This window comes from Nocardia sp. bgisy134 (assembly GCF_965341865.1).
In the GTDB taxonomy this organism is placed as follows: Bacteria; Actinomycetota; Actinomycetes; order Mycobacteriales; family Mycobacteriaceae; genus Nocardia.
The window spans coordinates 1-55882 of sequence record NZ_CBDQZP010000007.1 but is presented as its reverse complement, the minus strand read 5'-3'; the positions used below and the strand labels follow the sequence as shown (position 1 = coordinate 55882).

The window sequence follows — 55882 nt, the reverse complement described above, 5'->3', positions numbered from 1 at the left end:
GCCGTCCGTCGGGCATTTCCGGTTCGTTCGCCGACGACACCCCGCCGAGCACAGGCGCAGGCGCGCCCGTGCTCGGCCCTGAGCTGCACAACCGGCCGCCCGACGCGGTGCTCGCCGAAGCGTTCGGCAGGCCCGAAGGCTCCGACGAGCTGCTCCAGCGCGACCCCGACGCGGCCGAAGCCGCCCCCGTGGCCGCGGGTCCGGCGGACCCGTGGCGCGATCCGACCGCCGGCGCCCGCCTCGGCGCCCCCGCGGTGCCGACACCGCAGCCCGCGCCGCTGCCCCAGTCGCACAAGCTGAGCGTGCGCGAGGTGCTCTTCGGATCCAGGATCGCGCCCAAGGCGCTGGCCCTGCTCGCCGTGATCGCGCTCGGTATCGGCGTCCTCGGCGGCCTGATCGGCAGGCTCACCGCCGAGCAGACCACCAACCTCACCTCGCGCAAGGTGACCCTGGAGCAGACCGACAGCATCGAGCGTCCGCACGGTCTGATCGCCGAGGTCGCCAACGCGGTGCTGCCCTCGGTGGTCTCCATCCGGGTCACCGTGGGCGACAACGGCGCCACCGGCTCGGGCGTTGTCATCGACGGCGCGGGCTACGTGGTGACCAACAACCACGTCATCTCGATGGCCGCTCAGGACAAGAGCAACCGGGCCGCCATCCAGGTCACCTTCTCCGACGGCAGCCGGGTGCCCGCGAACATCGTCGGCCGCGATCCCAAGACCGACCTCGCGGTGCTCAAGGTCGACGTGAAGAATCTCACGGTGGCCAGGCTCGGCAAGTCCGGCGATGTGCAGGTGGGCGACGACGTGCTGGCCATCGGTTCGCCGCTCGGCCTGAGCAAGACCGTCACCTCCGGCATCGTCAGCGCGCTGCACCGCCCGGTGAAGCTCTCCGGCGAGGGCAGCGACACCAACGCGGTGATCGACGCCGTGCAGACCGATGCCTCGATCAACCCGGGTAACTCCGGTGGCGCGCTGGTCGACATGGACGGGCGGGTCATCGGCATCAACACCGCGATCCGCAGCGAGACGGGCGGCTCGGTCGGCCTCGGCTTCGCCATCCCGGTCGACACCGTGACCGAGGTCGCGCAGAGCCTGATCCACACCGGCAAGATGAACCACCCGATGATCGGCATCTCGGCCCGCACCAAGACCGTCGCCAACGAGGTGATGAGCGGCGCGGCGGTGGCCGACGTGGCGCCGAACGGTCCCGCGGCCAAGGCGGGGATCGTCGAGGGCGACGTGATCGTCCGGGTCGGCGATCGGGAGGTCACCGGGCCGGAGGAGCTGACCGTCGCGGTGCAGTCCCGCGCGATCGGCGAGACGGTGAACGTGCAGTTGATTCGGGACGGCAGGCAGGTGGACGTGCCTGTGACGTTGGAATCCGACTGACCCGCTGGTCGGAAGCACGGGTAGCCTGGATTCGTGTTCAGCAACATCGGCTGGAGCGAGATGATGATCCTGCTCGTCGCCGCCCTCGTCATCCTCGGTCCGGAGCGTCTGCCCGGCGCCGTGCGCTGGACCACGAACAGCCTGCGTCAGCTGCGCGACTACGCGAGCGGAGCCACCGCCCAGCTGAAGGAAGAGCTGGGTCCTGATTTCGAGGACATCCGCAAGCCCCTGGCCGAGCTGAACGAGCTGCGCGGAATGACGCCGCGCTCGATGGTCACCAAGCACCTTCTGAACGGCGACGATTCGATGCTGCGCAGCCTGGAGAAGGTCGTGCCCACCAAGGACGATCTGTACGGGACGAGCAGCGGCATGCCGGACTATCCGATGCCGAAGCTGGAAAAGCCGTTGGAGCGCAACGAACGTCCGCCGATCGATTTCGACGCCACCTGATCGGGCGGGGCGCCCGCGCCGGGGACGAAAACCATTGGCGGCACCCACCATCCACACCTAACTCGTCGCTCCGGCCATGGGTGATTCGAGGACGAACTTCGTTCGGCGGCGATCAGGCGAATCGTCGTCTTCCGCCCGGCGAGTCGGCGAGAAACGCCGTCGAGCCGAAACAGACTGGGCTGTCTGGAAGTCCACAATGTCAAGCAGACTAGACCCGTAAGGCTGTCGAGCTGTCTAAACTTCGCACATGTCGGCCGATGACGTGGCGCGAGTCTTCGCAATCGAGGACAAGGTCGAGAGACTCAAGGCGGCCACCGACGGGGTGGCGGCGGCGCAGCAGACGATCAACGAACTCACCAGGATCCGCAGGGCGGTCATCCGGGAACTTCATGCCGAGGGCTGGACCTTCGCCAGAATCGGTGCGGCGGCGGGTCTTTCCCGCGCCCGCATCCATCAGGTGAGCACCCAGGGCCCGGCGCCGGAGGGACTGTTCTTCGGCCACGGGACGCTCACGGTGCTCGTCCCCGAGGTGCGCGCCGGTCGCGTGCTCGGCGCGCCGGATCCCGGTGCCGCACACCGGCTCGTCGAGCTGCTGCGCGAACTCGGGTTCGCCGCGGGGATCGAAAGATTCCTGCCAGGAAGACCGGTGGACCTGAACCGGGACGGGCTGATCGTGGTCGGCGGTCCCGAATTGTCCCCCAGCGTGCGCCAGCTCATCGCCGCCGATCCCCGGCTGCGGCGCGCGGTGGCCAGAGCGGGCGACGCGCGCCGCGGCATCGAGGACAGGGCCGCGCGCCGCGTGTACCGGCCGGGCGGCCCGGAACCGCACGACATCGCCTACCTGGCCCGCCTCCCCCGCCCCGACGGCCGCGGCACCTGCCTGATCATCGACGGCCTGCACCCACCCGGGTCGCTCGGCGCGGTACGCCTGCTCGCCACCCGCTTGGCCACGCTGCACGAGCGGGCAGCCAACCACCTGTTCTCGGTACTCATCGCGGTCCGCTACGACCGCGCCAACGGCGAGCCGGTGGACGTCGATCTACTCACGCCCGTCTACCGGCACGACGCCGACCCACGTCCCATCGGCACTCGCCTGCGGCGCTGATGCGGATCGATAGCTGAGAGACACATCACTTCTCACCACTGCCGGGTTCGTACGAAATGCCCGGACTATTTCCGCAGTGTGTCACATGTCACGTGACCCTGCGGGTAACAGATACCCACTCGATGTTTAGATAGCTAGTAGATAACTATTTCTCGAGTAGGTGAGTTCTCCATGTCTTCCATGTCCGACAGCCGCGCATTCCGGCAGCTCGTGATGCGCGCGACGAATCACGGTGGGACGAGCACTCATTCGGGGAGGACGCGATGAACACCATCGTGGTCGTAGGCGGGATCGTCTTCGTCGCCATCACCGTCGGCGTTCTGGTCGGGGTGCTGCGCAAGCCGAATTCGTCGGGGCAGCTGACCGTCGCCGCGATCCAGGCACGGCTCGCCGATGAGGGAAGCGGGCAGCCCGGCGACGCGGATGCGGAGTCGCGCGAGGATGGAGAGTTGGCGAGCGCCGAAGTGGCAAGCGGTGAGCCGAAGGGGCGCGAGAAGTCCTAGCGGCGCGGGGCAACGAAGTAACCGCACGCCACACAGCGCTCACACCCCACACACAGGCACCGGCGCTGTGAAGCGTCCAAACCGTGTGTGGCACGACCGGATCCAAGCACCTCGCACAGGCAATGCACGCTTCGCAGTGGGTGTGGTCCCTGCGAAGCGTGTGGCAGGTCTGCGGAGTCAGGCCGCTGCCTGGGACGGGCGCAACGTGTTCATCGGCGGGCGGTCGGTGAGCGAGACTTCCGTGCTGTGTGCCGTGAAAGCGTCACCGATGAGGGGGAACTGGGTGAGGGCGGCGCCGGAGTCGGCGACTCCGCTGCGGCCGAGAACGGTACCGAGGATCTGGCGGCTCATCACGCCGAGGTCGCCGAGCGGGCGGTTGCGGTGGGTGCGCACGCCCAGATTGACCTGGCCGATGGCGGACAGGCCGACGCGGTCGTAGGTGTCGAGGAGCAGGCCGATCTCCACGCCGTAGCCGGGCGCGAAGGGCACCGAGGTGAGCAGTTCGCGGGTGCCGGCGTATTCGCCGCTGAGCGGTTGCAGCACCGCGCACAGTTCCGGGCGCAGCGCGGCGAGCAGCGGACGCGCGACCAGCTCCGTGACGCGCCCGCCGCCGTGCGCGTCCACGGTGCCGCCCTGCCGCAGCGGGCGGCGGTAGTAGGCCTTGACCAGGTGCATGTCGTCGTTCAGCAGCAGTGGGCCGAGCAGCTTCGGCACGAAGGCCGGGTCGGGGTCGATGAGATCGGAGTCGACGAACGCGATCAGGTCACCGCCGGTGACCGCGAGCGAGCGCCACAGCACCTCGCCCTTACCCGGTATCGGCTCCAGCTCAGGCACCGCCTGCTCGCGGGTGATGACCTCGGCGCCCGCCGCGCGGGCTCGTTCGGCGGTAGCGTCGGTGGATCCGGAATCGAGTACAACCAGTTCGTCGACGAGGGTTCCGAGCAGCGGCCGGATGCTGGCCACCACCTCGGCGACGGTGCGTTCCTCGTTCAGCGCGGGCAGCACCACCGACACGGTGCGCCCGTCCTTGGCGGCGACGAGATCGTCGACCGTCCATTCGGGGTTGTCCCAGGTATTCGTGCTTGCCCAGGCGGACTCGCGGTGTTGGATTTTCATACCAGACCTCGCAGGGTTCGTGCGGGGGGCCGGATGCCCTGGATCGCGGCGATCATGTCCACGACGCGCCGCGTTTCGGCGACCTCGTGGACGCGGAAGACTCGGGCGCCCGCGGCGGCGGACCACGCTGTTGCCGCCAACGTGCCCTCCAACCGTTCGGAGAGCCCGACACCAAGAGTCTCCCCGATGAAATCCTTGTTGCTCAGCGCCATCAAGACCGGCCATCCGGTATTTACAAGAACGTCGATTCCCCGCAACAGTTCGAGCCCGTGATAGGTGTTCTTGCCGAAATCGTGGGTGGGATCGATCAGGATCGAATCCTTGCGCACGCCCGCGGCGAGCGCGTCCTCGGCGGCCCTGACCACGGTGTCGGTGACCTCGCTCACCACGTCGGTGTACCTGACCCGATGCGGCCGGGTGCGCGGCACCGCGCCCCCGGTGTGGCTGCACACGATGCCGACGCCCAGTTCCGCGGCCACCGCGACCAGGTCCGGGTCCGCGCCCGCCCAGGTGTCGTTGATCAGGTCGGCGCCTTCGGCCACCGCGGCCCGCGCGACTTCCGATCGCCAGGTGTCGACGCTGATCAGCAGCTCGGGATACGCCGCGCGGATCGCCGCGACGAACGGCACCACTCGCTGCGTCTCCTCGGCGGCGTCGACCGTCGTGCCCGGCCCAGCCTTCACTCCCCCGATGTCGACGAGATCGGCGCCCTGATCGACCGCGCGCGACACCGCGTCCATGGCCGCGGCGTCGGTGAACGTCGCGCCCCGGTCGTAGAAGGAGTCGGGGGTGCGATTCACGATCGCCATCACGAGCGCCCGATCGGTCGCCACCGGCTTGCCGCACAGCGTGGGAGACGGCACGGTGATCGGGCTGAACATGCCCTCGACTGTAGCGGCTCAGCTCCTCGGCGCGCGGCCCGCCGCGACGTCGGCGGCATAGTCGTCGTACGCGGGGACGTACCCCTCGGTGCGGCCCGCGAGAACGTAGAGCGCGCTCCCGGCGTCCGGCGCGTATCCCTGCTTGCGCAGTTCGACCTTGCGGCTCTTGAACGTGGAGGTCTGCTCCAGCTCGGCGACCACCCGCACGAACAGCGGCACCGCGTATCCCGGCAACAGGCGGTAGGCCACTTCGGCCAGCTCGGCGCCGTCGAATTCCGCGCCCGGGTGCAGCGTGATCGCCGCCATGCCCGCCTTGCCGTCGGCGCCGGGGATGTCGACGCCGAACACCACCGCCTGCGCCACGGTCTCGTGCTCGCCGAGCGCGCCCTCGACCTCTGTGGTGGCCACGTTCTCGCCCTTCCAGCGGAAGGTGTCGCCGAGTCGGTCCACGAACGCGATGTGCCACCAACCCTGATCACGCACCAGATCACCGGTGTCGAACCACACGTCGCACGGTTTGAAAGCGTCGCGGATCAGCTTGGACTCCGAGGCGTCCCTGTCGGTGTAACCGTCGAACGGCTGTCGCTTGTCCACCTTGGCCAGCAGCAGACCGACCCCGCCGGAGCCGACCCGGCGCAGCCTGCCGTCGGGGCCGCGCTTCGCCTTGCCGGTGGCGTCGTCGAACTCGACGATCGCGTAGGGCAGCGGCCCGAACCCCGCGGTGCGGTCCACCCCGAACACGTTGACGAACGCGATCGGCGCCTCGCTCGCCCCGTAGAACTCCACCACCCGGCCGATCCCGAACCGCCGGGTGAACTCCTTCCACAGCTCGGGACGCAGCCCGTTGCCGACGACCAACCGCACCCGATGCTGCCGATCGGCCGGGCGCGCGGGCTGATTCAGCAGGTACCGGCACAGCTCGCCGATGTAGATGAACGCGGTGGCCTGTTCCCGGATGATCTCGTCCCAGAATCCCGAGGCGGAGAACTTGCGGCCGAGCGCGTAGGCGGACCCGCCCGCCAGCACCGACGACAGCGCGACGGTGAGCGCGTTGTTGTGATAGAGCGGCAGGCAGCAGTACAGGGTGTCGTTGCCGCGCAGGCGAATTCCGAGCCCGCCGAGCCCGGCCATGCTCTTGGTCCAGCGCAGGTGGGTCATCACGCTGGCCTTGGGCAGGCCGGTGGTGCCCGAGGTGAAGATCAGGAACGCGCGTTCGCGGGCGGTCACCTGCGCGCACACGGCGGGATCGGCGGCGTCGGCGGTGCGGGCGGCCCGCGCGAGATCGTTGCCGTACAACACGTTCGGCAACGGTTCGGCGAGCGAATCCAGCGCCTCCCGGCATTCCTCGCCGACCACGTTCAGCACGCTGCCGAGCAGCCCGAAGCTGTGCGCGAGCACTTGGTCGCGCTGGTTGTGGTTGAGCAGTCCGACGGTGGCGCCGAGCTTGACGGTGGCCAGCACCGTGAACAGCGTCTCGGGCCGGTTGGTCATCAGCACGCCGACCACGTCGCCGCGCCGCACCCCGCGCTCGGCGAGAACGTTCGCGTAGCGGTTCACCTCGGCGTTGGCCTCGCCGTAGCGGTAGGCCCTGCCCTCGAAACGCAGGAACACGCGGTCCGGATGACGGTGCGCGTTGCGCTGGAAGAACAGGCCGACCGACGCCTTGTCGCCGGGCCGCACCAGCAAGCCACGCGCGTTGCGCACTATGCCGGGCGCGTCGAGTGCCATTCCCGGCAGCGCTTTGGCCAGGTCGACGAGGCGCACCGTCGCGCGGGTGTCGGTACTCAACGCGGTTCTCCTAGCCTTGGGGCGCGCCGAGTGTCTGTTCGGGTTTCAGCGCGGCGAACGCGGCGTGCAGATCGTTGACCACGGTAATCCGCTCCATGGCGAATCGGGAGACGAACTTCCGCTCGTAGAGTTCGTCGACCCAACGGAACAGCCCGTCGTAGAAGCCGTTCGGGTCGAGCACGACCACCGGTTTGTCGTGCTGGCCGAGGTAGCCGCCGGTCCACGTCTCGAAGAACTCCTCGAGCGTGCCGATGCCGCCGGGCAGCGTGAGGAAGGCGTCGGCGCGATCCTCCATGACCTGTTTGCGCTGGCGCATGGTGTCGGTGACCACCAGCTCGTCGGCGTCGACGTCGGCGACTTCCTTGTGCACCAGGTGTTTCGGGATCACGCCGATGGTGTTGGCGCCACCGGCCCGAGCCGCCGTGGCCACCGCGCCCATCATCGAGACGTGGCCGCCGCCGGATACCAATTGCCAACCGCGCCGGGCGATCTCGGTGCCGACGCGGGCGGCCAGCCCCAGCGCGTCGGTGTCGGCGGTGCTCGCCGAGCAGTAGACGCAGACGGCGTACGGGGCGGTGACGTCGGCCGGATCCACCGTCACCACTGGTCCTCCGTGCCCAGGGTGTCGATGTCGGCGCGCTCGGCGGCCGCCCGCATGATGATCTCGACGACCTCCTCCACGTCGTCGGTGACGTGGATCAGGTCGAGGTCACCCGGCGAGATCTTGCCGAAGCCCTGCAACGAACCGCGCAGCCAATCCACCAGTCCCGCCCAGTATCTGGTGCCGAACAGGATGATCGGGAAACGGGTGATCTTGTGCGTCTGCACCAGGGTGAGCGCCTCGAACAGCTCGTCCAGGGTGCCGAAACCGCCAGGCAGGCAGAGGAATGCCTCGGAGTACTTCACGAACATCGTCTTGCGGACGAAGAAGTAGCGGAAGTTGATGCCGAGATCGACCCAATCGTTGAGGCTCTGCTCGAACGGCAGCTCGATGCCGAGGCCGATCGAGTAGCCGCCCGCCTCGCACGCGCCCCGGTTGGCGGCCTCCATCGCGCCGGGGCCGCCGCCGGTGATCACCGCGAATCCGGCCCTGGCCAGCGCGCCGCCGATGGCCAGGCCCGCCTGGTATTCGGGGTGGTCGACGGGCGTCCGCGCGGAACCGAAGACCGTGACCGCGCGCGGCACCTCGGCCAGCGCGCCGAAACCCTCGACGAACTCGGCCTGAATGCGCAGCACCCGCCACGGGTCGGTGTGCACCCAGTCGCTGTCCCCGCGGTGGTCCAAGAGGTTCCGGTCGGCGGTACCGGCGCCTGGTTTGCGATCGCGGCGGAACATTATCGGTCCGCGGAATTTGGCTGTCGACTTCGGCTTGCTTGCGATCTCGTGGTCGGCGGCGTCGGTGGACATGCGTTCCACGCTACCGGGCCGTAGGCGGCGCGGGCGGCGCAAGGCGGTGAACTCGCGGCACACTCGCGGTGTCGGGCCGGGATGTCACACTCCCGGCGCGGGCGTCGTCATCCGATCGAGACGCCGGGAACGACACCGGCGCAGCGATTCCGACGATCGGAGACCATCATGACCGTTCTCGTCACCGGCGGCACCGGCACCCTCGGCAACCACGTAGTCCCGCTGCTGCGGGCCGCGGGCCACGATCTACGGGTGCTCAGCCGCTCGCCCCGCCCGGCCGTCGACGGCATCGAATACGTCACCGGCGATCTGCTGCGCGGCGAGGGCATCGAAGCGGCCGTCGCGGGTGCGGACACCATCCTGCACCTGGCGGGCGGACCCAAGGGCGACGACGTAGCAACCCGCAATCTGGTCCGCGCGGCCGCGGAGGCGCGGCACATCGTCTACATCGGCGTCATCGCCGCGGAAGAGCTGCCGCTCGGCTACTTCCGCGCCAAGGCCGACTCGGAAAGGGCCATCATCGATTCGGGTCTGCCGCACACCATCCTGCGCGCGGCGCAGTTCCACGACCTGGCGCTGAAAACCGTGCGCGCCATGGGCAAGCTGCCCGTGGCCCCCGCGCCGGGCGGCCTGCGGTGGCAGCCGGTGGATTCGCGCGAGGTGGCCGCTCGGCTGGTCGACCTGACCACCGCGGCGCCCGCCGGACGCGTCCCCGACCTGGCCGGACCGGAGGTGCTCACGCTGGGCGACATGATCCGCCACTACCTGCGGGCCGCGGGCAAGCGCCGTCCGTTGCTGCCGGTCCGCGTCCCCGGCAAGGTCGGCCGCGCCTACCGCGCGGGGGCGAACTTGAACCTGGACACCGCGGAGCGCGGCAAGCGCACCTGGGCGGAGTTCCTCGATGAGCAGTTCGCCGGGTGAGGGTGGTCGATCGCCGGTGGTTCCGACGAGCCGGCTGCGCGGCCGGAGGTCAGGCTTTGCCGGTCAGATAGTCGCGCAGCATGGCGGCGACCGCGGTGATCTGGGCGGTCGGCACGTGCTCGTCGCGCTTGTGGGCGAGGTTGGGGTCGCCGGGGCCGAAGTTGACGGCGGGGATGCCGCGGGCGGCGAAGCGGGACACGTCGGTCCAGCCGTACTTGGCGCGCACCCCGCCCCCGCCGTGGCCGTTCACCGAGGCGATCAGGTCGGCGGCGGCAGGCGCGGTGAGACCGGGCAGGGCTCCCGGCGCCGAGTCGACCACGTCGATCGTGAGGTCGAGTCCGTCGAAGACCTCGCGCACGTGGGCGATGGCCTGGTCGATGGTGCGGTCGGGGGCGAAGCGGAAATTCACTTCCAGCTCCGCGGCGTCGGGGATGACATTGCCCGCCACCCCCGCGGAGAGGCGGGTCGCCGAGAGGCCCTCGCGGTAGACGCACCCATCGATGTCGACCTGCCGCGGCCGGTAGTCGGCCAACCGTTGCAGCACCGGGGCCAGCCGATGAATCGCGTTGTCGCCCATCCACGCTCGCGCCGAATGCGCGCGCACACCCTTGGTGGCGAGCCGGGCCCGCAGGGTGCCCTGGCAACCGGCCTCGATCCAGCCGCCCGAGGGTTCGCCGAGGATCGCCAGGTCGCCGTCGAGCCACTCGGGCAGGTCGCGCTCGATGTGACCGAGGCCGTTGTGCTCTTCGGCGATCTCCTCGCCGTCGTAGAAGATCAGCGTCAGGTCGTGGACCGGATCGGCGACCGTCGCGGCGAGATGCAGGAAGACCGCGTCACCCGACTTCATGTCGACGGTGCCGCACCCGTGGAGCACCTCCTGCCCGTCCTCGTCCTCGTCGAACCGGCTCGGCACGTTGTCCGCGATCGGCACCGTGTCCAGGTGTCCGGCCAGGACCACCCGCGTCGGCAGCCCCCGGTTCGTGCGGGCCAGCACCACATTCCCGCGCCGCACCACCTCGAAGCCGCTGGTCTGCTCCCGCAGCGCACGCTCGACGACGTCGGCGATCGCCTTCTCGTCGAGTGACACGCTCGGAATGTCGACGAGCGCGGCGGTGAGAGCGATGGGATCGGCAGACAGGTCGATGGTCACGCCCCTCAGCCTACGAGCGGGGCGCATCGACCGCGGACACCGCGCCGGTCCGTGGAGCGACAGCGTCGAGCCCGAGAGCTGGGCGCGGCAGCGTCGGGCCGAAAGCGGAGCACGACAGCCTCGCGCCCGACAGCAGAGCACGACAGCCTCGCGCCCTGCTTTCGGCGAACTACAGAAGCTCGGTGCGTGGTCTGTGGGACGAGCAGGCCGGAGGTGGCGCACCGCTGGCGGCGATCGGTCGGTAACCTCTAATGACGTGAGCATTCAGGGAGCAGCAGCAGTCGGTATCGCCAACGTGACCGCGGACGGAACCGTCCTGGACACCTGGTACCCGAACCCGGAGCTCGGCGAGTTCGGCGACACCGGCACCAAACGCCTGGACAAGGCGCCCGCCGAATACGCCGCGCTGCTCGGCTTCGACGAGGCGCGCGGTGTCGACGTGGTCGCGGTGCGCACCGTCATCGCCGACCTGTCCGCCGCCCCGGTCGACGCGCACGACGTCTACCTGCGCCTGCACCTGCTCTCGCACCGGCTGGTGAAGCCGCACGAGGTGAGCCTGGACGGCCAGTTCGGCCTGCTCAGCAATGTCGTGTGGACCAACCACGGCCCGGCCGCCGTCGAGGGCTTCGAGGCCACCCGCGCCAAGCTGCGCGCCCGCGGTCCGGTCACCGTGTACAGCATCGACAAGTTCCCGCGCATGGTCGACTACGTGGTGCCCTCCGGCGTGCGCATCGGCGACGCCGACCGGGTCCGCCTCGGCGCACACCTGGCCTCCGGCACCACCGTGATGCACGAGGGCTTCGTCAACTTCAACGCCGGCACCCTAGGCGCCTCCATGGTCGAGGGCCGGATCTCCGCCGGCGTCGTGGTCGGCGACGGTTCCGACATCGGCGGCGGCGCCTCCACCATGGGCACCCTCTCGGGCGGCGGCACCACCATCATCTCGATCGGCCAGCGCTCCCTGCTCGGCGCCAACGCGGGCCTCGGCATCCCGCTCGGCGACGACTGCGTGCTCGAGGCCGGTCTGTACCTCACCGCGGGCACCAAGGTCGCCACCCCGGACGGCACCGTCGTGAAGGCCGCCCAGCTGAGCGGTCAGAACAACCTGCTGTTCCGCCGCAATTCCCAGACCGGCGCCGTCGAGGTCGTCCCGCGCAAGGGCACCGGCATCGAACTCAACGCGGACCTGCACGCGAACGACTGAGGTAGCTAACGCTCAGGCGGTTGCCGCGGCCTCGGGCACGATGCCGAAGGCGATGATCCGTTCCGGGTGGATGCGGATCATCTCCCTCGAGACGCCCGCGATGTAGGGGTCGACATCCGTCAGCGCCTCGGCGGTGCCGCGGATTTCCAGGCAGCGCACCCGCCACGGCTGCACCGAGGCGATGTCGTCGACGACGAACGCCACGCGATCGTTCGTGGCCAGGTTGCGGAACTTGTGAGAGGCGCCCATGTTCCAGCCCGCGATGTCGATGGTGCCGAGTTCGGCGTTGTAGCGGAAGCCGACCGGATTGTTCTGCGGCGACCCGTCCTGGCGCACCGTGGCGAGGCGGCCGAGGCGCTGGGTGCGCAGGTAGTCGATCTGGTCCTTGGTCAACGTTGCGGTCATGCTGCGACGGTAGAACCTCGAGTCAGCTCGAGGTCAACCCCCGGCGGGCCCGAGGCGTCAGCCGAGCTGCTTCTTCTGCACCTTGCCCATCGCGTTGCGTGGCAGCGCCGCGACCACGCGGACCTCCCGCGGCCGCTTGTGCACCGAGAGCTGTTCGGCGACATGGTCGATCAGCTCCTTCTCGATCGCGACGCCCGCCTCGCCGCGCAGCACGACGAAGGCGACCACGCGCTGTCCGAGGTCGTCGTCGGGCAGGCCCACGACCGCCGCCTCGGCGACCTCGGGATGCCCGAGCAGCGCCGTTTCGATCTCCCCCGCACCGATCCGGTAGCCGCCGGACTTGATCAGGTCGACCGATTCCCGGCCGACGATGCGGTGGAAGCCCTCGGCGTCGATGGCCGCGACGTCACCCGTCTTGAACCACCCGTCCTCGGTCCAGCTCTGCGCGGTGGCGTCTGGCCGGTTCAGGTAGCCGTCGAACAGCATCGGCCCGCGCACCTGCAAGCCGCCGATGCTCTCACCGTCGTTCGGCACCGGCGCTCCGGTCTCGTCCCGCAGCCTGGTCTCCACGCCACGCACCGGCGTGCCGACCCAGCCGGGGCGCCGTTCGCCGTCCGCGCGCGTGGACAGCGTGATCATGGTTTCGCTCATGCCGTATCGCTCGATCGGGGCGTGGCCGGTGAGCTCGCGCAGCCGCTCGAACACCGGCACCGGCAGCGGCGCGCTCCCGGACACCAGCAGCCGCGCACCCGCCAGTCTCCGTGCCGCGTCGGGGTCGTCGACGACGCGCGACCAGACGGTCGGCACGCCGAAGTACAGCGTGCCGTTCGCCTCGGCGTACGCCTGCGGTGTCGGCTTCCCGGTGTGGATCAGCCTGCTGCCCACCCGCAGCGGGCCGAGCACGCCGAGGATCAGCCCGTGCACGTGGAACAGCGGAAGCCCGTGCACCAGAACGTCGTTCGCGGTCCAGTCCCACGCCTCGGCGGGCGCGTCCAGCCCGGCGGCGATCGCGCCGCGAGTGAGCACGACACCCTTCGGCGGACCCGTGGTTCCGGAGGTGTAGAGCACGAAAGCCGGTGTGGCCGAGTCGGGTTCGGGATAGCTGTGCCACGACCTGGCGTGCAGCCGGACCGGGACCACCGGCAGTTCGGTGCCCTCCGGCGCGTCACCGAGCCACGCCTGCGCACCGGAATCGGCCAGGATGTGCGCGAGTTCGGCGGCACCGGAATCCGGGGGCACCGGCACCACCGTGACGCCCGCGATGAGGCAGCCGACCACGGCGAGGACGGTTCGCGCCGTCGGCCTGGCCAGCACCGCCACCCGATCGGCGCGTGCGATGCGCTCGGCCACCGAGGTCGCCGCGCCGAGCAGGTCGCTGCGCGAGAGCGTCACGCCGTCGATGGTGACCGCGTCCGGAATGTCCGCGCCCGCAGCGACCGCGGCCGGATTCAGGGAACGAAGCAGCAGGTGTGGACCGAACGACATTCGCCCAACCTACTGCGTGCGCGACGGCCGCCGACAGCGCGTTCCCGCGCGTCACAGCTCGGCGACGACGCGGTGTGACCGTTGACACACCGACGACACAGTGAGAAGGTCGTACCGTATCTTTCTCATCGAGGAGAACCGGGGTCGACGATGACCAGTCCCCTTCGCGCATCCGCGCCCAAGGCATCCGACGACGCTTTCGACATCCGCGGCCACCTCGACGGATCCGCCGCCTTCTTCGGCGCCGCCGCGAACGTCATCATGCAGCTCAGCGCCCGCCCGGTCGGCTACGGCGTGCTGGAGAGCACGGTCGACAGCGGCAAGATCATGCTGCACCCGGTGAAGCGGACCCGCACCACGCTGACCTATCTGGCCGTGGCCCTGCTCGGCACCGACGACGAACGCGCGGCCTACCGCGCCGCGATCGATCGCTCGCACCGCGCCGTCCGATCCGGCCCGGCCAGCCCGGTGAAGTACAACGCCTTCGACCCGAAACTCCAACTGTGGGTGGCGGCCTGCCTGTACTGGGGCGGGCGCGATCTGCACGAGCGCATGCACGGCCCGATGGACGAGGCCACCGCGGACGCGTTCTACCGCAACGCCGAACGGCTCGGCACCACGCTGCAGATGCGGCCCGGCCAGTGGCCCGCCGACCGGGCCGCGTTCGACCGGTACTGGCGCGAGAACCTGGCGCTGACCGTCATCGATCCGCCGGTCCGCGACTATTTCTGGGACCTGGTGAACCTGCGCATGTTCCCGCGTCCCGTCCAGCTCGCCTTCAGCGGCTTCCACCGCTGGATGACCGCCGGACTGCTGCCCGAGCGACTGCGCGATCAGATGGGCATGACCTGGACCGAACGCGACGACCGCCGCCTGGCCGCGCTGCTCACCGCCGTCGGCGCGGTGGAGAACCGGATGCCCAAGGCCGTCAAGGCTTTCCCGGTGAACGCCTTCCTCTGGGATCTGCGCCTTCGCCGCAGCCTCGGACTCCCGCTCGCCTAGCTCGCCCTATATCAGTTAACTCACAGCATCCGCAATCCGCCACGCCGACACCTAGCGCCCGCGTACGCTTTTTCTTCTGGATGACAGCCAAAAATCGGAGGTAGAAACCCCGGGAGGCCATCGTGATCCGTCGAAAGATCGTCGCGTCGCTGACCGCAGGAGCGCTCTACGCCCTGGGATTCACCGCATTGTGCGCACCACCCGCAAACGCCGAGCCCAGCGCGGAGGAGACGCCGTCGCGCACCTCGATCGCCATGCGGTCGAGCGTCGGCGCATCGTGGGGAACCGCGAACCAGTACGAGTCGCGCGGCGCCCTCTCCCTGTCCAAGCTCTTCCTCGTCGATTACGCCCTGCGCCACGGCGACGGCTCGGCGACCGACCGGGAACTGGGCGAGCGCATGATCCGCTTCTCCGACGACGGCGCGGCCAGCGCCATGGAAGGCAAATACCCGCAGGCCATCGACGCCATCGCCACCGAGTACGGGCTCGCCGCCACTCGGTCCGGAACGGGCGACTGGAGCACCGCGATCACCAGCAGCGCCGACGTCGCCGACTTCCTGCACGCCAAGCAACTTCAGGATCCGAGTTCGCCGATCTTCCAATGGATGGCCGCGGCGAGTAACACGGCCGCCGACGGCACCGTGCAGGACTGGGGAACCGCCCGCCTGCCCGGGGTTCTCGGCACCAAATGGGGATGGTCGGATCTCGGTGCACCCGAGGTGGGCTCGGCCTCCTACGGAACCGGGTTCACCGTGGCGGCATTCACCTGGGGCACGGCCGACGACCAGACCGGCGACGTGCTCGGCGCGCTGCCCACTGTGGTGATCGACGTGCTCGGGGTGTCCGCCTGGTTGAACCCCCGCTGAGCGCCCGCCCGCCCGGGCGGCCGGCGGTCAGCGCACCCGGAACGAGACCACCACATGGTCGCGGGCGAACTCGCGCAGGGCGGCGTCGTCGCCGAACGGGATCACCGTCTGCGGGGTCAGCGCCAGCGACAGCGCGGTGCGCGCGATCATTTCGGCCAGCGGCGCCGGGTCGTACGCGGGCAGTTTGCCCTCGCCCTGAAGCCGGGTGATGAACTCGGCCACGTAATCGCGCCCGAGCTCGATGATCGGCGCGCCCTTCACCGTGAGGAACGGCAGCACCAATTCGGGTTCGGTGGCCAGCAACCGGTGCACCAGCTGGTTGCCGCGCAGGCCGTTCACGAACGCGACGAACAGCGCGACGATCTGCTCTTCGGCGCCCGCGTCCCGATCGACTTGGCGTTGCAGCACGCCGTCCACCTCATCGATGAAATCGCGCGTCTGGCGCAGCGCGACCGCCTCGATCAGATCCGATTTGCTGGCGAAGCGCCGGTACAGGGTGGCCAGTGACAGGCCGCAGCGCCGGGCCACCTCGACCATGCTGGTGCGCTTGATGCCGAAATCCAGGAACGCCACCAGCGCGGCGTCCAGCACGCGCGCCTGGTTGCGGTCCTCCGGACCGGAGTTGCGCACGAGCGGCAGCAATTTGGTCAGGCTCGCCATGTCTCCCACCCTCTCGTCGGCGAAACGATGACACCGTCAGCATCGCATACCTTCACCCGGGACGGCCGGTGACCTTTGACAGCACCCGCCCTCAGATGACAAGGTGACTACAGAACCTTCTCATCGCTTCACCTCCGGTGAACGGAAAGACGAGGACGACGATGACCGCGCCCCTTCGTGCAACGACGCCCGAGCCGGTGCCCGGCAGCCGCTACGGCACCGCCGAGGACTTCGACATCGAGGAGTTCTGGAGCGGTGTCGCCGCCATTCTCGGCGGCACCGCGAACGTGATCATGCAGCTGAGCCTGATGCCGGTCGCCTACGGCGTGCTGGAGAGCACGGTCGAATCCGGCAAGGTCACCGTGCACCCGTGGAAGCGGCTGCGCACCACGCTCACCTATCTCGCGGTCGCTCTGATGGGCACCGAGGAGGAGCGGGCCGCCTATCGCGATGCGGTGAACACCTCGCATCGCACCATTCGGTCGGGCGCCGAAAGCCCCGTGAAGTACAACGCCTTCGACCCGAACCTCCAGCTCTGGGTGGCCGCCTGCCTGTACTGGGGCATCGTCGATCTGGAGGAGCGCCTGCACGGCCCGCTCGACGAGGCCAGTGCGGACGCGTTCTACCAGTACGCCGCCCGGCTCGGCACGACGCTGCAAATGCGCGGTGAACTGTGGCCCGCCGACCGCGCCGCCTTCGCCGAGTACTGGGACACCAACCTGGCCCGTAAGACCATCGACGCCCGCACCCGCGCCTACTTCGACGGCCTCATCGACCTGCGGATGGTCGCGCCGCCGCTGCGCCTGTTCGCGCCGGTGCAGCGCTTCATCGTCACCGGCCTGCTGCCGCCGCACCTGCGGGACGAGATGGGCATGCGCTGGACGCCCCGCCAGGACCGCGCGCTGCGCCTGCTGCTGCGCGCGGTCGGCGCGGTGCAGCGCAGGCTTCCCCAGCGGCTGCGGCTCTTTCCGATGAACTTCTACCTGTGGGATCTGCGCAGGCGGCGCAGGCTCGGCAAGCCGCTGGTCTGATCGCGATCGCCGGCCAGCGCGCGCAGGAAGAACGCCAGGTTCGCGGGTCGCTCGGCCAGCCTGCGGGTGAGGTAGCCGTACCAATCGTCGCCGTAGGGAACGTAGACCCGCATCGGGTGACCCGCCTGCGCCAGCCGCAGCTGCTCGGCGTCGCGCACGCCGTACAGCATCTGGTGCTCGAATTCCCCTGCGCCGCGTCCAGATTCGGTGGCCATCCGCTCGGCGGCCAGCACGAGCGCCGGGTCGTGGGTGGCCACCATCGGGTACCCATGGCCGCGCATCAGGATTTCCAGACAGCGCAAGTAGGAATCGGTCACCTCGACCGCCCGCTGGTAGGCCACCGCTGCGGGCTCGCGATAGGCGCCCTTGCACAGGCGGATTCGAGAACCGGAACCGGCGAACTCGGCGCAGTCGTCACGGGTGCGGTGCAGGTACGACTGGAGAACCGCACCCAGCCAAGGGAATTCCGGGCGCAACTCGCGCACGGCGGCCAGGGTCGCGTCGGTGGTGGTGTGGTCCTCCGCGTCCACCGTCACCCACACGCCCGCCTCGGCGGCCTTGGTGCACACGGTGCGCAGGTTGTCCGTGGCGATGGCCGGACCGTCTCCCGGCAGGGCCTGACCGAGGGCGGACAGCTTGACCGAGACCTCCACCCGCGCCGCCGCCCCGCCCGGCCGCGGTGACCGGTCGGCGGCGGCGAGCTCGTTGATCAGCGAAAGGTATTCCGCCACCGTGGCGTCGGCGCGGGCCCGGTCGGTGGTGTTCTCGCCGAGAAAGTCGGCGCTGACCAACCTGCCGCTGTCGAGCAGCTCGTCCACCACCGGCGCCAGTTCCGCCCGCGACTCGCCCGGCACGAACCGGCGCACGATCTCCGCGGCGACCGGCGTCCCGGTGAGCGCACGCTTCATCCGCGGCGAGGCGGCGGCCGCGAGAATCACCAAACGCAGCGGGTTCATCGGTCCTCGAGAATGTCACGCATCACGCCTCCTTCTTCCGGCCGGCGCGGCGGCGCCGCCGGTCTCACGAGTCCATGTGCGGGTACCGGTGCTGTACCGGCGGCACGAATGTCTCCTTGATGGTGCGCGGCGCCGTCCAGCGCAGCAGATTCAACGGCGAGCCCGCCTTGTCGTCGGTACCCGAGGCGCGCGCACCGCCGAACGGCTGCTGACCGACGACGGCGCCGGTGGGTTTGTCGTTGATGTAGAAGTTGCCCGCCGCGAAACGCAGAGCGGCGGAGGCCTGTTCGGCGGCCTTGCGATCGTCGGCGAAGATCGCGCCGGTCAGCGCGTACGGCGCGGCCGCTTCCACTTCGGCCAGAATCGCGGCGTACGAACCGGGTTCGGCGTCGTCGTAGACGTGCACCGAGAGGATCGGGCCGAAGTACTCGGTGGTGAAGGACTCGTCGCGCGGATCGTCGGAGAGCAGTACCGTCGGGCGTACGAACCAGCCTTCGCTGTCGTCGTAGGCGCCGCCGACCGGAATGGTGACGCCCGCGTCCCTCGCTCGTTCGATGGCCGCCACGTTCTTGTCGTAGGCGCGCCGATCGATCAGCGCCCCACCGAAATTCGACAGATCGGCCACGTCGCCGTAGCTGAGCTCGGCGGTCGCGGCGAGGAAATCGTCGCCGATGGCGCGCCAGACCGACCGCGCGATGTAGGCCCGCGAAGCGGCCGAGCACTTCTGACCCTGGTACTCGTAAGCGCCACGGATCAGCGCGGTGCGCAAGGCATCCGGATCGGCCGACGTGTGGGCGACGATGAAATCCTTGCCGCCCGTCTCCCCGACCAGCCGCGGATAGCCATGGTAGCGGCCGATATTCGCGCCGACCTGCTGCCACAGCGACTGGAAGGTGCGGGTGGAGCCGGTGAAGTGGATGCCTGCCAGGCGCGGGTCGGCGAGCGCCACCTCCGAGAGTTGGATACCGTCGCCGGTGACCATGTTGATCACGCCGGGCGGCAGGCCCGCCGCCTCGAGCAGCCGCATCGTGTGGAACGCCGCGAGCGTCTGCGTCGGCGACGGCTTCCACACCACCGTGTTGCCCATCAGCGCGGGCGCGGTCGGCAGGTTGCCCGCGATGGCGGTGAAGTTGAACGGCGTGATCGCGTAGACGAACCCCTCCAGCGGCCGGTAGTCCATCCGGTTCCACACGCCGGGGCTCGACTGCGGCTGCTGAGCCTGGATGTCGCGCGCGAACGCCACGTTGAACCGCCAGAAATCGACCAACTCGCAGGGCGCGTCGATCTCGGCCTGCGCCACCGACTTGGACTGGCCGAGCATCGTCGCGGCGGCCACCTTCTCCCGCCACGGTCCGGCCAGCAGGTCGGCCGCGCGCAGGAAGACCGCGGCGCGGTCGTCGAAAGGCATGGTGCGCCATCCCGGCGCGGCCGCGATGGCCGCCTCGATGGCGCCGTGCGCTTCGGAATGAGTGGTATCGGTGTAGGTCCCCAGCACGTGCCGACGGCGGTGCGGTGCGACGATCTCGTGCCGCTCGCCGATCCCGGGCCGATGCTTGCCGCCGATCACCAGCGGCACGTCGACGGATTCGGCGGAGATCTGGGCCAGCTCGGCCAGCAGCAGCTCGCGCTCGCGACTCCCCGGCGCATACGTATGCACCGGCTCGTTGCTCGGCGTAGGGACAACCGTGACAGCGTCCATAACTCAGGCTAGCCCCAAAACCACGCCTGGACGGAGCCCTCGCGCCGCCGCGTGTCGGCCACGGATCAGAACGGAGCCTCGGCCCACCATCGGTCGCGGACCTCGTCGAACGTGTGCCCCGGCCAGGCGACCTCGACCAGGATCGACGAGGTGGACGGGCTCACCCAGCCGTGCGTCGCCAGCGTGAACGGCGCGGCCGGATCGGTCGGCCGGAACACCTGGAGCCCACCCGGCCTGCTGAATTCGCGTTCGCCGGTCACCGTGGCGTGCGCGCCGAGGTAAGCCTGCACCTCGCGGAACCCTTCGTACTCGGTGTACCACGCGGTGACGCCGTCCGGGTCGGTGCAGACGATCTGGCGCAGCGGCAGCGGGTCACCGGGCGCGGTCACCACCGTCGCGGCGCCGTGACAGCGCGCGCCCCGCCAGCCCGTTCCGTCCGGGCTCGCCGGGATGAGCTGGGGAAAGGCGATCGCGATGGAATGCTGCGCGCCCCACGGCAGCGGCTGCGGCCGGTTCGGGCGGATGAACTTCCAGTAGACGCCGACTGCGGCCACCCCGCCCACGCCGAGCACCAGCGCGAACACCAGAAGCAGCACGGAGAACGTCCGCCACCCCGAGGAGACCCGCCGTCCTGCGACCCGCGCGGGCGGCGCGGCGAACGCGGCAGGACCGCCTCCCCAGCCGTGTGCGGCCGCCGAACGGGGATCGGTCGCACCGGCCGCCCTGGGCCCGGAATCGACCACCGTGTCCGTCCAGAGCGGAATCCGCGGTGGAGTGAGCGGCGCCGAGTTGCCCGGATCGTCAGACGCTCCCGCCTGATCCGCGGAACTCGGCGGGATCGCGCGACCGGCCAGGGCCCGCGTCACCGCATCGGCGAAGGCGCCGCAACTGGCGAAGCGCCGGGCCGGGTCCTTGTCCATCGCGCGGACGATCGCCTCGTCCACCGCGGACGGCAGCCCCGGGACGAACGCACCGGCACGCGGCGCGGGCTGGGTGAGGTGCGCGGCGACGATCGCGCCCGGATTCGTCCCGGTGAACGGCGGTTGTCCGGTCAACAGGGCGAACAGGGTGCAGCCGAGCGCGTACTGGTCCGCGCGATGGTCGACCGGCCCGCCCGAAAGCTGTTCCGGCGCCGCGTAAGCCAGGGTGGCGTGCAGTTCGCCGGTCCTGGTCAGCTGGTGGGTGTCCTCACGCATGCGCGCGATGCCGAAGTCGCTGAGCAGCACCCGGTCGCCGCCGCCGTGCGCGGCGCTCAGCAGGATGTTGGCCGGTTTCACGTCGCGGTGCAGCACGCCGCGGTCGTGCGCGTAGTCCAGCGCGGCCGCGGTCTGGGCGACGATCCCGGCGGCGCGCACCGGGTCCAGCGGTCCGCCGCGGAACGCGGCCGCGTCGCCGCCGTCGACGTACTGCATGGAAATCCACAGCACACCCTCGTCGGCGCCGCGATCCAGCACCGACACGATGTTCGGATGATCAAGCCGCGCAACCACATCGGCCTCGCGTTCGAATCGCCGCCGCGCCTCCTCGTCGGCGTAGAGGTCGCGATCGAGCAGCTTGAGCGCGATCAGGCGCGGCAGCCGCGGATGACCGGCCAGATAGACCGTGCCCATTCCACCGCGGCCGAGCACCCGCTCGATCCGATATCCGGCGAACACCTCGCCGACGGCGAGCCCCACCCCCTGCATCGCAGCAACCTTTCACCGAGCCGATCGAGCGTCACGAGTGTACGAAGCGCGGTCCGCCCGGGCGAACCGGTCACCTGTCGGCGCAGCTCGTGACCGGCCCGTCGCGCCGGACGACGGCGGCGCTTCCGTCATGGCCGACGCGCAATCTCGCCGAAATCCGCGAAATCAGTTCGCGCGCAAGCGCTCCACCGCGGCGGCGATGCGTTCGTCGGACGCGGTCATCGCGATCCGCACGTGCTCGCCCGAGGTCGGCCCGTAGAAGTCGCCGGGCGCGGCGAGGATGCCACGGTCGGCGAGCCAGTCCAGCGTGGTCCGGCAGTTCTCGCCGCGAGTGGACCACAGGTACAGCCCGGCCTCCGAGTGATCGATACGGAAACCAGCGCCCTGCAGCGCATTTCGCAGCTGCTCGCGCCGGGCGCGGTAGCGTTCACGCTGCTTGGCCTCGTGCGCGTCGTCGCCGAGCGCGGCCGTCATCGCGGCCTGGATTGGGTAGGGCACCATCATGCCCGAGTGTTTGCGCACCTCGAGCAGCTCGGCGACCAGTTCCGGATCGCCCGCCACGAAACCGGCGCGGTAGCTGGCCAGGTTCGACGTCTTCGAGAGCGAATGCACCGCGAGCAGACCGGTGTGGTCACCGTCGCACACTTCGGGATCCAGGATCGAGAAGGGGCGGCTGTCCCAGGAGAGACCCAGGTAGCACTCGTCGGACGCGACGATCGCGCCGCGCTCCCGCGCGAACGCGACGACCTTGCGCAGGTGCTCGACGCCGAGCACGCGGCCGGTCGGGTTGGACGGCGAATTGAGGTAGATCAGCGCGGGCGACTGGGGGCCGAGCCGGGTGAGCCCGTCGGCCCGCAGCACCTGCGTGCCCGCGAGCAGCGCGCCGACCTCGTAGGTCGGATAGGCGATCTCGGGAATGACCACCAGATCACCGGAACCGAGACCCAGCAGCCTCGGCAGGCCCGCGATCAGCTCCTTGGTGCCGATCACGGGCAGCACCGCCGCCGGGTCCAGACCCGTGATCCCGTACCGGCGCTTCAACGCGTCGACCGCGGCCGCGCGCAGTTCGGGGGTGCCGTGCGTGGTCGGGTAGCCGGGAACCTCCGCGACCGCGTTGAGCGCCGCCCTGATGATCGGGGCGACGGGGTCCACCGGAGTGCCGACCGACAGATCGACGATCCCGTCGGGATGCGCCGCGGCTCTCGCCTTGACCGCCGCGATGGTGTCCCAGGGAAAATCGGGTAGCAGAGCGCTGACCCGGCCGCGCGAACTCACTCGGGTCTCACTCGCCCATCGGGGGAAGTTCTTTGATGAACGGCGGGTCGTAGTCGACCTTGCCGACCTTGGTCGCGCCGCCCGGCGAACCCAGCTCGTCGAAGAAATCGACGTTGGCGTTCACGTATCCGCCCCACTGGTCCGGCGTGTCGTCTTCGTAGAAGATCGCCTCCACCGGGCACACCGGCTCACATGCACCACAGTCCACGCACTCGTCGGGATGGATGTACAGCATGCGACCACCCTCGTAGATGCAGTCCACGGGGCATTCCTCGATGCATGCCTTGTCCTTCACGTCAACGCACGGTTCAGCGATGATGTACGGCACTGCCGCTCTCCTAGTCTGTCCTCACCTGCGGGGATGGTCCGCCCACGCGAAACCCTATCCCGACCACCCCACGTTACTACTGGTCAGCCTGCCCTAACTTCGCCGGCTCCGCCCCCGCTCGCGGCGGGTATGCCGAGGCTCTCGTCCACGTCGAGGCCCAAAGCACGATCGTAGTGGACGGAGCGGGGCGAAGTCGGCCGACAGCCCGCGCGCGATCACCGGCCGTCGCCGCGCGCGGGCGCGAACGTCGCGCCCGCGCGCCACGGGACTAGTGCACCGACAGCGACAACGGCTCCGGCTTGCGGTCCACCCGGCCGTACGTGGTCGTGCGTTCCCTGGCGGGACGACCGATGCCGTCGGCGATCTCGACGAGCTCGGCGACCGTCTTCGCCGAGCCGTGCTGCGAGCCGGCCATGCGGGAGATGGTCTCTTCCATCAGCGTGCCGCCGAGGTCGTTCGCGCCGCCGTTGAGCATCATCCTGGTGCCCGCCGTGCCGAGCTTGACCCAGCTGGTCTGGATGTTGTCGATGCGACCGTGCAGCATGATCCTGGCCAGCGCGTGCGCCGCGCGGTTGTCGCGGATCGTCGGGCCGGGCCTGGCCGCGCCCGCCAGATACAGCGGGGCGCTCTGGTGCACGAAGGGCAGCAGCACGAATTCGGTGAAACCGCCTGTCTCGTCCTGGATTCCGCGAATCACGCGCAGGTGTCCGACCCAGTGCTTCGGACTGTCCACGTGCCCGTACATCATCGTCGAGCTGGAACGCAGGCCGATCCGATGCGCGGTGGTGATCACCTCGATCCACGCCGACGTGGGCAGCTTGCCCTTGGTGAGCACCCAGCGCACCTCGTCGTCCAGGATCTCCGCGGCGGTGCCCGGAATGGTGTCGAGCCCGGCCTCCTTCAGCGCCACCAGCCAGTCGCGAATGCTCTGCCCGCCGCGCGAGGCGCCGTTGACGATCTCCATCGGGCTGAAGGCGTGCACGTGCATGGACGGCACCCGCTGCTTCACCGCGCGCACCAGGTCGGCGTAGCCGGTGACCGGCAGATCCGGGTCGATGCCGCCCTGCATGCAGACCTCGGTGGCGCCGTCGACATGCGCCTCCCACGCCCGGTCCGCGACCTCGTCGGTGCTCAGCGTGAACGCGTCGGCGTCGCCCTTGCGCTGGGCGAACGCGCAGAAGCGGCAGCCGGTGTAGCAGATGTTGGTGAAGTTGATGTTCCGGTTCACCACGTAGGTGACGTCGTCGCCGACGGTGTCGCGGCGCAACTGGTCGGCCAACGCCGCGACGGCCTCGAGATCGGTGCCCTCGGCGGTGGCCAGCGCCAGGTACTCGGCGTCGGACAGCGCGGCGGGATCGCGTTCGGCGGCGCGCAGCGCGGCCAGCACGTCGGCGTCGAGCCGCTCGGGGGCCGAGCTGGCCAGGTCGCGCGCCTGTTCGCGGATGGTGTCCCAATCGCCGAACGCGCCGACCACGTCCTGGCCCAGCGCGGAGTCGCTGCGGCTCTCGGTGTTGCGGCCCTCGGTGTCGATGGACGTGTTGAGGTCGATCCGGCCCGCGGAATCCCACGATTCGTCCGGTTCCTGCCACGGCAGGCCGGCCGGGATCGCGTCCGGATTCGCCAGACCGGTCGCGGGATCGGTCAGCGCGGCCACGTGCGCGCCTATACGCGGATCCACCCACGGATTGCCCGCGCGCACGTATTTCGGGTGCGCCGAGGTCCTTTCGACGAGCTGGTAGCCCGCCGCCTCGGTGATCTCGCGCAGCGTGTCCAGATTCGGCCACGGCCGTTCGGGATTCACGTGATCCGGGGTCACCGGCGAGACGCCGCCCCAGTCATCGATGCCCGCGTCGATCAACGCCAGGCATTCCTCCAGCGACACCAGGTTCGGCGGGGCCTGCACCGGCACGTCCGGGCCGAGCAGCAGGCGGGTCACCGCGATGGTCGCGCGGAACTCGGCCAGGTCGGCGTCGGGCGCGTCCCGCATGGCGGTGTCGTCCTTGGCGCGGAAGTTCTGGATGATGACTTCCTGGATGTGCCCGAACGCCTTGTGCTGCTTGCGAATCGCCATGATGGACTCGGCACGCTCGGTGAGCGTCTCGCCGATGCCGACCAGGATGCCGGTGGTGTACGGCACCGAGAGCCGCCCGGCGTCGGTGATGGCGCGCAGCCGCACCGCGGGGTCCTTGTCGGGACTGCCGTAGTGGCACTGACCCTTCTCGGTGAACAGCCGCGTCGAGGTGGTCTCCAGCATCATCCCCATGGACTGGGCGACCGGCTTGAGGCGCGCGATCTCCTCCCAGCTCATCACGCCGGGATTCAGGTGCGGCAGCAGGCCGGTCTCCTCCAGCACCATGATCGAGACGGCGCGCAGGTAGTCCAGCGTGGAGTCGTAACCGCGCTCGTCGAGCCACTGCGCGGCCTCCGGCCAACGCGCCTCGGGCCGGTCGCCGAGGGTGAACAGCGCCTCCTTGCAGCCGAGCGCGGCGCCGCGGCGAGCGATGTCGAGCACCTCGTCGGGCTCCAGGAACATGCCCTTGCCCTCGGCACGCAGCTTGCCCGGCACCGTGACGAACGTGCAGTAGTGACACTTGTCCCTGCACAACCGGGTCAGCGGAATGAACACATTGCGCGAATAGCTGATCGTCTTCGGCCTGCCCGCGGATTCCAGACCGGCGTCGCGCACCCGCGCCGCGCTGCGACACAGCTCGACCAGATCCTCACCGCGCGCATGCAGCAGCACCGCGGCCTCGTCCACGTTCAGCGTCACACCGTCTCGGGCCCGGCGGAGCGCGCGGCGCATGGCCGACGGGCTGGGCGGGGCGGGCGGGACGCTCGGGGTCGCTAGCTCGGTCACGCCCTCGATCATGCGCTACCCATCCTGGACTGTCTCCCTCCAGTGCTTGTGTGTGAGCGTAAACAGCTCACGGGCACGGCGAGCCGCGCGGGACCCGTCGTGAGCGTTCACAACCTCACCATGCGCCACGGTTATTCCGCCGGCGCGGGGCGGGTGGCGAATGTTCGTGCAACCATGACAAGCATGTCGCAGCCGCGCACGATCATGGCCGACCCGGCCTGGCGCCCGAGCCCCAAGGCGAAACTGCTGTGGACCGTGCAGGCGGTGTTGTCGTGGGCGCTGCCGTTGCTCGCGCTGCTCGTGTGGGCCGCGGTGGACTCACAACGGCGCGGCTGGCAGTTGATCGCGCTGGTGATCGGGCTGTTCTGCGCGATGTTCAGCATCGCCGTCGTCCCGTGGTGGCGCTACGCGGTGCACCGCTGGGAGGTCACCGACGAGGCCGTGTACACCAGGGTCGGCTGGCTGGCCCAGGAGAGCCGGGTCGCGCCGATCTCGCGGGTGCAGACGGTCGACACCGAACGCGGTCCGCTGGAGCGGCTGCTCGGCCTGGCCACGGTCACGGTCACCACCGCCTCGTCGGCGGGCGCGGTGCAGATCTCGGCGCTCGACCTGCCGGTCGCCGAAGAGACCGTGACGCGGCTGACCGAGATCGCCGCCCGGCATCGCGGAGACGCGACATGACCGAGCCGCTACCCGGCGATATCGGACCGCCGTGGGCGCGCCTTGACCAGCGAATGCTGTTGGTGCACCCCGTCACCGAGGTGGTCAAGTTCATCCCGGTGCTGATCGGTTCCGTCATCCTCGGCACCAGCAGCGGCAATCCCGCGTGGAGCGTCATCCCGCTGGTGCTGGTCGTCGGATTCGCGATCACCCGCTGGTTCACCACGACCTACCGGGTCGGACCGACCCACGTCGAACTGCGCACCGGATTGGTCCAGCGCAGAAAGCTTTCGGTGCCGCGCAGCCGGATCAGATCCGTGGACATCGAATCCGACCTGTTGCACCGGGCGTTGGGGCTGGCCGTGGTGGTCATCGGCACCGGTCAGCAGGCCGACACCGGGGAGAAGTTCAAGCTCGACTCGCTCGACGCGCGGGTGGTGCCCGCGTTGCGCGCCGAGTTGCTCGCGCACACGGCCCGTCCGGCCGCCGGGCCGGAGATCCCGGCCGCGGGCGTCGCCGACGACGAAGCGGCTCGAGCACAACCGACGGCGCGCGAGATCGGGCACTGGCAGCCGCAGTGGGTGCGATACGCGCCGCTGTCGCTGACCGGATTCGCCGTCATCGCGCCGGTGGTCGGCGTGGCGTTCCAGTACGGGCTGGGCCAGTGGCTGTTCGAATCCGAGGCCGCGCAGGACATCGGGGATCGCGCGGTCGTCGCCATCGTCCTCGTCGTGCTCGGCCTGATCGCCGCCATCGTGCTCGTGGTCAGCCTCGCGGCCTGCACGCGGTACCTGACCACGTATTTCGGCCTCCGCGTCCTGAACGACGGCCGCACCCTGCACCTGCGCCACGGCCTGTTCACCACCAGACAGATCACCCTCGACCTGGCCCGTTTCCGCGGCGCTACCGTCAACGAGCCACTGCTGCTTCGCCTTTCGGGCGCCGCCGAACTCGAGGCCATCATGGTCGGCGAGAACCCGCGCCAGAAGATCCTGCCGCAGGCCCCGCGCACCGCGATCGAAAGCACGCTCGCGGAACTGCTGAGTCCGCCACCGACGCACCCCTCCGCGTCGAGCCCTAGTGCCGCAACCGAATTCGCACCCGTGGCGCAGATGACCGTCCGGCTCACCAGGCACGGGCCCGCCGCGCGCCGACGCCGGTACACCCGGGCCCTGACTCCCGTCGCCCTCCTCGCCTTCGTGGTGCTCGCCTTCTCCCTCGACGGCCCCATTCCGCCTTGGTGGTGGCTGTTGCCCGGCATCACCGCGGTCGTCGCGATCGCCCTGGCCGAAGACCGCTACCGTGGCCTCGGCCACGCCGTCCTCCCCCGCACCGCGACCAGCCCCGCCTGGCTCATCACCCGCGCAGGCTCCCTCGACCGCGACCGCGACTGCCTCGAAGCTCCCGGCGTCATCGGCTGGACCGTCCGCCAATCCTTCTGGCAGCGCCGCTCCGGGGTCGCCACCGTCGTCGCCGCTACCGCCGCGGGCAAGAAGCGCTACCACGTCGTCGACATCCCGCTGCCGCAAGCCTGGTCCGTCATCGAAGCCGTCACTCCCGGCGCCCTCGGACGCCGCTGATACCCCGCAGACCCTCGGTACACCCCACAAGGCGTAGGGAGGGTCTGTGGCAGACCCTGCGCGGAGCGGTGACGTGTCGTTGGAGGGCGGGCGTGCGGGGGCGGCGTTGAATGGGAGATGTGGTCGAGACCGTAGCGCGCGACGAGTCCCGGATCGCCGATCGGCGGATGCGCCGGATGCAGCGTGGCGATGCCTACCGGCTCACCGCGTTCGGGGGGCTCGCCGCGCTCTCGCTGGACGCGTTGTCCAGCGTCGCCTACGGGCCGGAGGCCATCGTGCTCGTGCTCGTCGGCGCGGGCGCGGCGGCGGTCCAGTGGACGCTCCCGGTGTCGCTGGCGATCGCGGCGCTGTTGCTGGTGCTCGTCCTCTCCTACCGTCAGGTGATCGCGGCGCACCCGGACGGTGGCGGGGCGTACGCGGTGGCGAAAAAGGATCTCGGCCGGGGCGCGAGCCTGCTGGCCGCGGCCAGCCTGGTGGTCGATTACGTGCTGACGGTCGCGGTCAGCCTTTCGGCGGGCGCGGCGAGCCTGGCCAGCGCGTTTCCCGCATTGCGCGACCACGAGCTGGAGGTCGCGCTCGCGGCGCTCACGCTCATCGCCGTGGTGAATCTGATCGGCGTCGCCGAGTCCGCCAGGGTGCTGATGGCGCCGATGCTGGTGTTCGTCGCCTGCGTCCTCGGCGTGATCGCCGTCGGCTTGCTGCGGCCGGAGCCGGTGGCCGTGGTCGGCGACGATCCCGGGCCGCTGGTCCCGATCGAGGCGCTCGGAGTGTGGTTGCTGCTCAAGGCTTTCGCCGCGGGCTGTTCGGCGCTGACCGGTGTGGAGGCGATCGCGAACGCGGTGCCGTCGTTCCGCACGCCCGCCGTCCGCCGCGCCCAGCACACCGAGGTCGCGCTCGGGATGCTGCTGTGCGTCATGCTGCTCGGCCTTGCGCTGCTCATCCGCATACATCACGTGGTGCCGCGCGAAGGAGTGACGATTCTGGCCCAGCTCGCCGCGGCCGCGTTCGGCACGGGGTGGCCGTTCTACATCGTGAACGTGGCCGTCGCGGTGACGCTCGGGTTGGCGGCCAACACGAGTTTCGGCGGGCTGCCGGTGTTGCTCGCGCTGCTGGCGAAGGACCGCCGGATGCCCTCGCTGTTCACGCTGCGCTCCGAGCGGCCGGTTTTCCGGTACGGCGTGACCGCGCTCGCCGTGGCCGCGGGCACGATTCTGATGCTGGTCGACGCCGAGACGCACAGCCTGCTTCCGCTGTACGCGATCGGCGTCTTCATCGGCTTCACCCTCAGCCAGTGGGGACTGGTCCGGCACTGGCAACGGCAGCGCGACCCCGGGTGGGGGCCGCGCGCCGCACTGAACGGGTTCGGCGCGTGCTTGACCGCCGTGGCCGCTGTGGTGTTGCTGGCCGAGAAGTTCACCGAAGGCGCCTGGCTACTGCTGGTGATCATCCCGCTGTTGATCATCCTGTTCGCCAGGACCGAGAACTACTACCGCACGGTCGCCGCGGAACTGCGTCTCGGTGAGATCCCGCCGCGCCCCGAGATCTCACCCGCGACAAGGGCTCTGGTCATCATCCCGGTGGTCGCCGTGAGCGAGGCGACCGCCCGCGCGCTCGCCGTCGCGCTGCGCACGCGCGGCGAAATCGTCGCCGTCGCCGCCGAGATCGACCCCGCCGCCACCAAACGCCTCAGCGCCCGCTGGAAAGAATGGGACCCGGGCGTCCCGCTCACCGTGCTGCCGTGCCCGCACCGCAACCTGATCACCACCCTGGTCGGCTACGTGCGCAAACAAACCGCCAGGGGCCGCGACGTCACCGTGCTGGTCACCCACGTCGAAGCCCGCCACTGGCGCCACCGTCTGCTGCACAACCCGCGCGGCCCGGTCCTCGCCGCCGCGCTGCGCGCCCGCACCGACGCCGTCATCGCCACGCTGCCGATCCGCGTCGACTGACGGCGGTCCTCGCAGCAACTCCGCACACGTCGCGGCGGTTCCGACCACAGCGGGGCGTACGGAGGGTTCTGCGAGGTCAGTGCTGGGCGGGGCGGAGGTAGAGGTAGACGAGGGGTGGGACGAGGCCGCAGAGCAGCAGCAGGAGGGTCGGCCAGTCACTGAGGAGCACGAGGTCGCCGCCGGGGCCTGCGACGGTGCAGGCCAGGAAACCGAAGGTCCAGACGATGACCGGGAGCAGGGCCACGCGGACGCTGTCGGTGAGGGTGCGCATGGCCGCGATCAGCACGACGTTGAGGGCGGCGGCGAGCAGGACCGTCACCGGGAAGGCGATCGCGCCCGAGCCGGCTGCCGCGGCGAGCGGTGCGGCCACCAGGGTGTTCTCCTTCGGCGGCGGGAGATGCGAGGCGCCCAGATAGACGGGCAGATAGAGGACCTCGAAGGCCAGGGTGAACAACCCGCTCAGGACGAGCGCGGCCATCAGCGCCAGCCGTAGGGGTTCGGCGATCCACCCTCGATCATCGGTCTGTGGCGCGTCCGCGCGCTTGTCGAGCGCCGTCACGGCACCGGCGGGTAGCCGAGGAGGGTCAGCAGGTGGCTCTGCATGTCGACGAAGGCGTACAGCACCGACATGTACAGCTCGTGTTGCTGCTGCGCGCCGGGCCGCAAGCTGTCCACGAAGGCCGAGATGGCGTTCTGGAGATCCCAGTTGTACACGTCCAGGAGTCTATGCCCCGCGGCCGAGGCCGCGGATCGCGCACCGTGTCCGATTCAGCCGATCCCGGCGAACAAGTCGTGTTCGCGCCCGTCCGGCCCTACCGGGCCCCGCGCGCCGCGGACCAGCACGTAGTGCTCCTCGGGCAGCACCGGCTGGGCGATGTCGTTGGAGAGCGCGAACTCCCGCCCGGACGGCGCGACCGTCACCTGGGTGGCGTGCGCCCGCAGCGCCGCCCGCTTGGCGGCCAGCGCGTCGGACACCTCGACGGTGGTGGTGACGGTCTGACTCGGCACGCTCGCCAACTCACCCGCCGCGGGCAGCCGCCAGCCCTTCGGCAGCGCGCCCGGCAGGCCCTCGACGGTGCGCCGGGCCAGCGCCTCGGTGTGCAGCCGCAGCATGTCGGCGTCGGTCACGGTCCAGTAGAACTTGGGCACGTCCCAGCCGCGCTCGGCCGCTTCGTGCACGGCGGCCGTGGCGACCTCGTGTGCCCTGATGTGATCGGGGTGGCCGTAGCCGCCGCGCGGGTCGTAGCCGATCACCACCCGCGGCCGCAGCTCGAGCAGGATCTCGACGAGCGCCTCCACCGCCTCGGGTCCGGAGCGCACGAACGCCCTCGGGTGCTCGGCCGACGGCGTGCCCGCCATCCCGGAATCCCGCCAGCGCCCTGCCCCACCCAGAAAGCGCGGCGGCGCGGCGTCCAAAGCGGCCAGCGCCCTTGTCAATTCGACGATGCGGTAGCCACCGAGCTGATCGGCGCCGTCCGCGGTCAGCTGGGCCCACTGCTCGCCGATCACCTCGCCCTCCTCGCCGAGGGTGCAGGTCACCACGGTGACCGGGACGCCCCGACGACGGTAGTGCGCGATCGTGCCGCCGGTGGTGATGGATTCGTCGTCCGGGTGCGCGTGCACCAGCACGATGCCGCCCGGCCTTTCGGCGGCGGTCACGGAATCCTGCGCCACATCGCGGCGTCGCCGAAGATGCCCACCTGGATGGCGCCGCTCAGCGACACGCCGTCCACTCGCGGGCCCGCGGCGGCGACCACGTTGTCCTGCACGATCGGCAGCACCGTGGCAAGCCCCCACAGCGCGGGCTCGGCCTCGGCGAGCGCCTTGGGGACGTCGATGCCGCGCAGCGCCGCGTCGATCGCGGGCTGCAGCGCCGGATCGCACACGCCGGACAGGTTGCTCGGCGCGCGCCGGGCCGCCTCCACCGCGGTCTGCGTCTCGCCGTCGCCCGGGCTGGGTTCGGGCGGCAGGCAGCTGTAGCGGGACGCCAGCACGTTGGCCGGATCCGCGCCCGCGACCTCCCAGCCGACGATGGCGTCCACGCCGCCCTCGACCAGCTCCTTGCCGTACAGCGCGTCGGCGGCGACGCTGCGGACGCTGGCATCGATTCCGGCGCTGCGCAATTGGTCGGCGGCGGTGTTGGCCACCGCGAGCGCGGTCGCGTCACCGGTGACCGCGCCGATACGAAGGGCGAGCGCCTTGCCGTTCTTCGCGACCGGCCGCGGCTGCGGCGCGGGCGAGGTCGGCGAGACCACCGGCGGCGGTTCGGGCGCGCGGGCGAAACCAGCCTCGGCCAGCAGCGCGAACGCTTCTTCCGGGGCGGGGCGCGGCGGCGCGGTCGGCGCGTAGCCGGGGTCCGAGGGCGTCAGGATCTGCGCGCGCACCGGCTCGACCCATCCGCCCGTTTGCGCGCCGACGGTGGCCAGCAGCGCGGGATCGAGCAGCGCGAGCACCCCGCGCCGGACCCGATGATCGGCGAGTTCGGTGGTGCGCCCGTTCAACACGAACTGGAGCTCGCGCGACTGCGCCATGATCGCGGTGCGCACCGAGGGGATCGCGGCCAGTTGCGCCTGGGTCGCGACACCGCCGTGCACCAGCGCCATCTGCGCGTCACCGGTGCGCAGCGATTCGGCCAGCTGCGCCGGAGTTCCGCCGCGGCGCAACAGAATCTGATCGGGACCGGCCGGAGTGCCCCAGTAGCGGTCGTTGCGTTCCAGCAGGATCTCGTCGCGGCCGGGATCCACCGACTTGATCGCGAAGTTGCCGCCGGACACCGGGATTCCCTCCGCGAGACCGTTGGCGAAACCGCCGGGCTGATCCTTGATCAGGTGCGAGGGAAGCAGATTCGCGAACAGCTCGCGCCAGGCCGGGTACGGCTGGGTCAGCACGACGGTGACCGTCTTGCCGCCGCCGGAGGAGTTGACGTCCGAGATCAGCCGGTAGGCCGCCGAATCCGCGACACCGGGCTGAGTCAGCATCTGCTGCCACAGGAAACGGAAGTCCTCGGCGGCGATCGGCGCGCCGTCGGACCAGTTGGCCTGGTTGCGCAGCGTGTAGGTGATGGTGAACGGTTCCTGGCTGGTGACCTCGGCGGCGGTCACCAGCGCGGTGTCCGGCACCCAGTCGGTGGCGCCGCGCACCGTCGGGTTCGGCACCGGACGGAACGGGCTCGGCAGCACCATCGAGCTCACCGCCGAGGTGGCGGGCGACTGATCGGACCGCAGGTGCGGGTTGAACCCGATGCCGATGTCGTCGATCCCGACGACGACGGTGTTCTTGCCCGGCTTGGCCGGCGTCGTCTTCGGGCTGTCGGTGCTCTCGATGGGCGGGGGCGGGTTCGCGGTGCATCCGGCGAGCACCGTCACGGAGGCCGCCATCAGAACCATCAATGCGCGCGACATCGCGCGTCGTCTTGCCCCCGTGCTCACGCTCGGCACTCTACTTCGCCACGCCGCCGTTCGCCTACGCGGCGCCGCCGCGCTCTCGCACGGCGGCGCCGAGGCTCCGCGCTCGCCGGTCCGGTTCCGCACTACAGCGCGGCCCGGTCCCGCGCCTTCCGCCTGGACAGCTCACGGGCCCGCTCGTTCTGGCCGAGGACGACCTTGCGCACCCGGACCACCTCGGGGGTGACCTCGACGCACTCGTCGGCGGCGCAGAACTCCATCGCGCCCTCCAGGTCCAGCTGCAGCGGCTTGGCCAGGGTCTCGATCACGTCGGCGGTGGAGCTGCGCATGTTGGTCAGCTTCTTCTCGCGGGTGACGTTGATGTCGAGATCCTCCGCGCGCGGGTTGATGCCCACCACGTGGCCCTCGTAGGTGTCCGCGCCCGGCTCGACGAAGAACTGGCCGCGGTCGGCGAGTTGGATCATCGCGAACGGCGTCACGCTGCCCGCGCGGTCGGAGACCAGCGAACCGGTGTGGCGCGCCCGGATCTCGCCCGCCCACGGCGCGTAGCCGTGCGCGACGGCGTTGGCGATGCCGGTGCCGCGGGTCTCGGTGAGGAAGTCGGTGCGGAAGCCGATCAGGCCGCGCGAGGGGACGATGAACTCCATCCGCACCCAGCCCGCGGCGTGGTTGTTCATCTGCACCATCTTGCCCTTGCGGGCGGCGAGCAGCTGGGTGATCGCGCCGAGGTACTCCTCGGGGCAGTCGATGGTCAACTCCTCGTAGGGCTCGTGCACCTTGCCGTCGACCTGCTTGGTGACCACCTGCGGCTTGCCGACGGTCAGCTCGAAGCCTTCGCGGCGCATCTGCTCGACCAGGATGGCCAGCGCCAGCTCACCGCGGCCCTGCACCTCCCAGGCGTCCGGGCGGCCGATGTCGAGCACCCGCAGCGAGACGTTGCCGACCAGTTCCTGGTCCAGGCGCGACTTCACCATGCGGGCGGTCAGCTTGTGGCCCTGCACCCGGCCGACCAGCGGCGAGGTGTTGGTGCCGATGGTGACCGAGATCGCAGGCTCGTCGACGGTGATGCGGGGCAGTGCGACCGGGTTGTCGATGTCGGCGAGGGTGTCGCCGATCATGATCTCCGGGATGCCCGCGATGGCGACGATGTCACCCGCCACGGCCACCTCGCCGGGCTGCCGCTCGACGCCGATGGTCTGGAGCAGCTCGGTGATCTTGACGTGCTTGACGCCGTCGGCGTGCATCCACGCGACGTTCTGGCCCTTGCGCAGCTCGCCGTTGTGCACGCGCACCAGCGCGAGGCGGCCGAGGAAGGCCGAGGCGTCCAGGTTGGTGACGTGGGCCTGCAGCGGCGCGGCGGGATCGCCCTTCGGCGCCGGGATGCACTCCATCAGCACGTCGAACAGCGCGTCGAGGTTCTCCGCGTCGGGCGCGCTGCCGTTCTCGGGTCGCTCCTTGGAGGCCTTGCCCTCACGACCGGAGGCGTAGAGCACCGGCAGGTCGAGGGCCAGCTCGGCGGCCTCAGCCGCGGCGTCGTCCAGGTCGGAGGCCAGGTCCAGCAGCAGGTCGTGGCTCTCCTCGACGACCTCCTCGATGCGCGCGTCGGGGCGGTCGGTCTTGTTGACGACCAGGATCACCGGCAGCGACGCGGCCAGCGCCTTGCGCAGCACGAAGCGGGTCTGCGGCAGCGGGCCCTCGGAGGCGTCCACCAGCAGCACGACGCCGTCGACCATGGAGAGGCCGCGCTCGACCTCACCGCCGAAGTCGGCGTGGCCGGGGGTGTCGATGACGTTGATGACGGTGACCGAACCGTCCTGGTGGTGCCGGTGCACCGCGGTGTTCTTGGCGAGAATGGTGATGCCCTTCTCGCGCTCCAGGTCACCGGAGTCCATCACACGGTCGACCGGCTCGGCCCGCTCGGCGAAGGCGCCGGACTGGCGCAGCATGGCGTCGACCAGTGTCGTCTTACCGTGGTCGACGTGAGCCACGATGGCCACGTTGCGAAAATCGCGTGCAGACGACACGCCAGAATCCTCCTGCTGTTCGGTGTTGGTACCGGCCGACCCCTGCAAACAGGTGGAGAATGAAAACTCACCGGGCATCGCGGCCAGCTACAGACTACCGGCTACCGAGCGACCCCCACGTATCAGGCGCTCGAGTAAGGGTATGCTAACCATCGTGGGCAAGGTAAAAGCGAAGAAGGTTTCGAGTCTGAAACCCAAGAAGAAGTGCTGTCGAAAGAAGACGCGCTGCTTCAAATGCCCCGTCGTCATCATGCGGATGAAGAAGGCCGAGGCCGCGGGCCTCTCCGGCAAGGATCTGAAAAAGGCGCTGAAACAGGCTCGCGCAGCCTGAGTTCCGCAGATTCCGGTGCACGTTCGGCAAACGGGGTACAACCGGCATATGAGCATCCCACTGCTAACCGAAGCCGAGATCGCCGACGCGCTGGCCGGGCTGCCGAACTGGAGCCGATCCGGCGACAACATCACCCGCACCGTCAAGGCCGCCTCGTTTCCGGCGGGCATCGATCTGGTGCGCCGGGTCGCCGACGCGGCCGAGGCCGCGAACCATCACCCCGATATCGATATTCGCTGGCGGAATGTGACCTTCGCCCTGTCCACCCATGCCGTGGGCGGCCTGACCGCATTGGACTTCGGCATGGCCCGCGAGATCGACCTGCTCGCGTCGCAGTCCGAGTAGCCGCCGATCACTTCGAGTCGCCGCGTTGGACCGACGCGGTCGCCCGGCTTCGCCACGAGCGGGTGAGCGACGACGCGGAGCTACCCTGCTCGCGCGGAGTCCGCGACCATCTTGCTCGTCGCCTCGTCTGCCGACCGCTCGCGCCGCGCTCCGCACCAGATGATCCACGCGAACAGGACGAGTACACCGAGCACATCCACCGCGCCCAGCCAGGACAGCACGCCCGGCCGGGAGATCTCCCAGATCGTCGGCTGGAAGAACGACAGCACCCACGGCACGCCGATCAACATGGTCACCAGCCAGTACCCGGCCAGGATCCGCGCGCCCGGCGCGCCGCGCAGCGGGCCGTAGACCAGCCAGAGCACCGTCGGCAGCAACCAGACCCAGTGGTGCGACCACGAGATCGGCGAGATCAACAACCCGAACAGCTGCACCATGAGCAGCGTGCCCATCCGGTCGTCCGGTTCCAGCGCCCGCCAGGCGAAGAAGGCCAGCGCCGCGACCGCGAGCACCGCCGCGATCCACACCGGTCCGGATTCCACGTCGTAGCCGAGGATGCGGCTCAGCGTTCCGCGCAGCGACTGATTCCACACCGAGCCGACCGGGCCGATCCGGTCCGCGTCGCCGAGCAGCGTGCCGAAGTAGCGGGTCGCCTCGTGGTTGTTGATCAGGTAGCTGATGCCGACGGTCGCGCCGAAGACCACAGCGGACCACAGCGCGGTCCCCCAGCGCCGCCGCGCGACGAAGTAGAGCCCGGTGATCGCGGGCGTCAGCTTGATGCCCGCGATGACGCCGACCAGCCCGCCCGACAACCACCACCGCGAACTGCGCACCGCGAGCATGGCGCCGAGCACCAGGAAGACGTTGACCTGTCCGTAGTCGATCGTCGTGCGCACCGGCTCCAGCCACACGCCGACCGTCGTCCAGCCGATCGCCGCTGCGCGCCAACCCGGTTCGCGCAACCGCTGTTCGCCGACGATCAATTCCAGCGCGATCCAGACCACGCCGTACAGCGCCGCGACGGTGGCCAGCAGCCAGCCGACCGCGATCACCTTGAACGGCAGGAAATGCATTGGGAAGAAAACCAGCGCGGCGAACGGCGGATAGGTGAACGGGAGCGGGAAATCCGGCGTCTTCTCCGCGTAGGTGAAGTCGTAGAGCCGATCGGTGAGCAGCGCCGCCGAACCGTCCACGTAGACGTGCAGGTCGACCAGATTCATCCCATTGCGCGACACCAGCATCCACAGCAGCCGGGCCAGAACGGAAAGACCGAGCAGCAACACCGCCAGTCGCAGGTGGGCTGCGGCCGGACGCTGGTCCGACCGAGCGCTGTCTCGGTTCAAGTCGCGGGCTTTCGGGTCGGGGATGCGGTCACGGGCCGCGACCCGCCGGTGTCCGGTGTGTCGGCGGCAAATGCCGAAGGCTGCGACTAGATTAACCGGAGCGCCGATCTATCCCGTGCGCGCTACGCAACACCCATAACGTTTGCATCACCTTTCACATCGGCAACACCCCGCCGCACTACCGTCTGGTAACACTGATCGTCCACGGCACAACGTGATAACGACCACCGCTGTACAACTTGGCGGTCGTGTCCTTAGAGTGACCCCCGAAACAACGGATTTTTACCCGTTGACCAGATGTACCCGAGGTTAAGGACGGCTAGACCAGTGCTTCGCACCCGAGGATCGCGGATCGCATTGACCGCACTCGCCATGGCGGCGAGCGCTTCGCTCGCCGCGCCGGTCGCAGTAGCGGCACCGGCGCCCGCCCACACCGCGGTTTCGAACAGCGTTCCAATGGTGCCCGAGGGCGTTCCGGTGGACGCGATCGCCGCGCTCACCCCCGCCATCGTCGGCGCCATCGCCCGCCCTGCCGATGTCGCCGGACCGCAGTCCGCGATCCTCGACCAGGCGCGCATCCTGCTCAACACCCTGAATCTGCCGCCGCAGATCAAGTCGACCCTGGAGCGGATCATCACGTTCCTCGACGGCAGCGGCGGCGGCGGTCCCGAGCTACCGCAGGACGGCCCGGTCATCGCGCAGTTCCTGTACCCGACCATCGGCAAGGGCTGCATCAGCGCGACCGCCGACTCGATCGGCACGGCGCTCGCCGTCGCGGGCCCGGCCACGCTGCCCCCGCCCGGCCCCGAGGCCGGTCAGACCGGTTTCGTGTTCACCGCGCTCGGCACCAAGGCGCCGACGGCGGAGCAGAACCCGCCGATGACCGTGCAGTGGCTGAACCTCGACACCCGTCAGTCCGGCGTGCAGGCGCTGACCGACGAGGCGAAGATCAACCCGGACGGCCCCGCGACCCTGTCCGCCATCGTGAACACCGGCCGCGGCCGGATCGTCGCGGTGGTCGGCGGCTCGCTCACCACCAAGGCCCCCGACGCCGAGCCGCGCACCTGCTCCTTCCTGCCGACGCTCGGATTCTTCACCGTCGCTTGATGTTTCGAAGCCCGGCGGGTCGCTCGCGACCGCCGGGCTTCGGCATGTCCGGAGCCGCTGGACCCGATCGACCCACCAGCTCCACCGGACCGACACACCCAGCCGGAGCGGCCTGCCCGGCACTTCACCCGGTCGACCCCGACGAACTAGCGCTCCACTCGACCGGCTCACCCTGCGGGAGCCGCCCGCCCGGCGTCCCAGCCGCCTACGTCGGCGCGACTCGGCCGACCGCGACCGGACCGACACACCGTCGCAATCGCGGCGATATTTCGCGGCCCTGTCTCCGTTGTGGTAGACCGAAAGCATGTCGACTACCGAAGGAACGGTACGACCCCGCTCGATCCGGAGCTGGCGCTCGCGCCGATCAATCCTGTCCATCCGTTCCGAGGGCTCGATCCTGTCCATCGGATCGGCCTATTCGATTCTCTCGATCGGCAGTGTCGGTTCGGTGCTCTCGATCGGGTCGGTCGGATCGTTCGGCTCGGCGCTCTCCTCCGGCTCTTTCGCCAGCATCGGCTCGGCCCTCTCCGGCCTGTCACGCTGGTCGCTGCTGTCCTGGATGGGCAATCACGAGGCGCCGGAGACCCGTCCGAACCTGCGCGTCGTCCCGGACGACGAACCCGACCTCCGCGTCGCCCCCGTCTGCCACTGCCAGACCTAGGCGTATCTGCGCGTTCGTTCCATCCATGCGCGGGGCTGTCGCCGGACGTCGCCCGGCCCGCGCGAACTCGGCGTCCCTGCGCACTCGCTCTGGCCTTGCGCCGGGCATCGACGGACTCCGCCTGACCACGCGAAACTCGGCGTACCTCCCCTGAGCTCCGGCCATACGCAGGGTCGATCCATGGACTCCGCCCAACGACCTGAACCAGGCTCCGGCCATGCGCGGCAGCTATCGATGGACGCCGTCCGCACCCCCGAACCAGACACCACCCATACGCAGAGGCTATCGATGGATGCCGTCCGACTGCGTGAGCAAGGCGTACCTTCGCATTCCCGCCCGCCATGTGCGGGGCATCAGCGCACTCCGTCCGCCTGCGCGCAATGGGAGAAGCTTCGCCTCCACTCCGGCCATGCGCGGGGTCTACCGAGAGACTCCGCCCAACCACCGAACGAGGTACCAGCCATGCGCGGAGGCTATCGATCGACGCCGTCCGCCTCGGCGAGCTAGGCGCTGCGCCCTCGGCTCGCACTCACCACTGCCCGTACTCGGGCTTCAGAATGTCGTTGAGGTCGACGCCGATTCCGTCGACGGCGCGCTTGTCGATCTCGAACTGGTGCAGGTGCGCGGACGGGTGGACGAAACCTTTCGGGGTGCCCCAATTGTGCTGCCAGTACCAGGAGCCCAAGCCCGCCACCTGTGCGAGGTCGATGGTCGGCGAGTTGGCGTAGACGCCGACGTTCCCCTTGCCGAGCACCGCTTCCCAGCCGAGCAGGTACGGCGCGATCATGGTCGCGAAGTCGACCGGAGTCGGGTTGTCGTCGATGGAGGCGTAGATGGGCCTGCCCTCGGGGCCGCCCGCGACCAGGTGCAGTTCCAGCCCGCGTTCGGCATGCCTCTTGCCCGCCTCCAGTCCGCCGCGCCAGTCGGCGGTCGGCCCCTTGCCGAATTGGTAGCAGGACACGATCTTCAGCCCGGCCGCGGTGAGTTCCTCGACCTCGCGGGCGAGCAGCGGCTTGCCCACCATCCATTCCGCGCCGGGCCGCCGATCGGAGACGTAGCGGATGACGCCGACGTGCCCGGCCGCGAGAATGGCCTCGGCCGCGGGCACGCCACCGGAATAGTCGATCAACGTGCCGAGGTTGCCCGTCGCGGAGGCGGGCCCGGCGGAGCTTGCCACTCCGAGCGCGGCGGCCGCGGCGGTGTAGGCGAACAACTTGCGTCGAGACAGATCGAAAGAACGCATCGCAGGACTCCTTCGCGCAACCCCCAATTGGCTGGCAGCGTGCCCGGCGCACCTTCCCCAAGGTTCACACGCGCGCCGGGAGCCTCGAACGTGAACTCATTTCATCATATTTCACATGTGAACCGCTAGACCCATCGGACTCAGCATTCCCACTCGCCACAGGGGTTACGCGTCAGGCCAGACCGTCGATCCGCGCCGCCACGTCGATGGTTCGCCCAGCGGTGTCGCCTAGTTGCTCGCGCACCACCCGTTCCACCTGCGCGACCACCTGTTTCCTGATTCCGGCCAGCGCGCCGAGGGTGGCCGCGCGCACCCCCTGCGCCTTGAAATGCATCCGGATGTCCTCGGTCGCGGGCGGCGCCACGTCGACGACGATCAGCAGCGGATCGGCCGCCCGAGCGGTCAGCACCAGCGGGATCTCGACGTCGGCGCGGTACTTGTTCGCCTTGAAGACCTGCACGGTGATGTCCAGGCCGACGGGCAGCGTCAGGTCGAACGCGACGAGATCATCCGACGCCGCGACCCGCTCGGCCAAGCGCGGCTGCCGAATCGCACCCTGCACGGTGACAGTGGCCCGGTCCTTCGGCCCGGTTTTCAGCGGCCCCACCTCGATCGGGCGCCCGGCCATCTTGTCGACCACCTCGAAGACCCGATCCCGCGTCACGACGCGGTCGAAGAATCGGTGGCCGAACTCGCCGTAATCGATCCAGTCGAATTCCGCCTGCTTGCGGTGCTGCGACCGGGTGCCCGCGACCATGGCCTCGACGTCGAAGACCCGCCCGCTCCTCGCCTGCGGTTCGGCCAGCATGGCGTTGACCCGGTTGGCGACCTCCCGCTGCACCAGTCCCGCGATCGGATCGAGCAACCATTCCCATGCCGATTCCACGGTCTGGGCGCGCAGTACGAAGCTCACGTCGCGGGTGGTGATGGGCGGGATGTCGATGACGATCAGCAGCGGGTCGGCGGTGCGGGCGTGCAGCGTCAGATCGATCTCGACGACCGCCTCCAACCGCAGTTTCCTTCCGCCGAGCCGCACCTTCACCGCGAGCGTGAGCGGCACCGTCACCTGGAAGACAACGTGCGGATCGTGACGGAGCACCGTGGGGTCGCCGACCTTGCCCTCGGCGATGAATCCGGCGAGTCCGGGAGGGCCGATGTTGAACGGCCCGATGGCCACGCCCCGCCCGGCCATGGAGGCCACCGCGGCCACGATGCGTTCCTCGGTCACCGCGTGGGTGACGAAGCGTTCGCCGAAGTCGGCGTAGTCGATCCAGGACGGGTCGTTCGTCGTTTCTTCGGTCGTCTGCATCAGAGATTCCGAAACCCTCACCTTTCAACGGACTACCGACACGGTACGCGACGAAAGTTTCCGGATATCCGAACGATCGGGGAACCCTGTCCTGCTGATGAGGGGGTAGCAGGACAGGGCCCTATGCGACAGCGCTGCCGGGCGCTGCCGTCTCCATACTAAGGCTCGGTGGCGGACGCGCCGAGCATCGCACGCGCCGAATGGGACAGTCTGAGCGGCAATGATTCTCAGAATCGACCGTAGCCGACGACGTCCTCCGCGTCGGCCACCCGGAACCGGTGGATGCGCACCTCGCCGAATTCGTTGCCGCCGATCGTGGTCACCTCGCCGTCGGCCGCCGTGAGCACGATGTTCGTGTGCTGGGTGAATGGGCTTTCCGGGCCGTAGAGCAGCACGTCACCGGTGCGCGGGCGATACCCGCTGCCCGCGGGCGCGAACCTGTCGGATCCCTCGTAGTACTCCTGGAGGGTGTAGACGCCGGGAATCCGCCATGACCCGGAGTTCGGGTTCGACAGCGGTCGCCCCGCCTCCCGCATCGTCCAGCTCACGAAATCGGCGCACCATGGCTCGACCAGCCCCTCGGCGTACTTCGGTCCCCCACCCGGATTTGCGAACTCGTGCTCCAGTACCTCGACCAGCCTGGCCTGCGCCGGATCGAGGGCGGACCGATCGATATCGGGGAAGACGGTGGGACTCTCTCCGATCACGGCGGGGTGATCGGAGCTCGTCCGCCACCAGAGCGCGCCCGCGACGACGGCTGCCACGACGACCGACCCCAGCGCCAGCAGCAGACCGAGTCGCGCCCGGGTTCTTTCCGGTACGGACACGCCGTCCCCCCAATCATTCTGTACGACCATTCATCCTTAGGACGAACGGCCGCCGCGAACGGTTCCCGGATCGCGCCCCAGATAACGCAGCAGTGCGGCGACCGCGTCGTCCTCGGGAGCACCGTCGACCACCGCGGCGTAAGCACCCCACTGACGCAGCGGTTCCACGATCTCCATCACCGGCCCACCGCCCGGCGCGGGATTCGTCGTGCGCGCCGCGGCAAGCAGGGCACGGGACAGCTCCTCGTCGAGCGGCGAGTCCTGGCCGGTGGCGATGGCGAGATCCCACGCGTGCACCGCCGCGTCCAAGGCGCACAGCACGGCCGCCACCGGCGTCGGGAGTGCGCCGTGCGGCAACGGGGTCGGCACCTCGAGGGTCTCGTCGGTGACGGTCGCCCACGCGGCGGCGGTCTGCTCGATCGCGTCGCGCACCAGGGCGACGGGCGAGCCGTCGATCGTCCCCGACGGGGCGAAGGGATTGGCCGCCGGGCCGTTCCCGATGCCGAGGCGCTCGGCGAAGGCGAGCTGATCGCCCGCGGCGTGCTGAATCACCTGCGTCACATCCCATTCCGCGCACGGCGTGGTCAGGCTCCACTGGTCGTCGCGGATACCGGCGACGACGTCGGCGAGCGCGCGGTGCGCGGCGGCGAGGGTCTCGCGCCAGACAGTGGTGAGAGCGATATCGGTGTGCATGGCGGGCCTTTCGGTTGTGCTCTTCGGTACTGACTACGAGCCTATGGGGCTATTAGGCTGCTTTCGTTCCTAATAGTTCGAGAGGCGATCGTGACCGAGACCACAACCCGTGTTCTGCGTCTGCTTGCGCTGCTCCAGGACCGCGCCTACTCCGGCCGGGAGCTGGCCGACCGGCTCGGCGTCACGGATCGCACGCTGCGCAACGACATTCGCAGGCTGCGCGACCTGGGCTATCCCGTGCACGCCGAGCGCGGCGCGATCGGCGGCTACCGGCTGGGACGCGGCTCCACCATGCCGCCGCTGCTGCTCGACGACGACGAGGCCGTGGCGGTGGCCGTGGCGGTCGGGCTGGCCGAGGACGGCGCGACCGGCATCGCCGACATCACCGAGCACGTCGGCCGCGCGCTGGCCAAACTCGAACAGATCCTGCCGAAACGCTTGCAGCGCAAGGTGACCGCGCTGCGCAGCGCCACCGCGATCGGCCCGGCGACCACCGGCTCGCGCGAGCCCGACGCACCCGTCCCCGCCGAGGTGCTCACCGTCCTGGCGGGCGCGATCCGGGACGGCGCGGCGGTGCGGCTCGACATCGTCACCGCCGCATCGGAATTCGACGGCCCCCTCGAGGCCGAGCCGTATCGGCTGATCAATTGGCAACGCCGCTGGTACCTGGTCGCCTACGTGCTCGACACCCACACCTGGCGCGCGATACCCGTCGCCGGGGTGCGCCGGGCGGCCGCGACCGGCCGCCGTTTCGGCGCCCGCGCACTGCCCGACGACGACCTCGTCGCCTTCGTCATGCGCGATGTCGCGAGTACCGGGTGGCGGGTGCACGCCCAGGTCACGGTGTTCGCCCCGGCCGAGGTCGTGCTCGCGAGGATCAATCCCGCGGTCGGGGTGGTCGAGCCGGTCGACGAGAACAGCTGCCTTCTCCATACCGGCGCGGATGCGCTGGAGACCATCGCCATCTATCTGAGCATGCTGATGATGGACTTCCGCGTCGACGGCCCGCCGGAACTCGTCGCGCACCTGCGGACACTCGCCCGCCGCTATACCGAGTCGGTCCGGGACGCGCCGGCCTGACGGGTCAGTCCTTCTTGCCCATCGGAATACAGGCCGTCAGCGCGATGCCCGCCACCGCGGCCGCCATGGCGATGAAGAACGTGGTGTGGAAGCCGTCGCGGGAAGGCAGCAGGTGCGCGCCGAGCGAGATCGTCATGTGCGCGAGCACCACGCTCATCACCGCCGAGGAGGTGGAGGTCCCGATCGAGCGCATGAGCGAGTTGAGCCCGTTGGCCGCGGCCGTCTCCGTGATCGGCACGGCGCCCATGATCAGCGCGGGCATCGCCGCGTAGGCCAGGCCGACGCCGCCCGCGACGATCACGGCGGCGAGCATGATCTGCCAGACGCTGTTCATCAACAGCACTGCGCACAGGTAGCCGACGGCGATCACGGCCGATCCGAGCATCAGCGTCAGCTTCGGCCCGCGCGCGGCCGACAGCCGCGCCGAGACGGGCGAGAGCGCCATCATCACCAAACCGGTTGGCGCGAGGGCCAATCCGGCGTTGACCATGGACAGCCCGAAGCCGTAGCCGGTCTCCTCCGGAGCCATCAGCAATTGCGGGAAGGTCAGCGACATCCCGTACAGCGCGAAGCCGACGGCGATGGATGCCATGTTGGTGAACAGCACTCGCGGCCGCGCCGAGACCCGCAGGTCGACCAGTGGTGCGCGCTGCCGCAATTCGAAGAAGCCCCAGCCGAGGAAGACCACCAGCGAGACCGCGAACAGCGTGAGGATCGAGGCGCTGGACCAACCCCAGTCCGCGCCCTTGGTGATCGCCACGAGCAGCGCCAACAGGGCGATCGACAGTCCAACGGCCCCACCGAAATCGAAACGAGCCGGGGTGCGCACCGGCGATTCCGGCACGAAAACGAAGACCAGCGCCGCGCACAGCACGCCCAGTGCCGCCGAGGTCCAGAACAGTACGTGCCAGTTCGCGTTCTGCGCGATCGCCGCGGCCACCGGCAGGCCCACCGCGCCCCCGACGCCGAGCGTCGCGCTCATGATCGCCATGGCCGAGCCGACCCGCTCGGCGGGCAGTTCGTCGCGCATGATGCTGATGCCCAACGGAATCGCGCCGACGGCGGCGCCTTGCAGCGACCGACCGATGATCTCCGGCAGCAGCGAGGAGAAGCTCGCGCAGACCACCGAACCGGCGATGAGGGAGAGCAGGTTCGCGAACAGCACACGGCGCTTGCCGAACATGTCGCCGAGGCGGCCGCTGATCGGCGTGAACACCGCGCCCGCCAGCAAGGTCGCGGTGATCACCCAGGACGCGTTGGACGCGGAGGTGCTGAGCAGCGTCGGCAGCGCGGGAATGATCGGGATGACCAGCGTCTGCATCAGCGAGACCACGACGCCGACCATGCCGAGCGTCGCGATGAGCAGGGCGGAGGTCGGGCGACGCCGGGTCTCGGCGCCCGTGACGATCGAGGACGCCTCGGCAGTTAAGGACATGGATGTGTACGCTACACATGGTGTGTATGCTGCACAATTTGGTAGAAGAGTGATCCGCGCGACATAGTGAGTGCCATGTCAGACCGGGAACCCGCCGACCACGCAGCGCTCACGCGCCTCGTCTTCGAGCTCACGCTGCTCTCCCGGCACTTCCCCGCCTCGGTGCTGCGCCGCCCCGGCTTCCAGCTGGACCGCTCGGCCTTCCTGATCCTCACCAGGCTCGAAATCGACCACCCGCTCAGCCTGCGCGAACTCGCCGACGCCTTCCGACTCGACGTCTCCACCATCAACCGGCAGGTCGGCGCAATGCTGAAACAAGGCTTGGTGGAACGGGTTCCCGACCCCGACGGCGGCATCGCCCGCAAGATCCGCACCAGCGCCAAGGGCATGGATCTGCTCGCCGCCGACCGCGCCCAGAGCCACGACGGCATCGGGGCCGTGGTCGCCGAATGGTCCGAGCACGACATCGATCAGCTCGGCGTGCTGGTCGCCCGCTTCAACGAGTCCATCGAACACATGGAGCACAATCCGTGGCCGCGACCGCCCGCGGCACGCTGACTTCTGGACCGACTTCGCCGAATCCACGGCACGGCGCCGCGTGGCCGTTAAGCTCCCGACGATGGGAGAACTTCGGCATTCCCGGCGCCCCCGCACGGTCCGCCCGAGCTGGTTCGCCTGGGACAACTACCTGATCGGCGTCGTCGGCCTCGCCTTCGCCGTCGCGTTCGGCACGGCGGCCGCGATCCTCGCCCAGGCGGGGCACCATCCGCCCGCCATCGCGGTCGCGGCGTTCGCGGTGCTGTTCGCCACGCCCGCCGCGGTGCAGGCGATCGGCGAACTACTCGCGGGGCTGCTGCTGGTCGGCATGCTGCTCGGTTCGATCCTGCTGCTGCCCGCGCTGCTGGTGAGCCCGACCGTGCGCCGCTGGGCGAAGCGGCGGTGGGCGCGCGCCACGGCCTGACCGGTCAGCCCGCGCGCGAGTACACGCCAGGCGTGATGCCGTAGCAGCGACGGAACCAGCGGGTCAGGTGCGCCTGATCGGCGAAGCCCGCGGCCACCGCCGCCTCGGCGACCGGACGGCCCGCCGCGATCAGCCGTCGCGCCGCCCGCAGCCGCAGGATGCGCTGGTAATCGCTCGGCGCCAGACCGTAATTCGCGCGAAAGGCCCGGTAGAGCGCGAAGCGGCTGGCGCCCGTCGAGGTGACGAGATCGTCCATCGACAGCGTGTCCAGATAGCGCTCGTCCAGCACATCGCGCACGCGGCGCGCGATCGCGCTGTTGCCGCCGCCGATCACCGTTCTCTCGCGCGGGGTGCGCGCGCCGCGCTGCACCAGCGCCGCGACCGTGGCGGATAGCGCCTCGTCCCTTGCCAATTCGGTGGCGTGCGAGGTGAGACTCGCGTACAGCCTGCCGAGCGCGCCCGCCAGCAGCGGGTCGTGCAGCACGGGTTCGGCAAAGAGCGGCAGGCCCGCCGGACGACCCGCCCGGTCGGACAGCAGGTCGGTGATCAGCTCCGTGCCGATGTGCACGATCCGGTAGGTGAAGCCCGCCTCGGTCGCGCTGTGCCCGTCGTGCGGTTCGTCCGGATTGAACGCCATCACCATGCCCGCTGAGCTGACCCTGGCCGCGCCGCGGCAGTCGAAACTCTGCGCACCGAAATCGGTGAGCCCGAACGAGTAGGTCTCGTGCGCGTGCGGGTGATAGACGTGCCGCTCGAAATGGGCGCGCATCACCTCCACCGGGCGATCCGGCATCCGCCGATATTCGACCCATTCGCTCACGGCTCCATTCTCACCGCACCAGCGTTCAATACCTCGGGGCGGCCCGCGCGGAGTATCGAACCGTGCGTATCCGTTTGCTGTTGATCCTGGTCATGGCCCTGTGGGGCAGCGCGTTCGCCTCGTCCAAGGCGGCCGTCGGCGATGTCCCACACGAGGTGGCGGGCTTCCTGCGCTTCCTCATCGGCGCCCTCGTCTTGCTCGTGGTGTTGCGCGCGCCCCGGCTGCCCGCCGCGGAAGCGCCGCGCGTGGCCGGTCTCGGCATGGTCGGCGTGTTCGGCTACAATGCGCTGTTCTTCCTCGCGCTCTCCCTCGCGCCCGCCGCGGACGGCAGCGTGATCGTGCCGATGGCCGCTCCGGTCTGCACGGTCGCGGTGAGCGTCCTGCTCGGGCGCGTGCGGTTGTCCGGTGCGCGACTGCTCGGGCTGACGCTCGCCGCGGTCGGCGGTGTGGTCTTCTTCCTCGGCATTCCCGACTCCGGCGACACCCGCCTGCTTGGTGACCTCCTCTTCCTCGGCGCCGCGGCCTGCTGGTCGGCCTACACCCTGCTCGGCGCGCCGCTGCTGAGCCGGTTGCCCGCAGCCACCGTCACCGTCTACGCGACCGCCGCGGGCGCCACCGCCCTCGGACTGCTCGCCGTCCCCGCGCTCGCCGACGTCCGCTGGTCGGAGCTCGGCCCCGAATTCTGGCTCAACCAGGCCTATCTCGGCGCGCTGCCGACCGCGCTCGCCTACGTGCTGTATTACCACGCGGTCGGCCAGGTCGGCCCCACCACGGCGACGTCCGCCATGTTCCTCGTCCCGGCCTTCGGATTGACGTGCGCATGGGTGCTCCTCGGTGAATCCATCTCACCACTGCAAGGGATCGGAGCGGGGTTGATGCTGGTCGGCGCGTGGATGAATACGCGTCTCGCGGTGGACGATTCGGGGCCGATGCCCGCAGATCCCGCTCCGTTGGCGACGGATTCCGCACCGTCAGCGGTCGCATCCGGCAGCCCGGTGCTCGAATCGAGGGATACCGCCGCGATTTTCGACGCTGCCGCAGCCGATGTCGACGCACGGGCCGAATCCGTCCGAGCCGCAGCCAACGGCACCCGACCAGCTGTCGATTCGGCCTTGGCAACCGAACTGGTCCCGGCCGAGTTCGACTCACCCCTGCCCGGTTCCAACGTGGCAGCGGGCGAAGTGGATTCGTCGCATGGACCGAGCCGGCCCGCGCACTGAGCGACGGCCGAGCGTTACCCCTCGCGTTTCGATTTCGAGCGGGCGCGGAGGTGGGCGCGTTCGCCCTGTTTGCCGAAGAGGCTGAGGAATTCGACGGGTTCGCGGTCGGCGGCGCCGAACCAGTGGGGTATGTGGGTGTCGAATTCGGCCGCTTCGCCGGGTACCAGCACCAGATCGTGCTCGCCGATGATGGCGCGGAGGCGCCCGTTCAGCACGTAGAGCCATTCGTAGCCCTCGTGGGTCTGGAGGCGGGGTTCCGCGCCGGGGTCGGCGGGCTGGAGGACGATCTTGTAGGCCTGGATGCCGCCCGCGCGACGGGTCAGCGGAACCATGGTCATGCCTTGCCGGGTGAGCGGCCGCAAGTGGACGCGCGGATCACCGGTGGGTGGTGCGTCCACGAGTTCGTCCAGTGTGACGCCGTGCGCCCTGGCGAGGGGCAGCAGGAGTTCCAGCGTCGGGCGGCGGTCACCGGACTCCAGCCGGGAGAGGGTGCTCACGGATATCCCGGTGGTCGCCGAGAGATCGGCCAGCGTGGTTTCGCGCCGCCGCCGCAGGGCACGCAGTCGGGGACCGACCGCGTCGAGTGCTTGGTCGAGATCGTCGTCCATGCGACCAGCTTGCCAGATTGGCAAAGAATGTTGCCGTCTCCGCGGATGTACTCGCATAGTCGTCGCCAGGAGGTGGTCATGGTGACCGATCAGCGGAAAGACAGCTACGACGTGGTGGTGATCGGCGGCGGCGCCGCGGGGTTGAGCGGCGCGCTGATGCTCGGCCGATCGCGCCGCTCGGTGCTGGTGGTCGACGCGGGCGCGCCGCGCAACGCTCCGGCCGAGGGCGTGCACGGCCTGCTGGCCAGGGACGGCACGCCGCCCGCCGAATTGCTGGAACGCGGCCGCGCCGAGGTGCGCGCGTATGGCGTTCAGCTCGCGTCCGGCGAAGTGCGCGGCGCGGACCGCGACGGCGACGGTTTCGTCGCGACTCTGGCCGACGGCCGGACCGTTCACGCCCGCAGGCTGCTGGTCACCACCGGCTTGGTCGACGAACTGCCCGACATTCCCGGCCTGCGCGAACGCTGGGGCCGGGACGTGGTGCACTGCCCCTACTGCCACGGCTGGGAGGTGCGCGATCGGGCCATCGGCGTGCTCGCCACGGGTCCGATGTCGGTGCACCAGGCGCTGCTGTTCCGGCAGCTCAGCGCCGACATCACCTTCTTCGCCCACACCACGTCACCCACGCGGGAGGAGACGGTGCAGCTGGCGGCCCGCGGCGTCAGGCTGGTCGAGGGCGAGGTAACGGGACTGGAGATCGCCGAGGATCGCATCACCGGCGTGCGCCTGAGCGACGGAACGGTGATCGACCGCGAGGTCGTCGCGGTCGGGTCGCGGATGGTGGCGCGGGCGGATTTCCTCGCGACGCTCGGGCTGCGCCGCTCCGAACATCCCATGGGCGAGTTCATCGCCGCCGACCCGACCGGCCGCACCGAGGTTCCCGGCGTGTGGGCGGCGGGGAACGTCACCGACTTGGCCGCCCAAGTCGGCACGGCCGCCGCCGCGGGCGCCACCGCGGCCGGGCACATCAACGCCGATCTGGTCGCCGAGGACACCCGAAACGCGGTCGCCGCGTATCCGTTCGCACTCGACATCGAAGCACTCCTGTGCGAGGCGGCAGGCGACGGCCGCCACGGCCTCTGAACCACGAAGGAACACAGAGTGCTCACCTGCCGGTCGGCTACCACCAGGAGTTTGCCCGATGGCTCACTCCCAGAACTGATTAGGATCACCGTGCCAGAACAACTCGACCACGCCTTCTGGGAAGCCCGCTATCGCGCCCACTCGACGACCCCGCACCCGCAACCCAATCCACACCTCACGGTGGAGGCGGCGAACCTGACCCCGGGCCGCGCCCTGGACGCGGGCTGCGGCGAAGGCGCGGAAGCCGTTTGGCTCGCCGCACACGGCTGGCGTGTGACGGCAGTCGATTTCGCCACCGCCGCCCTGGATCACGCCCGCGAGCTGGCCGACCTCCGCGGGCCCGAGATCTCCGGCCGAATCGATTGGCTGGCAGCGGATCTGACGGAGTGGACGCCCGAGGAGAACGGCTACGACCTCGTTTGCTCGCATTACGCCCACCCCGTCATGGGAGCCGAAACCTTGCTTCGCCGGCTGGCTCCTGCCGTCGCCCCCGGCGGCACGCTTCTCATCGTCGGCCACCATCCGTCGGACGCGCACTCCGCCGCCCACGCGACGGGCGTGCACGCCACCGCGGAGGATCTGGCGGCAGCGCTGGAACCCAACCGCTGGGAAATCACGGTGGCGGAGACGAGATCTCGCACGATGACCCACGGCAGTCACCAGATCGAGCTTCACGACACCGTTCTGGTGGCGAGGAAGCAACGCTGAGGTCCGCATATCAGTAAGGTCGCCGCGGCCAGCCAGTGCTCCTTGGGCAATGGCCGGTCGCGCAGCTGTCCTACTTCCGCGCCGACACCAGCATCGGCTCGTGCAGGTCGAAGTACGTGACCTCGCCCATGAGCCTGCGCTCCTCCTCGAGCAACGGCCGAAGATCGTCGGGAATCTCGATCTTCTCGTGCTCGCGAGCCTCGGCTTCGGACCTGAAATACACCGCCTCGACGTACCCGTCGGCGCCGTAGGTCGACAACGTGCCACCGAGAATCTCTGGGCGCAGTTCGTGCAGACGATCACCCGTCTGCGTGTGCAGTTCGCGCATCCGGCGCCCATCGGCTGTATGGCCCTCCATGATCTGCACGAAGCCTGCCTCGTCAGAGCCGCCGCTCATCCACTGCGTCACCTCCGGGCAGTCCATGAAGGTGACCGGCCCGTCGAAGCACTGCTCGGTCTCGGCCCACCAGGCGCCCTGCTCCGGGCGCGCGCTGTTTCGTCGCGCCGCGTCCTCGGATTCGAAACGGGCAAGCGCGATGAATGTGCCGTCGTCGCATAGTCCGTACGTTGTGCCGAGGTATCCGACAGCCCCCGGTTCCAGTTCTGCTGTCCACCGATCCATGCACCGACTGAGCCGGTCGGCGTCGGACACTTTGCCTTGAATCACCTGGATGAACATCTGGTCCTCCTCGCGTGGAGCAATCACTCCGCGAATGGCGCGGGGTCTATGCGTAGTGGTCCACCGAGCGCGTGAAACCGCACGGCCCACACACGCCGCCGCCGCACCGTCAATCGTTCGCCGCCCGCCGGGCCCGCGCAAGTACGGTCGCCAGTTACACCTCCGCCACCCCTGATGCTCGGCTGACAACTGCGAAAACGACACTTGCACCCCGCACCGCGACCTCGCCCAAGGCCGGCGCGAGCCCTGGGCGGCCGATCAGACCTCCAATTCCTCTTCGATACCCTTGAGGTGGTGCCTGGCCAGCGCGAGGTTCGCCCGGCCACGGTCCAAGGCGAGGTAGAGGAACAGGCCTTTGGATTTTCGGCCGGTCATCGGCCGGATGATGTGGTACTGGCCGGACAGCGTGATGAGGATGTCCTCGATGTCTTCTTTGAGGTTGAGTTGTTCCATGGTGCGAAGCTTGGCGCGCACCACCTCGGTGTTGCCCGCCGCGGCGATTTGGAGGTCCAAAGCCTTGGAGCTGCCGAGCATTCCGAGGGCCATACCGCTGTTGTAATCGACGACGGCGGCGCCGATCGCGCCGTCGATCACCATCATGTCCTTCAGAGCCAGATCGAGATTCGTCATTTCATTCCTTTCGATGGGTGTGCGTTGCCCGGTCCCTGCCGGGCTTGTTCGCCATCGCCGCCAGATGGTCGGCGATCGCGCGGGCCACCGGGCGCGACTCCAGATGGAGCCGGCCGACGTTCACTTCGGATCCGGCCAGTACGGTCAGCGAGGCCCAGCCCGCCGAGTAGATCACCACGTACCCGTCGGTGCCGCGCACCACGACCTCGTGGAATCCGCCGCCGTTGGCGGTGGCGGACAGCCGGTACGACAGCGCGAGATGCGAAGCCGACAGCGCTGCCATTCCGTCGGGTTCGATGTGTGCGGGCAGGTCGTGCGCGATCAATAGACCGTCGCCGGACGCGACCAGCGCGCCGGTCAGCTGTGGCACCCGATCCCGCAGCATCTTCAGTTCCGCCAGCACCGCCGCGGTCGGTCCGGGTCCGGACATCGCCACCTTGGTCAACCTTCCCATCCATTCGCCGAACAATTTCTTTCGCGCGGTCACGCAAGCTCCTCCAACGCCGCCCGCAGGCGAACCAGCACGTCGCGGTCCACGGGCTCCCACTGTTCCGCCGACGGCGGCGGGACCGTACGCACCCGACGGCGTAGGGGCGGGACGGTGGGCTCTCCTGGCGCTACAGGCGTCATGCGTGGCGCATCGGGATCGGCGATTACCGCAGGTCCGGCCACCGCGAGCGCAGCGGATTCCGCTAGCCTCGAGTCGGTGCGCGCGGCGAGCACCGCGGCCTGCACCTCGGCCGAGTCGGCGGATCCCGGCTCGGTGAACATCGCGGGCTCGGTGACGCGCGGCCCGGTCAGCTTGGAGTGCTTGCCGTTTCGCGACTCGATGCGCGCGGGAGGCCCGACCTCTCGCGGTCCGCTGTGGGGGGCGAATCCCGCGCCCCACGGGGCGGCGTGCCTGCCGGGCTCGACGACGGCCGGGCCGGGCGGCTCGAGCAAGCCCGCCGCGGTCAACTCCCGCACCGCCTCCAGACATCCGTACGTGGTGCGGCCGAGGTCACGGGCGATACCCGTGATGCTGCGCTGGGTATCCGCCGCCGCGAGCACCTCGGCCTGACCCGCGGTGAGCACCACGTGGCGGCGCCGGACGCGGCGCACCGGCACCACCGGGACGCGGTCCACCAGGTCCGCCGGCCACGGCCCGGACTCCGGATCGCCGCGCCGCTCGCATTCCTGCACCAGCGCGCGCGGCGTGATGTGGCAGACCGGCGCGAGCCAGTGCGGTGGCGCAGGCCGGAATTCGGGGACGGCGGACGACGCGAACAAGAAGTAGGCCGCATCGTAAACCGATAGCAGCGCAAGGGTTTCCAGTCGCGGCCGCGCCAGCACCTGCCCGGGATCCCCGGCACCCGCCCGCCGCCAATCCTCCGCTGTCGCCACGCCCGCCTCCACCACCAGCCGGTCCAGCCCGGTCGTTCTGCGGCAATCGGCGGAGGCGATCACGCCACCGGTGAGATGAAATGCGCCATCACCGGCGCGTAAGACACCCGTACTCCCTTCCTTTTCCAGCCGCCGCAGTTCGACGGCGAGGTCAACGCCCATAACCGTCCTCGGCGAATTCCGCGAGAATCGCCCGAAGCTGATATCGAGCCATCGCCAGATTGCCGGTGTCGACTTCACACAGCACGTGCACGAAAAGCCGGCCGTCGAAGTCACCGTCCACCAGATTCAGCAAGTGAAATCCACGGGACCCGGACACGATGATCTCGGTGAGATCGTCACCGTCCCAACCGGTCGCCAGCGCCGAGCAGCCGAGCACTGTACGAACCACATCCGTTGTGGCCGCAGCATCTTCGTGCTGATCGACCAGATCGTGCTGCCCGGCCGCCGCGATCGCAAGACCACTCGCCCCGTCCACCATTGTCACGCTGCGCGCACCCGGAATGTCCATGATGCGTTTCAAGCAGCCCTCGATACCGATCACCGTGCCACCGCTTGTCTGTGAGGGTTTTAGCGAGTCCCGACGCTACACACGGCCCGGGAGCTGTGTACAGCTATCGACGGGAAATTTCTCAGCACACAACGCATTTCCCCCGGATACGCGAAAAGAATACCCTCCGGTATTTCAAACCTACCGGTAGTTAATGGACTTTAGTCATTTCGCGTTGCGTAATTAGGTTGCCCACAATGCGGAAGACTCACGATGCACGATTCATGTCGCGCCCACCTCCCCGAGCAGCTACCATCGCGCATCCCGCCGAGTGAACATCGTTGCCACCGAACGCCTTCGGCCTTCGCAAGGCAGGGTGAACTCGACAGCCTCGGAACTCGCCGCGGCACCGAGGCGCGGGGGCTGAAGAGAGTCGACCGGCCAGTCCGAACGACGCCGATGAGGCGGCCTCGCAAAGGAATTGGAGGTGTTGCTCCAAATGACTTCGAACACACGGGACGACGACCGAAGTCAGTCGTCGTAGTGCCCACCCACAGCGATCACGACCAGTTCGTTATCGGTGACGTAGAGTCGGAGCGGTTGTGGCAGCCGCGTGTTTCGCGTCGTTCCAGGGCAACCTCCAACGTGGCACGGGCCGCGATCGCCGACGATTTCAGATCGAACGCGTGCGGCAGATCCTGGAATCCGGCGGGATCGGGATGCACGCCGATGTTCGTCATCCGTCGCCTGCGAACGCGGTGCGCCGGTAGGTGTGCGCACCGAAGAACCGCTGCGAGATCTGCCCGTCGGACTCGCGAGCGAACGGCATTCCCCACCGCTCCAGATCTTCGATTCCGCGAGCGGCATTCTCGGTGACGACCTGCACGATATCCGGGCGGGCCAGCAGATAGCTCTCCGTGATCGTGTCCGCCGCGTGCTGTTGCCAGCTGTCCTCGGCATCCATCGTCGACAGTGCGGCGTTGATGCCGCCCGCGGCGAGCGTGGTGTGCGCGTCCGCCTTCGGTCGCTTGCCGAGCACGAGCACGTCCACACCTCGCTCGGCCAGCTCGATCGCCGCACGCAGGCCTGCGCCGCCGGTGCTGATCACGAGTACCGACGTCGCGATCTGACGTTCGGCCGAATG

Annotated in this window: 57 protein-coding genes (1 of these 57 cut by a window edge); 22 read left to right on the top strand and 35 right to left on the bottom strand. The window is 69.5% G+C overall.

The window, feature by feature from the left end; genetic code table 11:
• From ACRWNM_RS14435 to ACRWNM_RS14420, 4 genes are all read left to right on the top strand, one after another.
• Positions 1 to 1391 carry the 3' portion of a S1C family serine protease gene (locus ACRWNM_RS14435; protein WP_431967555.1) on the top strand. It extends 172 nt beyond the left edge of the window, so 1391 of the gene's 1563 nt are visible here — the last part of the coding sequence; its start codon lies off the left edge, out of view; its stop codon occupies positions 1389 to 1391.
• A 33-nt stretch (positions 1392 to 1424) separates the two neighbouring features.
• Positions 1425 to 1841: a Sec-independent protein translocase protein TatB gene (tatB, locus tag ACRWNM_RS14430; protein ID WP_431967554.1), complete on the top strand. Its 417-nt coding sequence runs from the start codon at positions 1425 to 1427 to the stop codon at positions 1839 to 1841.
• 247 nt (positions 1842 to 2088) lie between these two features.
• The gene (locus ACRWNM_RS14425) at positions 2089 to 2946 is read left to right on the top strand and encodes a hypothetical protein (RefSeq protein WP_431967552.1); all 858 of its coding nucleotides are present in this window, start codon (positions 2089 to 2091) and stop codon (positions 2944 to 2946) included.
• A 263-nt stretch (positions 2947 to 3209) separates the two neighbouring features.
• Positions 3210 to 3449: a hypothetical protein gene (locus ACRWNM_RS14420; RefSeq protein ID WP_431967550.1), complete on the top strand. Its 240-nt coding sequence runs from the start codon at positions 3210 to 3212 to the stop codon at positions 3447 to 3449.
• Between the two features lie 177 nt (positions 3450 to 3626).
• Here the strand turns inward: ACRWNM_RS14420 and ACRWNM_RS14415 are convergent, their stop codons facing one another.
• The 5 genes from ACRWNM_RS14415 to ACRWNM_RS14395 are packed head-to-tail and all read right to left on the bottom strand — an operon-like array spanning position 3627 to position 8641.
• Positions 3627 to 4565 carry a glucosyl-3-phosphoglycerate synthase gene (locus ACRWNM_RS14415; RefSeq protein WP_431967548.1) on the bottom strand — a complete coding sequence of 313 codons (939 nt, stop codon included), beginning with the start codon at positions 4563 to 4565 and terminating at the stop codon, positions 3627 to 3629.
• The gene (folP, locus tag ACRWNM_RS14410; protein ID WP_431967546.1) at positions 4562 to 5446 is read right to left on the bottom strand and encodes a dihydropteroate synthase; all 885 of its coding nucleotides are present in this window, start codon (positions 5444 to 5446) and stop codon (positions 4562 to 4564) included. The genes ACRWNM_RS14415 and folP overlap by 4 nt, the downstream gene beginning before the upstream one ends.
• 18 nt (positions 5447 to 5464) lie before the next feature.
• Positions 5465 to 7234, bottom strand: a complete 1770-nt coding sequence (locus ACRWNM_RS14405) for a long-chain-acyl-CoA synthetase (protein WP_431967544.1) — start codon at positions 7232 to 7234, stop codon at positions 5465 to 5467.
• 10 nt (positions 7235 to 7244) lie between these two features.
• The gene (locus tag ACRWNM_RS14400) at positions 7245 to 7835 is read right to left on the bottom strand and encodes a TIGR00730 family Rossman fold protein (RefSeq protein ID WP_431967542.1); all 591 of its coding nucleotides are present in this window, start codon (positions 7833 to 7835) and stop codon (positions 7245 to 7247) included.
• A complete protein-coding gene (locus ACRWNM_RS14395; RefSeq protein ID WP_431967540.1) occupies positions 7832 to 8641 on the bottom strand; it encodes a TIGR00730 family Rossman fold protein in 810 nt (269 codons plus the stop codon). The genes ACRWNM_RS14400 and ACRWNM_RS14395 overlap by 4 nt, the downstream gene beginning before the upstream one ends.
• A 168-nt stretch (positions 8642 to 8809) precedes the next feature.
• Between ACRWNM_RS14395 and ACRWNM_RS14390 the strand changes: the two genes are divergently transcribed.
• Positions 8810 to 9562: an SDR family oxidoreductase gene (locus ACRWNM_RS14390; RefSeq protein WP_431967538.1), complete on the top strand. Its 753-nt coding sequence runs from the start codon at positions 8810 to 8812 to the stop codon at positions 9560 to 9562.
• A gap of 49 nt (positions 9563 to 9611) precedes the next feature.
• On the opposite strand, the gene dapE is transcribed toward ACRWNM_RS14390, so the two are convergent.
• Entirely contained in the window at positions 9612 to 10712 is a 1101-nt protein-coding gene (dapE, locus tag ACRWNM_RS14385) for a succinyl-diaminopimelate desuccinylase (protein WP_431967536.1), read from the bottom strand.
• Positions 10713 to 10968: 256 nt separating this feature from the next.
• Here dapE and dapD point away from each other — a divergent pair, with 256 nt between their 5' ends.
• Positions 10969 to 11916: a 2,3,4,5-tetrahydropyridine-2,6-dicarboxylate N-succinyltransferase gene (gene dapD, locus ACRWNM_RS14380; RefSeq protein WP_431967534.1), complete on the top strand. Its 948-nt coding sequence runs from the start codon at positions 10969 to 10971 to the stop codon at positions 11914 to 11916.
• 12 nt (positions 11917 to 11928) lie between these two features.
• On the opposite strand, the gene ACRWNM_RS14375 is transcribed toward dapD, so the two are convergent.
• Both ACRWNM_RS14375 and ACRWNM_RS14370 read right to left on the bottom strand, forming a co-directional pair.
• The gene (locus ACRWNM_RS14375) at positions 11929 to 12321 is read right to left on the bottom strand and encodes a PPOX class F420-dependent oxidoreductase (protein ID WP_431967532.1); all 393 of its coding nucleotides are present in this window, start codon (positions 12319 to 12321) and stop codon (positions 11929 to 11931) included.
• Positions 12322 to 12378: 57 nt separating this feature from the next.
• Positions 12379 to 13806, bottom strand: a complete 1428-nt coding sequence (locus ACRWNM_RS14370) for an acyl-CoA synthetase (protein ID WP_431967530.1) — start codon at positions 13804 to 13806, stop codon at positions 12379 to 12381.
• 150 nt (positions 13807 to 13956) lie between these two features.
• Between ACRWNM_RS14370 and ACRWNM_RS14365 the strand changes: the two genes are divergently transcribed.
• Complete coding sequence (locus ACRWNM_RS14365; protein WP_431967528.1) at positions 13957 to 14808, top strand: oxygenase MpaB family protein; 852 nt, start codon at positions 13957 to 13959, stop codon at positions 14806 to 14808.
• A gap of 122 nt (positions 14809 to 14930) precedes the next feature.
• Positions 14931 to 15674, top strand: coding sequence for a hypothetical protein (locus ACRWNM_RS14360; protein ID WP_431967526.1), 744 nt, complete (start codon positions 14931 to 14933; stop codon positions 15672 to 15674).
• A 27-nt stretch (positions 15675 to 15701) separates the two neighbouring features.
• Here the strand turns inward: ACRWNM_RS14360 and ACRWNM_RS14355 are convergent, their stop codons facing one another.
• Complete coding sequence (locus tag ACRWNM_RS14355) at positions 15702 to 16334, bottom strand: TetR/AcrR family transcriptional regulator (RefSeq protein WP_431967524.1); 633 nt, start codon at positions 16332 to 16334, stop codon at positions 15702 to 15704.
• Positions 16335 to 16495: 161 nt separating this feature from the next.
• Between ACRWNM_RS14355 and ACRWNM_RS14350 the strand changes: the two genes are divergently transcribed.
• Complete coding sequence (locus tag ACRWNM_RS14350; protein ID WP_431967522.1) at positions 16496 to 17365, top strand: oxygenase MpaB family protein; 870 nt, start codon at positions 16496 to 16498, stop codon at positions 17363 to 17365.
• Here ACRWNM_RS14350 and ACRWNM_RS14345 read toward each other — a convergent pair.
• From ACRWNM_RS14345 to ACRWNM_RS14320, 6 genes are all read right to left on the bottom strand, one after another.
• Entirely contained in the window at positions 17314 to 18321 is a 1008-nt protein-coding gene (locus ACRWNM_RS14345) for a proline dehydrogenase family protein (protein ID WP_431967521.1), read from the bottom strand. The genes ACRWNM_RS14350 and ACRWNM_RS14345 overlap by 52 nt on opposite strands.
• A 64-nt stretch (positions 18322 to 18385) precedes the next feature.
• Positions 18386 to 20020, bottom strand: a complete 1635-nt coding sequence (gene pruA / locus ACRWNM_RS14340) for an L-glutamate gamma-semialdehyde dehydrogenase (RefSeq protein ID WP_431967519.1) — start codon at positions 20018 to 20020, stop codon at positions 18386 to 18388.
• Between the two features lie 65 nt (positions 20021 to 20085).
• Positions 20086 to 21705: a serine/threonine-protein kinase gene (locus tag ACRWNM_RS14335; protein ID WP_431967517.1), complete on the bottom strand. Its 1620-nt coding sequence runs from the start codon at positions 21703 to 21705 to the stop codon at positions 20086 to 20088.
• Positions 21706 to 21870: 165 nt separating this feature from the next.
• The gene (gene dapC / locus ACRWNM_RS14330) at positions 21871 to 22980 is read right to left on the bottom strand and encodes a succinyldiaminopimelate transaminase (RefSeq protein WP_431967515.1); all 1110 of its coding nucleotides are present in this window, start codon (positions 22978 to 22980) and stop codon (positions 21871 to 21873) included.
• Positions 22981 to 22987: 7 nt separating this feature from the next.
• Positions 22988 to 23308 carry a ferredoxin gene (gene fdxA, locus ACRWNM_RS14325; RefSeq protein ID WP_196148215.1) on the bottom strand — a complete coding sequence of 107 codons (321 nt, stop codon included), beginning with the start codon at positions 23306 to 23308 and terminating at the stop codon, positions 22988 to 22990.
• Positions 23309 to 23576: 268 nt separating this feature from the next.
• Positions 23577 to 26177: a bifunctional FO biosynthesis protein CofGH gene (locus ACRWNM_RS14320; protein ID WP_431967512.1), complete on the bottom strand. Its 2601-nt coding sequence runs from the start codon at positions 26175 to 26177 to the stop codon at positions 23577 to 23579.
• Between the two features lie 171 nt (positions 26178 to 26348).
• On the opposite strand from ACRWNM_RS14320, the gene ACRWNM_RS14315 reads away from it, so the two are divergent.
• The 3 genes from ACRWNM_RS14315 to ACRWNM_RS14305 all read left to right on the top strand — a co-directional run bounded on the left by ACRWNM_RS14315 (position 26349) and on the right by ACRWNM_RS14305 (position 30354).
• Positions 26349 to 26846: a PH domain-containing protein gene (locus ACRWNM_RS14315; RefSeq protein ID WP_431967510.1), complete on the top strand. Its 498-nt coding sequence runs from the start codon at positions 26349 to 26351 to the stop codon at positions 26844 to 26846.
• Positions 26843 to 28405, top strand: a complete 1563-nt coding sequence (locus tag ACRWNM_RS14310; RefSeq protein ID WP_431967508.1) for a PH domain-containing protein — start codon at positions 26843 to 26845, stop codon at positions 28403 to 28405. Before ACRWNM_RS14315 ends, ACRWNM_RS14310 begins: the two co-directional genes overlap by 4 nt.
• A 167-nt stretch (positions 28406 to 28572) precedes the next feature.
• A complete protein-coding gene (locus tag ACRWNM_RS14305) occupies positions 28573 to 30354 on the top strand; it encodes an APC family permease (protein ID WP_431967969.1) in 1782 nt (593 codons plus the stop codon).
• Between the two features lie 76 nt (positions 30355 to 30430).
• Here ACRWNM_RS14305 and ACRWNM_RS14300 read toward each other — a convergent pair whose 3' ends face one another.
• From ACRWNM_RS14300 to typA, 5 genes are all read right to left on the bottom strand, one after another.
• Positions 30431 to 30913 (bottom strand): hypothetical protein, encoded by a 483-nt coding sequence (locus tag ACRWNM_RS14300; RefSeq protein ID WP_431967506.1) that lies wholly within the window; start codon positions 30911 to 30913, stop codon positions 30431 to 30433.
• Positions 30910 to 31068: a hypothetical protein gene (locus ACRWNM_RS14295; protein ID WP_431967504.1), complete on the bottom strand. Its 159-nt coding sequence runs from the start codon at positions 31066 to 31068 to the stop codon at positions 30910 to 30912. The genes ACRWNM_RS14300 and ACRWNM_RS14295 overlap by 4 nt, the downstream gene beginning before the upstream one ends.
• Before the next feature lie 54 nt (positions 31069 to 31122).
• The gene (gene mshB / locus ACRWNM_RS14290; protein WP_431967502.1) at positions 31123 to 32013 is read right to left on the bottom strand and encodes an N-acetyl-1-D-myo-inositol-2-amino-2-deoxy-alpha-D-glucopyranoside deacetylase; all 891 of its coding nucleotides are present in this window, start codon (positions 32011 to 32013) and stop codon (positions 31123 to 31125) included.
• Complete coding sequence (locus ACRWNM_RS14285) at positions 32010 to 33755, bottom strand: ABC transporter family substrate-binding protein (protein WP_431967967.1); 1746 nt, start codon at positions 33753 to 33755, stop codon at positions 32010 to 32012. The genes mshB and ACRWNM_RS14285 overlap by 4 nt, the downstream gene beginning before the upstream one ends.
• Before the next feature lie 128 nt (positions 33756 to 33883).
• Positions 33884 to 35782 carry a translational GTPase TypA gene (gene typA, locus ACRWNM_RS14280; RefSeq protein ID WP_431967500.1) on the bottom strand — a complete coding sequence of 633 codons (1899 nt, stop codon included), beginning with the start codon at positions 35780 to 35782 and terminating at the stop codon, positions 33884 to 33886.
• A 154-nt stretch (positions 35783 to 35936) separates the two neighbouring features.
• Between typA and ACRWNM_RS14275 the strand changes: the two genes are divergently transcribed.
• Positions 35937 to 36113 (top strand): hypothetical protein, encoded by a 177-nt coding sequence (locus tag ACRWNM_RS14275; RefSeq protein WP_166655726.1) that lies wholly within the window; start codon positions 35937 to 35939, stop codon positions 36111 to 36113.
• Positions 36114 to 36161: 48 nt separating this feature from the next.
• A complete protein-coding gene (locus ACRWNM_RS14270; protein WP_431967498.1) occupies positions 36162 to 36458 on the top strand; it encodes a 4a-hydroxytetrahydrobiopterin dehydratase in 297 nt (98 codons plus the stop codon).
• Between the two features lie 80 nt (positions 36459 to 36538).
• Here ACRWNM_RS14270 and ACRWNM_RS14265 read toward each other — a convergent pair whose 3' ends face one another.
• Complete coding sequence (locus ACRWNM_RS14265) at positions 36539 to 37873, bottom strand: mannosyltransferase (RefSeq protein ID WP_431967965.1); 1335 nt, start codon at positions 37871 to 37873, stop codon at positions 36539 to 36541.
• A 300-nt stretch (positions 37874 to 38173) separates the two neighbouring features.
• Between ACRWNM_RS14265 and ACRWNM_RS14260 the strand changes: the two genes are divergently transcribed.
• Entirely contained in the window at positions 38174 to 38908 is a 735-nt protein-coding gene (locus ACRWNM_RS14260) for an Rv1157c family protein (RefSeq protein WP_431967963.1), read from the top strand.
• 304 nt (positions 38909 to 39212) lie between these two features.
• Positions 39213 to 39569, top strand: a complete 357-nt coding sequence (locus ACRWNM_RS14255) for a hypothetical protein (RefSeq protein WP_431967496.1) — start codon at positions 39213 to 39215, stop codon at positions 39567 to 39569.
• A 529-nt stretch (positions 39570 to 40098) separates the two neighbouring features.
• Here ACRWNM_RS14255 and ACRWNM_RS14250 read toward each other — a convergent pair.
• From ACRWNM_RS14250 to ACRWNM_RS14235, 4 genes are all read right to left on the bottom strand, one after another.
• Positions 40099 to 40812: a DUF1906 domain-containing protein gene (locus ACRWNM_RS14250; protein WP_431967495.1), complete on the bottom strand. Its 714-nt coding sequence runs from the start codon at positions 40810 to 40812 to the stop codon at positions 40099 to 40101.
• Between the two features lie 172 nt (positions 40813 to 40984).
• On the bottom strand, positions 40985 to 42121 hold the full coding sequence (locus ACRWNM_RS14245; protein ID WP_431967494.1) for a hypothetical protein: 1137 nt from the start codon (positions 42119 to 42121) through the stop codon (positions 40985 to 40987).
• Positions 42122 to 42348: 227 nt separating this feature from the next.
• The gene (locus tag ACRWNM_RS14240) at positions 42349 to 42978 is read right to left on the bottom strand and encodes a CHAP domain-containing protein (RefSeq protein ID WP_431967492.1); all 630 of its coding nucleotides are present in this window, start codon (positions 42976 to 42978) and stop codon (positions 42349 to 42351) included.
• A 6-nt stretch (positions 42979 to 42984) separates the two neighbouring features.
• Positions 42985 to 43641, bottom strand: coding sequence for a TIGR03086 family metal-binding protein (locus ACRWNM_RS14235; protein WP_431967490.1), 657 nt, complete (start codon positions 43639 to 43641; stop codon positions 42985 to 42987).
• 90 nt (positions 43642 to 43731) lie between these two features.
• On the opposite strand from ACRWNM_RS14235, the gene ACRWNM_RS14230 reads away from it, so the two are divergent.
• Positions 43732 to 44721 (top strand): helix-turn-helix transcriptional regulator, encoded by a 990-nt coding sequence (locus ACRWNM_RS14230; protein ID WP_431967488.1) that lies wholly within the window; start codon positions 43732 to 43734, stop codon positions 44719 to 44721.
• 4 nt (positions 44722 to 44725) lie between these two features.
• Here the strand turns inward: ACRWNM_RS14230 and ACRWNM_RS14225 are convergent, their stop codons facing one another.
• Positions 44726 to 46156, bottom strand: coding sequence for an MFS transporter (locus ACRWNM_RS14225; protein ID WP_431967486.1), 1431 nt, complete (start codon positions 46154 to 46156; stop codon positions 44726 to 44728).
• 75 nt (positions 46157 to 46231) lie between these two features.
• On the opposite strand from ACRWNM_RS14225, the gene ACRWNM_RS14220 reads away from it, so the two are divergent.
• Both ACRWNM_RS14220 and ACRWNM_RS14215 read left to right on the top strand, forming a co-directional pair.
• Entirely contained in the window at positions 46232 to 46714 is a 483-nt protein-coding gene (locus tag ACRWNM_RS14220; RefSeq protein ID WP_431967484.1) for a MarR family winged helix-turn-helix transcriptional regulator, read from the top strand.
• Between the two features lie 61 nt (positions 46715 to 46775).
• Positions 46776 to 47117, top strand: coding sequence for a hypothetical protein (locus ACRWNM_RS14215; RefSeq protein WP_431967482.1), 342 nt, complete (start codon positions 46776 to 46778; stop codon positions 47115 to 47117).
• A gap of 4 nt (positions 47118 to 47121) precedes the next feature.
• Here the strand turns inward: ACRWNM_RS14215 and ACRWNM_RS14210 are convergent, their stop codons facing one another.
• Positions 47122 to 47937 (bottom strand): AraC family ligand binding domain-containing protein, encoded by an 816-nt coding sequence (locus ACRWNM_RS14210; protein ID WP_431967480.1) that lies wholly within the window; start codon positions 47935 to 47937, stop codon positions 47122 to 47124.
• Positions 47938 to 47999: 62 nt separating this feature from the next.
• On the opposite strand from ACRWNM_RS14210, the gene ACRWNM_RS14205 reads away from it, so the two are divergent.
• Complete coding sequence (locus tag ACRWNM_RS14205) at positions 48000 to 49157, top strand: DMT family transporter (protein ID WP_431967478.1); 1158 nt, start codon at positions 48000 to 48002, stop codon at positions 49155 to 49157.
• A gap of 14 nt (positions 49158 to 49171) precedes the next feature.
• Here the strand turns inward: ACRWNM_RS14205 and ACRWNM_RS14200 are convergent, their stop codons facing one another.
• Positions 49172 to 49765, bottom strand: a complete 594-nt coding sequence (locus ACRWNM_RS14200) for a helix-turn-helix domain-containing protein (RefSeq protein ID WP_431967476.1) — start codon at positions 49763 to 49765, stop codon at positions 49172 to 49174.
• Between the two features lie 78 nt (positions 49766 to 49843).
• Here ACRWNM_RS14200 and ACRWNM_RS14195 point away from each other — a divergent pair, with 78 nt between their 5' ends.
• Both ACRWNM_RS14195 and ACRWNM_RS14190 read left to right on the top strand, forming a co-directional pair.
• Entirely contained in the window at positions 49844 to 50848 is a 1005-nt protein-coding gene (locus ACRWNM_RS14195) for an NAD(P)/FAD-dependent oxidoreductase (RefSeq protein WP_431967474.1), read from the top strand.
• 51 nt (positions 50849 to 50899) lie between these two features.
• On the top strand, positions 50900 to 51556 hold the full coding sequence (locus tag ACRWNM_RS14190; protein WP_431967472.1) for a class I SAM-dependent methyltransferase: 657 nt from the start codon (positions 50900 to 50902) through the stop codon (positions 51554 to 51556).
• Between the two features lie 70 nt (positions 51557 to 51626).
• On the opposite strand, the gene ACRWNM_RS14185 is transcribed toward ACRWNM_RS14190, so the two are convergent.
• From ACRWNM_RS14185 to ACRWNM_RS14155, 7 genes are all read right to left on the bottom strand, one after another.
• A complete protein-coding gene (locus ACRWNM_RS14185; RefSeq protein WP_431967470.1) occupies positions 51627 to 52235 on the bottom strand; it encodes a hypothetical protein in 609 nt (202 codons plus the stop codon).
• Positions 52236 to 52493: 258 nt separating this feature from the next.
• Positions 52494 to 52865: a hypothetical protein gene (locus ACRWNM_RS14180; protein WP_431967468.1), complete on the bottom strand. Its 372-nt coding sequence runs from the start codon at positions 52863 to 52865 to the stop codon at positions 52494 to 52496.
• 1 nt (position 52866) lies between these two features.
• Entirely contained in the window at positions 52867 to 53352 is a 486-nt protein-coding gene (locus tag ACRWNM_RS14175; protein WP_431967466.1) for a roadblock/LC7 domain-containing protein, read from the bottom strand.
• Positions 53349 to 54410 carry a hypothetical protein gene (locus ACRWNM_RS14170; protein ID WP_431967464.1) on the bottom strand — a complete coding sequence of 354 codons (1062 nt, stop codon included), beginning with the start codon at positions 54408 to 54410 and terminating at the stop codon, positions 53349 to 53351. The genes ACRWNM_RS14175 and ACRWNM_RS14170 overlap by 4 nt, the downstream gene beginning before the upstream one ends.
• Entirely contained in the window at positions 54400 to 54792 is a 393-nt protein-coding gene (locus ACRWNM_RS14165) for a hypothetical protein (RefSeq protein WP_431967462.1), read from the bottom strand. The genes ACRWNM_RS14170 and ACRWNM_RS14165 overlap by 11 nt, the downstream gene beginning before the upstream one ends.
• A 506-nt stretch (positions 54793 to 55298) precedes the next feature.
• Positions 55299 to 55478: a hypothetical protein gene (locus tag ACRWNM_RS14160; protein WP_431967460.1), complete on the bottom strand. Its 180-nt coding sequence runs from the start codon at positions 55476 to 55478 to the stop codon at positions 55299 to 55301.
• Positions 55475 to 55882, bottom strand: a 408-nt coding sequence (locus ACRWNM_RS14155) for an FAD-binding protein (RefSeq protein WP_431967458.1), incomplete at its 5' end; no start/stop codon positions are given. The genes ACRWNM_RS14160 and ACRWNM_RS14155, both read right to left, overlap by 4 nt.

Excerpts from the sequence above, each read along its gene's own strand:
- ACRWNM_RS14425 (WP_431967552.1), top strand. The coding sequence starts at position 2,089 with ATGTCGGCCGATGACGTGGCGCGAGTCTTCGCAATCGAGGACAAGGTC.
- ACRWNM_RS14420 (WP_431967550.1), top strand. The coding sequence starts at position 3,210 with ATGAACACCATCGTGGTCGTAGGCGGGATCGTCTTCGTCGCCATCACC.
- ACRWNM_RS14415 (WP_431967548.1), bottom strand. The coding sequence starts at position 4,565 with ATGAAAATCCAACACCGCGAGTCCGCCTGGGCAAGCACGAATACCTGG.
- folP (WP_431967546.1), bottom strand. The coding sequence starts at position 5,446 with ATGTTCAGCCCGATCACCGTGCCGTCTCCCACGCTGTGCGGCAAGCCG.
- ACRWNM_RS14395 (WP_431967540.1), bottom strand. The coding sequence starts at position 8,641 with ATGTCCACCGACGCCGCCGACCACGAGATCGCAAGCAAGCCGAAGTCG.
- ACRWNM_RS14390 (WP_431967538.1), top strand. The coding sequence starts at position 8,810 with ATGACCGTTCTCGTCACCGGCGGCACCGGCACCCTCGGCAACCACGTA.
- ACRWNM_RS14375 (WP_431967532.1), bottom strand. The coding sequence starts at position 12,321 with ATGACCGCAACGTTGACCAAGGACCAGATCGACTACCTGCGCACCCAG.
- ACRWNM_RS14370 (WP_431967530.1), bottom strand. The coding sequence starts at position 13,806 with ATGTCGTTCGGTCCACACCTGCTGCTTCGTTCCCTGAATCCGGCCGCG.
- ACRWNM_RS14365 (WP_431967528.1), top strand. The coding sequence starts at position 13,957 with ATGACCAGTCCCCTTCGCGCATCCGCGCCCAAGGCATCCGACGACGCT.
- ACRWNM_RS14355 (WP_431967524.1), bottom strand. The coding sequence starts at position 16,334 with ATGGCGAGCCTGACCAAATTGCTGCCGCTCGTGCGCAACTCCGGTCCG.
- ACRWNM_RS14350 (WP_431967522.1), top strand. The coding sequence starts at position 16,496 with ATGACCGCGCCCCTTCGTGCAACGACGCCCGAGCCGGTGCCCGGCAGC.
- ACRWNM_RS14345 (WP_431967521.1), bottom strand. The coding sequence starts at position 18,321 with ATGAACCCGCTGCGTTTGGTGATTCTCGCGGCCGCCGCCTCGCCGCGG.
- pruA (WP_431967519.1), bottom strand. The coding sequence starts at position 20,020 with ATGGACGCTGTCACGGTTGTCCCTACGCCGAGCAACGAGCCGGTGCAT.
- ACRWNM_RS14335 (WP_431967517.1), bottom strand. The coding sequence starts at position 21,705 with ATGCAGGGGGTGGGGCTCGCCGTCGGCGAGGTGTTCGCCGGATATCGG.
- ACRWNM_RS14320 (WP_431967512.1), bottom strand. The coding sequence starts at position 26,177 with ATGATCGAGGGCGTGACCGAGCTAGCGACCCCGAGCGTCCCGCCCGCC.
- ACRWNM_RS14315 (WP_431967510.1), top strand. The coding sequence starts at position 26,349 with ATGTCGCAGCCGCGCACGATCATGGCCGACCCGGCCTGGCGCCCGAGC.
- ACRWNM_RS14310 (WP_431967508.1), top strand. The coding sequence starts at position 26,843 with ATGACCGAGCCGCTACCCGGCGATATCGGACCGCCGTGGGCGCGCCTT.
- ACRWNM_RS14305 (WP_431967969.1), top strand. The coding sequence starts at position 28,573 with ATGCGCCGGATGCAGCGTGGCGATGCCTACCGGCTCACCGCGTTCGGG.
- ACRWNM_RS14285 (WP_431967967.1), bottom strand. The coding sequence starts at position 33,755 with ATGTCGCGCGCATTGATGGTTCTGATGGCGGCCTCCGTGACGGTGCTC.
- ACRWNM_RS14270 (WP_431967498.1), top strand. The coding sequence starts at position 36,162 with ATGAGCATCCCACTGCTAACCGAAGCCGAGATCGCCGACGCGCTGGCC.
- ACRWNM_RS14260 (WP_431967963.1), top strand. The coding sequence starts at position 38,174 with ATGGCGGCGAGCGCTTCGCTCGCCGCGCCGGTCGCAGTAGCGGCACCG.
- ACRWNM_RS14255 (WP_431967496.1), top strand. The coding sequence starts at position 39,213 with ATGTCGACTACCGAAGGAACGGTACGACCCCGCTCGATCCGGAGCTGG.
- ACRWNM_RS14250 (WP_431967495.1), bottom strand. The coding sequence starts at position 40,812 with ATGCGTTCTTTCGATCTGTCTCGACGCAAGTTGTTCGCCTACACCGCC.
- ACRWNM_RS14245 (WP_431967494.1), bottom strand. The coding sequence starts at position 42,121 with ATGCAGACGACCGAAGAAACGACGAACGACCCGTCCTGGATCGACTAC.
- ACRWNM_RS14240 (WP_431967492.1), bottom strand. The coding sequence starts at position 42,978 with ATGGTCGTACAGAATGATTGGGGGGACGGCGTGTCCGTACCGGAAAGA.
- ACRWNM_RS14235 (WP_431967490.1), bottom strand. The coding sequence starts at position 43,641 with ATGCACACCGATATCGCTCTCACCACTGTCTGGCGCGAGACCCTCGCC.
- ACRWNM_RS14225 (WP_431967486.1), bottom strand. The coding sequence starts at position 46,156 with ATGTCCTTAACTGCCGAGGCGTCCTCGATCGTCACGGGCGCCGAGACC.
- ACRWNM_RS14220 (WP_431967484.1), top strand. The coding sequence starts at position 46,232 with ATGTCAGACCGGGAACCCGCCGACCACGCAGCGCTCACGCGCCTCGTC.
- ACRWNM_RS14215 (WP_431967482.1), top strand. The coding sequence starts at position 46,776 with ATGGGAGAACTTCGGCATTCCCGGCGCCCCCGCACGGTCCGCCCGAGC.
- ACRWNM_RS14200 (WP_431967476.1), bottom strand. The coding sequence starts at position 49,765 with ATGGACGACGATCTCGACCAAGCACTCGACGCGGTCGGTCCCCGACTG.
- ACRWNM_RS14195 (WP_431967474.1), top strand. The coding sequence starts at position 49,844 with ATGGTGACCGATCAGCGGAAAGACAGCTACGACGTGGTGGTGATCGGC.
- ACRWNM_RS14185 (WP_431967470.1), bottom strand. The coding sequence starts at position 52,235 with ATGTTCATCCAGGTGATTCAAGGCAAAGTGTCCGACGCCGACCGGCTC.
- ACRWNM_RS14180 (WP_431967468.1), bottom strand. The coding sequence starts at position 52,865 with ATGACGAATCTCGATCTGGCTCTGAAGGACATGATGGTGATCGACGGC.
- ACRWNM_RS14170 (WP_431967464.1), bottom strand. The coding sequence starts at position 54,410 with ATGGGCGTTGACCTCGCCGTCGAACTGCGGCGGCTGGAAAAGGAAGGG.
- ACRWNM_RS14160 (WP_431967460.1), bottom strand. The coding sequence starts at position 55,478 with ATGACGAACATCGGCGTGCATCCCGATCCCGCCGGATTCCAGGATCTG.